Below are 55609 nucleotides of genomic sequence, written 5' to 3' on the forward strand. Positions count from 1 at the left end.
CCCTGCGGCCAGGACGGTGGTCGGCAGCACCCAGGCCGCCGACGCCGGTGTGGGCGGTGCGCTCTTGGCCGCCATCGGTGCGTCTCCTTCGTTGGTGTGCGGTCGTTCAGTCCATGGACCAGGTGTCGTCGGGCCCCTCGCCGTCCTGTGGGTCGACGGCCCGCGACGAAACCGGGTCTCGGCGGGCGGGGGTGTTCACCAGCCGGACGAGTGCCTGCACCACGTGAGGGTCGGCGGCGTCGAGGCGGCGCAACCGACCGGCGAGTCGTTCCCCTCGCAGCGCGCGGACACCGCCGACGGCGCGGACGAGCGAGCACCGCACCACGCCGTCGGCTCGGGACGGCCACACGACCAGGCGCATGGGTCGCACGTCCACGTTGATGCCGGTGCGGCCGAGCAGGGCACGCAGCGCGTCGACGGCCATCCGACCGGTCGACTTGTCGACGTGCGGAACTCGCTCGGCGCCGCGGCGGGTGCGCCCGGCGAGGGTCCAGTACCGGCCGGGACGCCACACCTTGGAGTCGTAGATGTGCACGGTCCGCCCGGACACGACGACGTGGTCGATGTTGGCGCGGACCCCAGCGAGCGGGATCCGCAGGTCGTGCAGGACGCTCGGCCCGCCCGGGCGGGCAGCGGCGGCGTCCAGGACCGCAGCAGTCCGAGACTCCCCGGCGCGCCCAGCAGCTGCGGCGCCCGCGTTGCGCACCCAGGCGGCGTCGTCGCGGATCGTCCCGCCCGGGGTGCCGACGACCAGGCCGGGGACCTTGACCGTGCTCACTGGAACAGTGCCACGACGAGGGAGACGCCGACCGCGGCGAAGAACGCGATGACGGCCAGCCCAGCGAGGTTGCGACCGGCGGTGGAGTGCATGAAGTCGCGCACCTCCTGGTCCGCCTTCTCGCGCTTCTCGTTGTTTCCTGCCTTCGCCACGGTTCGCTCCTGTCGTCCGGTGCGCGGGCCTCGGACGGCCCTGCGCGCTCGCCATGGATCAGGCACACGACGGAGTGGCGAAGGCGCGCCCGAAACGAGCGCGCGGGACCGTCCGGTCTCGATGGGCCACCTCACACCAGTAGCGACGGCACGCCCGCGCGACCGGCCGCCCCGCGCGCGGCACCAGTCGGACGTGACGCCGTGGTGCCTGCCGGCACCGGCACGTCGAGAGACCCCGACGCCTGCAGCGAGAGCGGCCACAGGTGCACCCTGGGCTCGGGCGAGCGCAGCCAGTACGGCGTCGACCAGAGCAGGTCCGCGTTCTCGAGGATCGCCGCCGGGTCGTGGTGCGCGGCGGGGCGGAACGGGACGTCGACGACGTCGAGCAGACCGACCCGTTCCCACGACGTGCCCCACGCCCCGGTCGGCCGGTAGGCGTCCAGCGAGAGCCAGGACGAGTCGACCAGACCCGGGCTGGGAAACCAGTCGCTCCAGTCCATCACGGCGATCCGCTCCGACACCGGGTCCGACACCGGCCCGGGGTGCCTTTTGACGGCCTCGGCCACCGCCTGGCGGATCTCGGTGACCAGGTTCAGCCCGGGGGTGTGACGGCCCGGCCGGGGTGCGGCGACGAACATGACGACCAGCCCGCTGTCGGACAGGGGGGTGGAGGACAGGACGCGCGCCCACGCGTCGACCTTGCGAGCGAACGACGCCGAGGTGTGCGACGTCATCTCGACCGCGATCCGCATCCCGTCCGAACGCACGAGCACCGCGTCCGCGACCTTGCCCGGACTGCCGTGTTCCTCAGAGCCCGGGGTCGCCCCGTGAGAGGTCAGGTCGACGACCTGGGCGTGCTTCTCACCAAGGACCGTCCCGACCTCGCACCACTCCGCAGCACGCAGCGCGAGCTCGCTCGTGAGCAGGTTGTGCCGGTCGAACTGCGACCCTGCGCGCCACGGACGGCCACCGCTCGTACGCACCCACTGCGAGTACGTCACCCGTGGAGCGACGTCCCGGTCGAACACCTTCGTCGCGGACGGGCGCAGCACGCGGGCTCGTGCCGAGCCGTGAGCCGTCGCGCGCAGCATCGTGGTGTACCTGCCGACGTCGAGCAGGCCCGCGCAGAACGCGCGCGCGAGCGTGACGGAACGGCCCGAGAGCAGGGTGGGGTCGCCGGTGAGGGCGGCGAGCTGCTCGACGGACACCGTGCGCCAGGCGTCGACGACCGCCAGCGCGCGCAACGACCGCTCGACGTTCGCCGGGGCGAGCATCGCGTCCAGCGACTCCTGCTGGTCCGCACCCCACAGGCCTCCGCCATGAGCCAGCCCGGCGTCGACCATCTGGCGTGCGGAGGTTCGCGTGGTCCACGACGCCCCGGATCCCGACGCCCACATCCCGCCCCAGTACGGGTCGACGCGGTCCGCCGCACCGAGGCCGGTGCCGCCCAGCGCGGACGGAACCTCAGCGAACGACGCGTGCTCAGCGCTCACGACGGACCTCGGCGGTCAGGCCCTGCCGGGCTGCGAAGCCCTCCCGGTCGACAGCGAAGTAGTCGACGGAGAACGTGAACGCCTGCTGTCGCGCGCCGCGCACCGACGAGCGCGCGGCGGCGTTGAACGCGGGCAGGTTCACCAGGTCGTGCGGTGCCCACGTCGATCCGTCGGCCCCGAGGTCGGCGACGATCGGTGCCGCGGCCTCGGTGTTGGCCTGCGAGAACGCGATGACGGTCGAGGAGTCCATCGCGGACTCCCGCACCTGAGGGTGCAGCTGCGTGGGTCGCTGCGTCGCCCACAGGGTCCGCACCCCGAACGCGCGGCCCTGGTCGTGCAGCCACGTGATGACCTCCGGCGAGGTCCCGGCCAGCAGCGCGAGCTCGTCGCCGTACAGGTGCACCGCCCGGCCCGCGGCCTGCCATCCGGAACAGTGCCGCATGATGGCGTCGCGCAGCGAGTACATCAGCATCCCCGACAGCTGCGTGGTGATCTCCTCGGCCAGCATCTGGGCGTCCGTCCCGCCGCCGACGGGCGGGCCGGTGTTCACCACGACCGAACGGTTCATGGTCAGCACCTGCGTCCACGTGATCTTGGGTCGGCGCGGAGACCAGAAGTGGTCGACGGCGAGCAGGGCGTAGATCTTGTTGCGCGGCGGCGTGATGGCCTCCCGGCGTGCCGAGACCGGGTTGCCCCCGTAGTACGGGCGCAGCTGCGCGGACGCGACGTCCAGCCCAGCGTCGGGTGTGCCGGCTCGACGGAGCCGATTGGCCTCGGCGGTGATCTCCGCGTCCAGCGAGACCGCGACGTCGTCCCCGCGACCCCCGACGAAGATGTAGGCCAGCTCCATCACCGACGTCTCGGGGGTGGTGTGCTCGAACCGGTCGAGGAGCTCGCGGCCGCGCTCGGACTCCAGCAGCGCCAGGGCCGCGGCACCGAACGACCCGAGCGCCATGAACGAGCTCGGGCCGATCGCGCCGTCGGCCAGGACGTACTTGAGGGCGTTGGCGAAGAACTCCCCGCGCTGTGTCCAGGTGCCCCCGGTGGCGAAGATGTCGACGGCGTAGGACCCCGGGTCGGCGGCGTCGACCAGGACGGACCGATCACCGAGGGCGTGCGCCCACTCGAGGTACTTGCGCGCGCCCTCGCCCTTGTTCTCGAACGCGATCTGTGAGGCGTTCGGGCCGACCGACCCCGCTGCGAGAGGACCGTGCAGCCGGTCGATCGCGTCGTAGGCGAAGACCGCGTTGACGAGCTCTGTCTTGCCCGACCCCTTGCGCCCGACGAGCATCACGCCGCCGGGTCGGTCGGTCGTCGCGATGTGCACCGGGGCGTCGCCCTGGCCGTGGCCGATCAGGACCCCGACCGGCTCCCGCATCGGCCCGGGCACGGGGCGGGCGTTGGTCTCGGCCTGCCCGGACAGCGCACCGATGGCCGGGGCCACGAGCTGCACGGGCAGGTGCGGTCCGACCCGGAAGGTGTCGCGCGGCATCGGGTAGTCCGCGACGCGTTCCGGTCGCGGCTGTCCGTCGGGCCCGGTGCCCGCTGGGCGGGGTCCACGCCACGGTGCCAGCATCGACAGGGCGGGTGGGGTGGGGAAGCGGCCGCTCGTCAGGGACCGGCGCACCGCGCCGCCGCCGGCGAGGTACATGAGGGTCGCGAGGGTGCACCCGGTCAGCGCCGCGAGGACACCCAGACCGGGCATCTGGGCACCGAACACCAGGCCCGCCCACGCGGCGAGGCCCGCGCCGAGGACGGCGAACCGTGACAGCCGGGGGTGCGCGACCCGCACGTGCGTGTCGAGGTCGAACCCAGGCAGCGCGGCCGTGACCTGCGACCCGAGGGTGCGTGCCTCGGTTCCCGTCGCGGCGCCGACGTGCATGCTCATGACCACCGCGGACGCGAGCGTCGAGTGGTGCGTCCCGGTCGGCACCCGTGGGTCCAGCCAGCGCGCGTACCGGCGGGACTCCACCTGGCGGGCGGCCCGCACGGTGACGGCGACCCACTGGCCCGGGCGCATCGACTGGGCCAGCAGCCGGGACGCCTCGTTGGGGTCCAGCCCGGCCTGGGTCTCGCGCCCTGACCCGCCGTCCCCGCGCAGCGACACGGTCGCCGTGACGACGCCGTCACCGACGAGGTCGGGCAGCTCGGACGGCACCGCGCGGGCGCCGGTCGCGTTCGCGAGATGGTCGGCGACAGACCGCGACGCGGTGCGCGAGTCCATGACCAGGAACGATGCCTGCTCCGTCTCGGTGCGCGCCACGATCAGCGTCATCGAACGGGCCGCTGACAGTGCGGTCGACATGAACGTCGCGGCCCTTGCCTGTACCGACTGAGGGTCCATCCCCGACCCGCCGGCCGGGAGGAGACGCCACACGGAGGTGCTGCTCGAGTTTCCCATGCCCTACATCAGGCACACGAGACGCGACGCCGCTCCGGCAGCGGGAAATGCGGGCCGCGACGCTGCACGGGACGACACCGACACGACCCGCATTCCCCGCAGAACGGACATCGCCGCCCGCCCCTCGCCACCCCCAGTTGGTCTTCGCGTGGCTCGCGTCGTGGTGGGGGTGCGCCTGCGGCGGGCTGCTCCGGCCCTGGGGGCCGTCGCGGTGCCGCGCTTCGCGCGTCATGACGCTGCTCGCAGAGCTCGCCTCGTCGCCCCGTTGCCGCACCGCGAACCCCGCCCTTGGCTGCCGGGTCGGTCGCTGCGCGACCTTCCCGGGTTGTGGCTGGGTGGTGGCGCCCTGCGGGCGCTCACCCATGGTGGCTGCGGTCGACCTGTGCTGCAGTCCGGGGCCCAGTCCGAGCCACGGAGTGCGACGTGTCGTTCGTCGTGGCGTGATGCGTGACGAGATCCGCGTGCCGTCGCCCGAACCGGACCCTTGCCGTGCTGCCTTCAACCGGAGTGTTGACGGCCCCGACCCGGAACGAACACCCCACCCGCCACGCGGCCGAAACAGCCCCACCCATGCGGCCCCGCCCCGGAACACCCACCCGGAGGAACGCGAGCCCACCGAGACCCGCGAAGCGACACGCGAAGCGTGACCGCCTGCGCAGCAGGAGAGCAGAACACACCGCCGCGACGCGACGAACAACGACCCGCCCCGCGCAGCGGCCCAGCACCACGAACCGTCACCCGCCCCGACACACGACCCGAACCCCGAGACGACCAACGACCCGACCCCCGCAACGACCACGCGAACCCCGCCAGGGGTTCCCAGCACCACGCCCCGAACAACGCAACGCCACCAACCCGAACGAGGGCAAGGGCCGCCAGGCCCGAAGCCCGAGCTCTCCTTTCGGCCTGGCTGGTCGGCCGTCGTCGGCTCGGGCTTCGGCTACCGCCGGACCGTCTCGCGCTGCCGCGCTCGGTCAGTCGTCGCCGATGGGTGCGAGGACTTCGAGGCGTGCATGGCCGAACTGGTGCAGGACGCCTTGGGCGAGGTCGACGGCGGCGTGGTGCTGGGCTTTCGGGTCGACGCTGGGTTGGTCGACGAGCACGGGGGTGACGGCGCGGACGGGGTGGGTCCAGGACGGCACGCCCGGGATGTAGAAGCTGTCGTCGCTGGCGTTCCCGTACAGGTAGAACGCGGTGGCGTCGCCGTATGCCTTGATGACGGAGGCGCGCAGGACGGCTCCGGTCGTGACCGCGAGAGCGGAGTGCCAGGTGCGCGTGACTGCCACGGCTGCTGCTGCGACGCGTTCTACCTTCAGCGCCTGGACGGCCGGTCGCGGGTCGGTGTCGTTCTCGGGCCGGCGGGCGGTGACCGGGAAGGCCAGCACGACGCCGCCGTCGTGGTGCAGCTCGGCGTAGGGGTTCGTCACGGTCACGGCGTCCTGATCGGCGTGGGCGCGCACCGTCCAGCGACGCAGCCCGCGGCGGGGGTTGAGGGTCTCGAGCAGGTCGAGGGCGGGGCCGCGGTCACCTGGCCGGTGGAAGCGCATCGACGCGGCGCGCGACTGGAGCAGGACGTCACGACTCGTCTCGACGCCGGGGGTGGGACTGCCGAGCGGGACCGAGCCCGTCGGCCGCGCTGCGACGACGAGCCAGTGCGTGCTGAGCGGCTGGTCGAAGTCGAGGGTCGCCGTCACGTCGTCGGTGAGCGAGGCGAGCGCAGTCGCAGCGTCCTGCTGGCGGACGAACCGGTCGCGGTACGCGCGCTCGATGTCGCGCTCACGCATCATGAGCGTGCCCGACCCGTACCGGATCGGTGCGCCGGGCGGGTTCTTCGGGTCCGGGTGGTGCTCGTAGAAGTGCGGCGCGTCGGTGGAGTCCGGCACCTGGACAAGCAGGTAGCCGCCCGAACCGTCGGCGGTACGGATGGGTTCGACGACCGGCCGGATCAGGGGGCGCACGCGCGCGGCGAGCAGCTGATGGATCGGCTGCTCGGGCTCGGCCGCGAGGGGGATGGGCGCGTCGACGAGGTGCTTGTCGGCGGGGTCCTCGCCGATGCCGTAGACGATGAGGCCTCCGCCGCTGTTCGCCATCGCGGCGACGTCCTTGGCGAGCTCGGCCTTCGCGTGCTCGTCGGTGCGCAGCTGTGCCTTGAAGTCGAGCGCCTCGTCCTCGTCGAGGTCGAGGGTGATCGCGCGGGCAATGTCGTCGACGGTGAGCGGGCGCGGACCGGTGAGGGCCAGCAGCTCGTGGAGCCTGCTCCAGGTGATCGGCATGGCCAGAGCGTACGGCGGTGTCCTCAGTCGCAGCCGCACGCGCCGGACAGGGACCGGACCTGGTGGCAGACGGGGCACTTCGCGGTGGCCTCATGGACCGGCTCGTCGCGGCTGCGTCTGCTGCCCGTGCTGGCCTCGGCGCAGGTCGCGCAGTGGGGGAGCGTGCGCATCTGCTCCTCGCTCGCCCGGTACGGCGGTTCACCGATGAATCGCCCACGATCGTCGCGGTACCAGTGCGAGCAGTCGTCGTGATGACGTGCGGGTGGTGGTGCTCCCGTGAGCTCGCCGGTCGTCGGGTTGACGGGGTCCTTCACCCACACGAGACCGGGATAGCTGATCGGGTTGCTCATGGTCACAGGGTAGGTCTGGGCCGCGGCTCAGCGGACGGGCCGGCGGGCGAGACGGGGTTCGTTGGTGACGGTGACGGTCCCGTCATCCTCGAACCGCAGCCGGGACCGGTCACCGCCGGCGAGGCGCATGGCGTGGGCGAGCGCGACGGGGTGCACGCTCTTCACGGTGACGTCGCGCTTGTCGGTGGGCTTGGGCTCGGTGGGCGTCATGGGTTCATGGTGCCGCGTCCGCGGCGGCAGGTGCGGCAGCGACGCCGCCCGTCGGAGAAGATCACGGTGTTCTCCTCGTCGTACGGATGCCCGGCGGGGCAGCGGGTCTTGGCTGCCTGGTGCGCGCCACGTGGCGACGGTTTGAACCGCCCCGGGTTCAGTGCAGGCTCGGTTGTGGTGCGCTGAGGGTCTCAGCGCCCGGGTTGTGACGGTAGAAGGCGGCCTCGTGCTCGGCGGGTGGGATGTCGCCGAGCTCGGTGTGCAGACGGGTGTTGTTGAACCAGTCGACCCATTCCAGGGTCGCGATCTCGACGTCCTCGAGGGTGCGCCAGGGCCCACGGCGGCCGATGAGCTCGGTCTTGAACAGCCCGATGGTGGACTCGGCGAGGGCGTTGTCGTAGGCGTCGCCGACGGTGCCGATCGAGGCGCGGATCCCCAGGACGGCGAGGCGTTCGGTGAACGCGATCGAGGTGTACTGCGACCCGGCGTCGGTGTGGTGGATCAGCCCTTCCAGACTCGTGACGCCGGCGCGGCCGCGGGCCCAGGCGGCCATGTTCAACGTGTCGGTCACCAGGTCCGCGCGCATCGTGGTGTCGGCCTTCCAGCCCACGATCCGGCGCGAGTAGACGTCGACGACGAACGCGACGTAGCTGAAACCAGCCCACGTGCGGACGTAGGTGAAGTCCGCGACCCACAGCTGGTTCGGGGCGGTCGCGGTGAACTCCCGGTTGACCAGGTCCCCGGCGCGGACCCCGTCCTTGCCCGGGATCGTCGTGCGCTTGGTCCGACCGCGGACCGCGCCGTGCAGGCCGGCGCCGCGCATCAGCCGCTCGACGGTGCAGCGGGCGACCGGGTGCCCGAGGCGGTTCAGGTGCTTCCACATCTTCCGCGCCCCGTAGACGGAGTAGTTCGCCTGGTGCTCAACGGCGATCACCTCGCTCAGCTCCGCGTCACGGACCGCCCGCGCCGAGGGCGGGCGCGTCTTCGCGGCGTAGTAGGTGCGCGGGGCGACCTGCAAGACCCTGCAGATCGGCTCGACCCCGAACTCCTCACGGCGGGCGTCGATGAACGCCACTACCTGCCTCGTGGGCGGTCGAGCTCCGCCGCGAAGAAAGCCGACGCGCTCTTGAGGATCGCGTTCGCGCGCCGCAGCTCGAACACCTCGCGCTCCAGCTCAGCGATCCGCGCGCCGTCGGTGCTCGTGGTTCCCCCGCGCGTTCCGGCGTCCACCTCCGCCGCGCGCACCCAGTTCCGCAGCGTCTCAGCCGGGATGCCCAGCTGGGCACCGATCCGACCGCACGCGCCCTTGACCGACCCGCTCTCCTTGGCCTCCAAGACCAAACGGATCGCACGCTCCCGAAGCTCGTCCGGGTACTTCCTCGGAGCAGCCATGACTCTCATCCTCCATCGTTTGAGAGCCTGCACTGAACCCGGGGCGGTTCAGTTCCGTGCGACCCGTGCGGTACCAGCGGTCGTAGTGCATCGCGCACCAGCCGCGCGCCACGGCGACACGGTCGCATTCGTCGATCCGGCATGAACGGGTGACAGGGATGCGCGCTGCGGCGGATGTGGTGAGGCAGGCACGCACGCGGCGTGCAGTCTCGTCGTCGATGAGCCATCGTCCGCCGCGCCGTTCAGCGTTCGCGCGCAACCACCTCCGCACCGTTGACGCGGAGGTGCCGACCTCGCGGCCGATGTCGGCGGGAGTCACCATGCCGTCCGCCATGGCGGGGAGCGTACCCACCCGCCGTGTTGCACCGGCGCGCTTGAATGAGACCTGTGGACAACATGACGATCGTGCCGGACCCGGTCCCGCTCGACGGGTCGGAGCGGTTCGCAGGGCTGGACGCGAGCGTGCTCGACTTCTGGCGGTTCGCGATGAGCGACCTGCGGATGAACAACGTGCGCGGCTACCTGGCGGAGTTCCTGGTGGCACGCGCCGTCGGCGCGACGGGCAACCGGGTCGAGTGGGACGCGTACGACGTCCTGACACCGGACGGTGTGCGCGTCGAGGTGAAGGTCCGCGGCTACCTGCAGTCGTGGGCCCAGAAGCAGGTGCGGCTCGGCTCGTTCCAGGTCAAGGCTGCGGACTCGTGGGATCACGGCACGGGTGCGTTCCGGGGCGAGAAGGGCTGGAACGCGGACGTGTACGTGCTGTGCGTGCACACGGCACGCGAGCACGATGCGTACGACGTGCTCGACGTCGCCCAGTGGGAGTTCTACGTGCTGCCGCGACAGACCGTGGTTGACCGTGCCGGCGCCGCGATGTCGCTGGCGTGGGTGCAGGAGCAGACCGGCGGGCCGACCCCGTACGCCGACCTCGCGGACGCGATCAGGCTCGCCGCGAGCAAGGCCTGAGGCCACCGCCGCGCGTGGGTGATCGCGGGCAGCGCGGGTCGGCGTCTCCCGGGTCTGGGGCTCGGCCGGCTCACCGGTCACGTGCAGCGTTCGATGCTGCTCGACGAATCACGACGGCGTGATTCGACTCAGTCAGCGAGGATGACCTGGCACCGGTTGTCGATGGCGCCGACCTTCTCCCACATGTCGTCCGCGAGGTCTTCCACGGAACCGCCATCCACCTCGCCGCTCTCAAGGTGGTCCTTGAGCTGTGAGGTCAGGCGGTTGAGGTCGCCTGCCGAGTTGAGCAGATCCGTGTACTCGTCGTTCCTCTTCGCGGCAGATGCGAACGGGGGGATCACCTCGTTGTCGAGGGCGTCCTGCATCGCTTGGAAGCTGGCGATGGGGTCGTCGCTGCTGGGTTCGACGGCCCAGTCGAACGCTTCGCATCCTTCGCGCGCTTCGTCCGTGCCGTTGCTGGCGCAGGCGGATGCGGTGGCGAGGACGATCGTGGCGGCGATGAGCACCGCGGTTGGCTTCACGACGTCAGTCTTCCTTGCGGCGAGTGTGCTCCACGACCCGCATACCGGGTGAAGTCGCGCGACGACCCGGACAGCGACGACTGCTCCCGGGGCTGCTGGTGTCAGCGTCCGCGGCTACGGTGCGCCCATGACGCTGTCTGTGCCTGCCGACTGGCCCACCCTCCCCGACGACATCCTGGGCGCAGCGCGCGCCACGACGCTCGCCGCTTTGGCGGCGGTCCCGTTCGAGGCGTACTACGACGTGGCGGGCGGGTACGCGGGTGCGACCTTCGCGTCCGCGTCTGGCAACGTCCCCGGGGACATCACGGCGGGCGACCTGTTCGCGGTCACCCTGCTCAGCGTGGACGTGCCTCCGCCGGCGGCTCGGCGGCTGCTCGACGACGGCGTACACCGCGACCGCGTGCTGGCGGCCCTGCACGCGGTGCCGACCGATGTGCCACTCGGCACCGCGGGGCCGCAAGACCTCGAGGTGGCGTGGGGGTTCTACGTCGCGGTGAAGGCGGCGTTGGCGAACCCGAGGGCGAAGAGGTCGGACCCGTGGGTGACGGCGGCGAAGGTCGCGGCGCGCAAGCGGCCCCGTCTGCTCCCGGTTCGGGACAACGAGGTACGACGACTGCTCGGGCTCGAACGGCACAAGGATGGACGCCTGGAGATCCAGGCGACTCGCGCACTGGTCGCGGACCCAGCAGTGATCGAGGCTACGCGCGCGGCGCTGGATCGCGCCCGGTCGGCGGCCGCGTCGAAGGGCATGGTGTGCGTGTTCGACGACGAGCCGCTGCGCCTGCTCGACGTCGCGCTGTGGTGGCACGCCGTGCGCGGTCAGCGACCGGTCGCCGACGGTGAGTGACCTTGACGTCGCGGGGCTCGTGCGGGCGGCCTCGTCGCGCGAGCTGCTCGGCCTGTACGGGTCGCTGCTGAGCGAGCTCGTCGAGCGCGGCGTGCTGCGGTCACGCAACGCCCCGGCCGGCGACCTCGCGGAGCACCTCGCCGCGGTGGTGTACGGCGGAATGCTCGCGCCGCCGTCGGAGAGGTCGTGGGACGTCCGCGACGCCGCCGGCCGGACCGTGCAGGTGAAGTGCCGGGTGCAGGGCGAAGGCAGGGCGGGCAACTTCTCGTTCCTGCGGTCGTTCGACTTCGACGTGTGCGTGTTCGTGCGGCTCGACGGCGCGACGTACGACGTCGTGTCCGCTGTAGAGGTGCCCGCCGGTGAGCTGGAGGCGATCGCGTCCTACAGCTCGCACGTGAACGGGTGGCGCATCAGCGCACGCCGACCGCTGACCGACCTGCCGGGCGCCGTCGACCTGACAGACCGGTTCCGGGACGCGTTGGAGCGACTGCCGTGACCGACGAGGCGATGCGCGCAGCTGTGGCAGACGCGCCGGCACGCTACGCCGAGGACCCAGGCCGGTTCGACGACCACCTCAAGGTGTTCGGGATCCACGATGCCGGGTTGCGGTCCTGGATCGTTGATCGAATCGCAAACCACCTCCACGATGTCGGCTATGAGAGCAGGGACGGATACTTGCGGCACTGGAGGCCGCCTTCCGGGTCCTACGTCGCGATCGGCAAGTATCAGGACCCGGTGGAGACGGACACCCCAATTGCAGTGGGGTTCGTCCGTTTCGCCATCGTGAACAAGGCGTCACTCGGCTTGGTCATCCGCGTCGCGTACTGGACGCACAGCGGCTCGCCGGTCGAAACCGTCCCATTTCCCGACGGGTATGGGGGCCGGTCGACGTCCCGGCGTGCACGCACTCCAATGGCGTCGGTGACGTGTCCGAGGTGCTACACGCAGCTGCCAGCGACGGGAGTGTGCGATGACTGTGGATAGGTACGCCCGAGTCCGGCGAGTCCAGTGGATGGTGGACTCCCGAGCTCCAGAGATCGACGACAGTACCGATCTGCGACTTCCGCCGCTGACCCGCGGGATCCAAGTGCGCCAGTTCCCTAGCATGTGTCCCGAGCGGTATCGCCACCGTGAAACTGCTCGCAGGGGCCAGCGGGTGAAGGGGCGAGAGACGCGGCCAGTCAGTTGGTGTTCCACCCCAAGGCGAAGACCCTCGAGTGACGCCGTCGACTCCGAGTCAGGCATCGCGTACCGCGTGACGGCGACGCCGTTGGGCGGAAGGGAGGTCACGAACCGGGATGGACCGTTGTGCACCAGCGAGGGTTAGCGGTCTCGCACTCGGGTGCGACGAGTTGTCCCCGAAGGCGCTCGGCCTCTGCGTTTGCCGTATTGAGATCTGCCTTGGCGCTGACGAGTTCGCTTGACGTGGTTCCGAGCTCCGTCCGTAACTGGCCGTTCTCCTGTTCGAGTTGCGCGATGTAGTCCCGTGTCGACTCGGTGTGTCTGATGGCGACTGTTGTCGTCCAGAGCGCGCCAAGGATCGCGAGCTCGCTGCATAGGCCGAGGAAGACTTTGAGATTGCTCAGCCTGCGAGTCTCAGACATGCGATACCTCCGCGGCAGGCTTCTGTGGGCTGCGTGGTCGTACCGCCCGGACTCGGCACGCCGTTCCACGTCGAGAGGGTCGCCATTGCCTCTTCGCACGAACGAGAGCCCGGGCTGACCGCCTGAACGGTCATGCGTGCTGGATCGGAAGCCACTCCCAAGCACGTCGACGTCGACGTGCTGGCAGATCGAGCGTTGCCGCGTCGAGCAGCGTTTGGCTGACGACCCGTCCCACAGAACGGGGTATGGACGGAAACAAGCGCGTCGCGGTCATCTGCCTGCCGCACCTGGCGCGAACCCTGCAGAGCAACGGCTTCACGGTCGTCGGGGGCAGCGACGACTTCATCGAGGACGCGAACGTCGCCAGGCAGGACGTCGCGGTCAACGGTCCCGTGCCACTCCTCGTATCCGCCCGCCCGGTCCCCGGGATGCGCCCCTTCCTCTCTCGGCAGGTCACCGGCGGCACGGAGGTCACGCTCGTCGCGGTCTCCGGTGACGAGCGGATCGACGTGCCCGGCACCACGCTCGTGGAGCTGCCGACCGAGCTCGACGAGCTCCTCGCCGAGGCGAACCTGCCCCTGATCGGCGGGGGACCGGGCGCGACGAAGATCATGGCCGACGGCACGCTCGAGCACGGCGCCGCTCCCGCCGGACCGGATCCGGTGCGCAGCGACGACCCGTGGGAGAACCCCGCGCCAGGCGCCGCGCCCCAGGCCGACATCCGTCCGGTCGAGACCACGCCACCGGCGCCGCCGGAGGCGTGGGAGTCGACGGCTCCCGTGCCGTCCCCGACGAGCGCGACGCGCGCCACGTGGGGGCAGGCACCCGGGGCGGCTACGCCACTGCCGGTGCAGCCCTCTGCACCGGCGTCCGGCCGCGACCCGTGGGAGACCGCGCCCGTCCCCCCTGCACCCCACCGGCCCGTTCCCGCGGCGGACCCGTGGGCGAACGCCGAGCCCGTGGTGCCCGCCGACGGCTACGTCCCGTCCCCGCCGCCGGGCTCTGCTCGTTACGCCGACCTGGTGGCACCGGTGCGCGAGGAGGAGGTCGAGGACGTGTTCACGCCCCGCAGGGCAGCGACCACCGCGGTCTTGGACCGACGTCGCACCAACGGCGCCGTCGTGTGCTGCGTCGCGGGCAAGGGCGGGGTCGGGAAGTCCTCGACGGTGATCGAGCTTGCGTGGCTCGCAGCGGAGAAGGGCATCAAGGCGTGCGTCGTCGACGCGAACCGCGGTCAGGGGGACCAGCGCAAGTTCCTGCGCGTCCCGACGGCCGCCGGACTGCCGTCGGTGTACGACGCGGCGGTCGGCACGCTCGCCTACGAGGACGTGATCCTCACGCCGGAGCGGCTCAACCAGTCCCGGCCGTCCATGGCCGACCCGCTGCCGTTCTCCCTCATCATGGCTCCGCCCAAGGAGCTGGCTGACCCTGACGTCGTCACGAGCGACGTCTACGCGCGCGCCATCCAGGCGGCCGCGGCCACCCACGACCTCGTCCTGGTCGACACCCAGATCATCGAGGCGACCGACACCTCGGGCCTCATCGACGGCATGGTGATCCCGCTGCTGCGTTCGGGGGCGTGGGCCGTCGGGCTCGCGGACGACTCCAGCCCGGGCATCGACAACCTGCGCGAGCGACTGCTCGCGTTCCGCGCGGCTGGCGTCCCGCGCGACCGGATCATGGTGGTCTTCGACAAGATCAACCCCGACATGGACGTGCGCGACGAGACGGCGCAGCGCGTCTTCGCGCAGTCCGGGGAGTACGCCGGCACGGTGTTCCTGGACCCGCGCATCGACGCAGCCTTGAAGGCCGGTCAGTCCACGTCCTCCGTCCCGGAGCTGGCGAAGGTCCTCACCGGGATCCTGTTCCGCGTCACTGGCCGCCCCGACCTCGACCCTGCCCACCTCGTGGAACCACCCCCGTCGAGGAACCGGTTCTCGTTCCGCCGCCACCGCTGAGGTGGTGGGCCATGAGCGAGTTCGACACGGCCGACCTGTTCGCGCTCAACCGCGACAAGGCACGGCGCAACGCCCGCAGGCACCGGACACGAACGCGGCTGCAGTTCCCGACCGACGGTGAGGCGGCGGTGACCGCTCCGCCAGCACCGACGCCCACCAGCACAGCGGGGGTCGCATCGGTCACCGTGCCGCCGGCCTTCGTCGTCGCCATCCTGCTCGCACTCGCGACCGGGTGGGCGGTGGTGATCGTCGCCGGATGGCTGCCCGCCGCCGGAGCGGCGCTCGTGACCGGGCTCGCGGCATGGGCCGTGTACGGGCGCACCCGCAGCACGACGGCACCGTCGTTGACGGCCGCCGTCACCGGAGGCTCGGCGGTCGCGGTCGCGCTGTGGTGGCCGGTCGTCGGTGCCCTGGCATGCGTCGCGACGTGGCTCGCGATCAGCAGGAAGAGGTGACCGTGCCCCGGGGTGGTGTTGCAGATCCGACGGACGTGCGTCTTGAAGGTGGACCCGATCAGCAAGGAAGCGAGGGCGAGACGGTGAGGAACGACTGGCTGGACATCACGTGCGGTCTGCTCGAGGGTGCGCAGGCGGGCCGCGACGCCGCTGCACTGCTGGCCGGACGGCTCCCGGCCAGCGCCGCTGTCGTGCAGCTGCCCATGTGGCTGTGGCGGGTCGCGCGCATCGACGTCGGCCGCAAGGACCGTGGTCCGGGCGGGTCACGGCTGCTGCTGCCGGTGCGCACCGTGTGGGACGGACCGCACGTCCTGTCCGTAGTCGAGTCGGACCAGAGCATCGAGGGCACTTTCAGTGGGCTCGGGCACTCCGGGACGCTCGAGGTTCAGGTCTCCCGCGACCCCATGCTGCTGCACGCGGTGTGGGACGAGGAGACCACGCTCCGCGTCCCGTTCATGTCGCGATCGCGCATGCGCGAGGAGCTGGGCCGGATCAAGTGCGACGGGGAGTTGGCGCACTGGCAGCTGCGCGAGCGGCTGGAGCCGATGGCAGCCGACGCATTGCTTCGCGCGGACCGCGTCCTGGCCGCCGAGGTGTCCAGCGGGACCCGCGCCCGCATGGTCGACGACCTGACGATCGAGTCCCTCACGGACCGCATGGTCCTGGGTGCCGACCCCGAGTTCGACACCCAGACCCCGACCGGGCGCAAGGCTCCCACGAAGGTGGACCGCTCCTGCGTGGTGGAGCGGCTCATCGAGCGGTGCCTGGAGCCGACGCGCGTGTGGGGCGTGGACCCGCTGCGGTACATCTCGCGCGACCTTCATCGCAGCGCCCTGCAGACGCTTCAGGACCACGTCGGCGACCCGCGCACCGGCCGCAGCCTGCGCGACATGGTGCGCGACCTCGGGCTGAGCGACGTCGGCGAGATCGTCACCCAGTACAACCAGCGGCACCCGGAGCGGCGTGTCTCGCGCGCCACCGTGATCGCTGCGCTGCACTCGCGCACCATCCCGGACCTGACCGCCATGCGGCCGGTCTCCGAGCATGCGCTGGGGGACGGGGCGTTCTCGGTGCTCGGGGACGAGGTGTCGGCATGACGGTGATCAACGGGCCCCGGGTCGAGGTGGCACAAGCGGCGGCCGCTGCGGCTCGACGCGTGCGGGCCGAGTGGCTGCTCGCCGTCGCTGGTGGCCTCGTCACACCGACCGACGTGCTGCGGGCGGCGACCGGGCAGGACGGTGGCCCGCTCCTGCGGCTGCGCCTGTCCCAGCTGTTGAGGGCGCAGGACGGGTGGGGGACCGCGCGGGTGCTGCGCGTCGTGGACCGTATCGCCGAGCTCGCCGCGGCCGCGGTTCCGCCGGCCCGGATGACGGTGGGGTGGCTGCTGGACCCGCGGGCAGGCGGGCGGCGCTGGCTCGTGTGGTGCGAGGTCATGCACACCACCCGGACCGTCGAACCGTGGCCCGGGTTCCCGTTCACCACCGCGCCGCCGGTGTGCAGGCTGCGGGATCTGAGCGACGTCATCGAGGCGGGGGGATCGTGATGAGTGAGCAGACCAGCGGCACGATGGACCAGCTCGCGCGCATCGTCGAGGCGAAGCCGCAGGACCGCGCGATCCTGGTCGAGGACTTCTTCCGAGCGCACGCGCGGCTGTTCCGCCGCATCGGCTGGACGATGCGGCGCCGGTACGCCCTGGGTGACAAGCATCGCGAGGACGTCGAGGCGATCGTCATGGAGGTGGCGGTGCGCCTCGTCGACGACATCGCGACCGGGCGGCGCGCGCTTGACTCCGTGGGCACGTTCGCGGGGCTGCTGCAGACCATGTGCCCGGACAAGGTCCGCGCGTACGCGCACTCCGAGCTCGGGCACGCGCCGGCGGCCGGGATGCAGGGCACGTTGCGGCGGCGGGCTGTCGTCGAGGCCCAGCGAGACGAGCTGCATGCGCGCCTTCGTCGTGAGCCGAGCGACGCCGAGCTGCTGACCGCGCTCGAGGATTCCGGTCCGGCGGCGTCCGGCGGCGGGTCAAGGTCTCACGCGGGGAAGTTCACCCAGGAGGACCTGGCGACGCGGTACACGGTCGAGGTCGTCGAGTCGGACGTCGTGCTGGACACGTCAGACTTCCTACTGCACCCGGCCGAGGGGCGGGCGTTCATCGCCACGTTCATCGACCACGTGCGCCAGACCCAGACTCCCGAGCTGGGGGACATCGCGACGGCCTGGCTCGGCGGCGTGTACTCCCTCGGTGAGGGTGCGCCTGTCGACACGGCGCAGATCTCGGCGCGGCTCGGGGTGCCGGTATGGGCGGTGCGGCGCCGGCTGGTGTACCTGCGAGGTCTGGCAGCACAGATGCTGCACGAGCGTCTGGGGATCACGGTGGAGGACGTCGATGTGCGATGACGGGGATCGTCTGACGTCGGCGCAGATGGTGCTGGTGGGTCTGACGTACGTACGTGCTCGGGAGGAGGGCCGCCCGGACGTGACCGCGAGCCTGGTCTCCTCGTTCGGTGCGCTGCAGCTGCTGGAGGCTGTCGCCGAGACGGCGTCCACGATCGCCGAGGCCACCGTCGGTGCAGCGGCGGTGGCGCACCTGGAGTCGACCTTCGCCGGGGTCGTGCGGGCCGAGCGGGCGACCTGAGGTGACCGTGCTGTGGTTCCCCACGCCTCCCGAATGGGAAGAACGCATGGGTGAGGACTCGCCCGGGTCCAGGGATCAGCACGTCATGCACGCGGTGGCGGACCTGCTGCTGCGCACGAACTCGATGTGGCTGGCCAGCGACGCGACGGCCGAGGCGTTGCGAGGTGCACGCGACGCGTTCGCGGTCGCCCTAGTGCTGCTCGTCGACCCCGATGCCGAGGACGGGCTGTCGCGGTGCGCGCGGATGCTGGAGGAGCTCTCGCGCGGACTGAGCGATGTCGACCGGCTCGTCGAGGTGGCTCGCGGGCGAGCATGACGCGCGGCACGGCGGCCAGGATTGCGCATCATGGCCGCGGAAGCGGCAGACTGGTCCGTTGAGCGCCAGGGGGCAGCACGATGGGGCGCCAGCCCCGATGAAGGGACGGACTCAATGCCGCATGGCACTCCGCACCCCGGGCCCCTTCCCGCCCGCTGGTGGGTGTCGCTGCACGAGCCGCTGGTCGGTTCGTCGGCGCGCGCGCGCCTAGAGGCCGGCGTCGTGGAGCTGAGCGGGCAGCGGCCAGGCTGGGCGGTCGCGTTCTTCGGCTGCCTGATCGCCGAGGTGGTCGCGACCCTGCCGCCCACCGACCCGTGGCGGAACCTGTCCGGGCGCCTGTCCCGCCCCGGAGGTGACGACCTCGTGTGTGGCGGGCTGCCGCGCCCTCCGTCGACGACCGGGGCCGTCTCACCTCGCGGCGGGCACCGGTTCGGGACATGGCGCGACGCCACCGACGTCCTCGGCCCACCCGGTACGGCGGACGTCACGACCGATGTCGCGTTCGCCGCCCTGGTCGAGGATCTAGACGATGAGGCGGCCGCCGTGCTCGCCCTCGCTGGTTCCGGGCGCCAGGAGGCGATGGGCGCTCTTCGCGCGGTCTACGACGCCGTCCTTGCCGGCTCGTCGACGATCGGCCTCCTTGACGAGCTCGTGCCGAGCGGGAAGAGCCACCGCGCGGGCGCGCGCCTGTTCGACGTCGGGTCGAGCGCTCTGCGCTGGGCGATGCACCGCCGGTGGGCGTACGAGGGGCGCGACGACGCGTTCACGATGGTCCGCGGCCTGCAGATGGTGTCGTCCGCGGCGCTACTGGACATCGGGGAGCAGGTGGACTGGGCGTCGCCGGACGAGCTCGTCCTGACGTCATTGGTCGATCCGAGGGCGTACGAGGACCTGGACGAGGGCGGCGAGGACTTCTAAGTGCAGACGAGTCACGACCGGGTGCTCGCGCCGGCGTCGCCGGCTCCACCAGCGCAGGTGACATCCGCACAGTTGACGCTGGCGGACCGGTCCGGTGGGACCCTTGACCATGCGTAGAGCCGTCGCGGCACTTGGACTGGCGGTATTTGCCTCGGGCATTCTCGGGGCGTGTGCGGGTGCAACGTCAAACGAAACGGTCCATCCCGACAGCGCAGCGAGGACCTCGCCAAGCAACCCGCCACAGGAACCGACGCCGACTCCCGCTCCCTCTCGGGCGGCGGACCCCTCGACTTTGCCTTCAACCGACGAGAACGTCTCCAGCTCTGACGTTGTGAGCGGGTCGCTCGGACGCCTCGTCCGGGAGGCGCCAGTGATATCGGACATGCCGCTGCCGCTCCCCCTGCGAGACGCTCCAGGCCCTGGAACGGGGCGAGTCGTGGTTGCTGGGAGTTGGAGCGGTGAGCTCGTCGCCGGCGACCCGACGTTCGACTCCGTCTGGTGCACATCGGACACCACGAGTGACGGGCTCGGTCGGAACATCGTCAAGGTCACGGTTTCCAACGTCCCCGGGGCATTGGACCCGCTCAACTTGCAACGGGCAGGAGACGCGTTCTTCAACGTTGAGTTCATCCCGGAGACCTTGTCCGAAGCACGGCCGACTGTGGAAGTCCGGGTGGCGTTCGTTTCGGGAGACGAAGAGACGTGGGAGGGTTACACATCGACCGTCACTGACTCCTACCCGGATCTGAGGTCAGCAGTGGAGTTCGACGGACAGCGCGTCACGTTCGTCGCGGGACTACCGCTCGGCCATTCGGTCGGATACGACCCGACCACGGTTGGCGCGATCACTGTGTCCGGCGCTGCCACCTGCCCCTGAGCGAACCGCCGAACACAGCCTCATTCGCTGTCTCGGTGGGGCGATCCAGTACGACGGCTCACTGATCCGTGAGTCATCTTGATGGGACCGTCTCCGTTCACTCGCTCGGAGGGCGCCGTCTTGGTGCTCCTCGACTTGTCAGGTAGCCGGCAAGGACAGATCGTGCGGACTGCTCAGGTAGCTGTTGCAAGTAGGGGATCGCCGCCCTCTTCCGATCGTCGTTGGTCCCATACCCGGTCCTCGTTCCTCTCCAGCAGCTATCCAGTCCGAGCCCCCTGCGACTGCCCGAGCAGCGTGAGGAGCAGGTTCGTCGACCCGGCGACGACGCTCGCCGCAACGAGCGTGAGCCGGCCGCCGTCGAGGATCGCGCCAAGCGGCCGCAGGGCCTCGTCGACGTCGAGGAGGTCGGGTGTCGACGACCGCACGACCGCACGACCGCACGACCGCACGGCCGTGCGCGGCTCGGCGCGACGCAGGGTCGCGCGAGCCACTTCCATGGCATCGAGAGCCGTCGTCGTCACCAACCCAGGCTACGGGATTGTTCGAACTGGTGTTCGACTACGCTGAGTTCCGTGGGTACTCGTCGACGTCCGCCCCCAGGCGGCTGGCCGTCCGGCATCGAGACCGTCCCGATGCGCGACTGCGCCGAGGAAGCACCGGAGCTCGCTCGCCGCGGGCTGGACATCGTGCGCCCCGATGAGGGCATCCCGGTGCGCGCATGGGTCACGCAGCGACAGACGGGCGAGGCGTGTGTCGACGGCGAGGCGATCGCGTGGGCCGGACGACAGGTGCACGTGCGCTACATCGACCCCCACGGACGCGAGGGCTGGGCATGGCTCTGGGCAGACGCCGTCGAGCGTCGCTGACCGGGTCAACGGCGGGCTGACAAGCTCGACGGCGCGGGCACGATGGCGCCCTGTCCGGGGGTTGAACGGGATGGGGCGCGCCGCCGCCGTCGTGGCGGTCCTCATCCTCTTCGTCCTCGCCTCGGCCGTCGCGTTCGGGTGGGCGCTGATGATGTCGTTCAGCCGCGGAATGGCAGACGACTCGGGCGAGGACCAGCCGGGACCAGCCTTGGACCATCCCCCGGCTGGTCCGCTTCACGGCGGTGAAACACCAGGTCAGAACCACTATCTCTCTATCTATTTTGATGAGACGAGTCAGACCAGCCCATACCCCCATACGCTATGCGCGCTAGGCATATAGATTCTCGGGGATCTTCCAGGGGCATATACATATGCCCTTTCCCCCTATAGGTCCTACCCCCGGGCCGGTCCGGCTGGTCCACCCCGAAATGACCCCCATTTTCGGCGTCTGACCTGCGCGAACACCCGACCAGCCCCGGGCTGGCCCTGCGCTGGTCCCGCTGGTCTCTTCGACTCCCGGTCTCGACCCATAGAAGAGCCATGGCCGAGACCACGCTGCGAACCCCGTGGGCCGCCGAGGACTACTCCGTCCCGCTGCCCACGCCCGACGACACCGAGCCCGCCCGCGCCGGCATCACCGGGTCAGGGGCGCACAAGCTCGCGACCTCGGGCATCGCCCCGCTCGTGGCCGCGGCACGCGGGTACCGCACCTACACCGACGCCGACCTGCGTTCCGTCGCCGACTCGATGGGCGTCGACGGACGCAGCCGGGAGTCCAAGAAGCTCAAGGAGCTCGTGCCCCCGGGCAGCGACTGCCTGATCATGCCCTGGCACCGGGTTGACCTGCGCGAGGTCGACGACCGCGTGGGCCGGTACGTGCCGAGCACCTACCAGTTCAAGCCGCACACCCCGCGCATCGCCCCCGACGGGCGCCCGATCAAGTACGACACGTTCGCCGGGATCCCGCTCCCGATGGACCTGCACCCGGCCGTACCCGCCGAGCGCGTCAACGACTCGCGGCGCGTGGCGATCGTGGAGGGCCTGCTCAAGGCGGACTCCGTGTTGTCGGCCTACCTGCTCGCACACGTCGCCGACCCGACCGAGCTCGCCTGGCCTGAACCCGGCCAGGCCGCCGACTTCACCAGCGCCGCGCGTGACCACCTGCGCACCGTCGTCGAGTCCACCGACCCCGACGACGTGCCGCTCGTCGTGGCGATCGCCGGGTCGGGCAACTGGCACAACCACTCCGAATGGGACACCCTCAACCTTCGCGACCGCGAAGCCTGGACGTTCTTCGACGCGGACGTCGCGTCCAACACCGCCGTCTGGCGCCAGGCCGACCGCATGTTCGACCTGCTCGAGCACAAGCGCGCCACCCCCTTCCTCGTCGACCTCTCGCGCGCCGACACCGGTGATGAGACGAAGGCGGGCATCGACGACTACCTGAGCATGTACGGCAGCATCGACGACCTGCACACCGGCGAGGGCGGACTGGTCACCGACCACCTGCCCTCGCGACCCGAGAACGGTGAGGACGACCAGACGCTCGGCGCCTGGCGCATCAACCCCCGCACCTGGTGCGCCGAGGAGTACGCCGAGGTCAAGACCCGGTTCGGGGAGTCGACGGGGGAGACCCGATGGGAGCAGCGCTCGACGTTCGGCGGCCGCCTCAAGGCCGTCGCGCTCATGCGCGAACCCACGCCAGAGGAGGACGCGACCGGCATCCTCGACGCGTTCGCCTCGAACGACGCGGAGATCACCGCCGAGATCGAGGTCCTGTGGAAGGACCCGACCTCCGGCGCCGAGCACCGTCACACCGTCCCCGGCCCCGCAGGCACCCTGCTCTCGGAGTCCCCCGCCGAATGGCACCGCCGCGGCGGCAAGATCCCCGCACAGGTCCTGATGCACCCCGAGTGGCCGCCGCGCAAGGGACTGGACTGGCTGGGTGCCGTGAAGTCGTTCGAACCGGGCGACGTCGTGCCGACCACGGCGTGGACGTCCATGGGGTGGGTCCCGACCCAGTCTGGCCTGCCGGCGTTCGTCGTCGGCGAGCAGGCGATCGACGCCGGCGGATACACCGACCGGGCACGGTCCGCCGTGACCGAGGACCTCCTGTCCGGCGCGTCCCGGTTCGGTGTCTGGATCGACCCGCAGAGCGCCCCCGGCACCCCTGAGCGCGACGCGCTCATGCGCGCCGACCTGACCAAGGTCTTGGACACGTACGTCCGCTCCGGTGCGTGGACCCGCGACTACAAGGCAGCGGGCGTGCTGGCCGCTGCCCTGCGACCCATCGTGCCCGTGCGCTCACGAGTCACGATGCTCCTCGTCGGGCCCAAGCGCGGGGGCAAGTCGTGGACGGCCGCGGCCATCATGGCGGCCTGGCAGGCCCGTCCCGGAGCGTTCCACGAGGACTCCCTCACCGGAAGCGCGGAGGACACGCCCGCAGCCATCGAGCACGCGCTGAGCATCGCCCCGATCTGGGTCGCCGACGACTTCGCCCCGGTGGCGGACCCGAAGAAGGCCGCAGCGAACCTCGACCTGCTCGGGCGGATGGTCCGCTCGGTGCACAACATGGCGGCGCGGCGACGCATGAACGCCGACATGACCAGCAGGCGCACGAAGGCGCCGCGCGCGCTGTTCATCGCCTCGGCCGAGAACGAGCACAACATCGCCTCGGTGCGCGACCGCATGGTCACGCTGCGCGTCGAGCGCGGCGACCTGGGCAGCGACGACGCCGTCAACGGGGTGGTCGCGATGCGCGCGCAGTCCGGCGAGATGTCCCGCGTGTCCGGGTACCTCGTCCAGTGGGTCGCCCGGTGGGCGCAGCGTGACGGGTGGGCGACCGTCATGGACTGGCTGCGCACCGCGCACGAAGGTCTCGTCGACTCCTACACGCAGTCGATGTCCACACAGGTCGGGTTCAACGTGACGCGCTACGCCCGCCTGGCCGCCGACCTCGCGCTCGGCCTGTGGCTGCTGTACCGGGTCGCGGAGTCCGAGGAGGTGGCCTCCCCGGACGAGGACGCCGAGCTCATCCGGCACCTGCGCACCCTCGTCGGTGAGCTCGTGCTCGAGCAGCACTCCGACCGTGTCGAGGCGAGCCCGGGACAGTCGCTCATCGACGCCCTCGGCAAGGCGCTGTCCGCGGGGCACGCTCATGTCGTCTCGGCTGCGGACCCGGCCGCGGAGCCGCTGGACTCCAAGGCGGCGTCCTCGGCGCTCGGCTGGGTCTCGGCCGGCAGCGACGGCGCGCTGCGCCCGAGCGGCCCGCGCGTGGGCTACCTCGTCGCGGCTCGTGACGGACGTACGGTGGTCCTGCTCGACGAGGCGGAGGCGCTCCGGATCGCGCAGCGCGCCTACCCTGAGCTCGTGCCCCCGGGCACGAGCACCGACACGATCTGGCGCTCGGTCCACGGTGACGGCCTGCTTGTCCCGGACGCGGTGGGTAACCGGAACCGGTCCTCCGGTGGGCGCCCGCTGCGCTCGGTCCGGGTCAAGCTGGGCAAGCACCGCTTCGGCGGAACCCCCGTCCTGATGTCGGTCCTGACGGCCCAGCCCGAGCAGGAGTCCGACGAGCCCGAGACGCCGTGAGTGCGGGCGGGCGCGGCGCCGTCAACATCCCGGGCATGACCACGCACACGTTCGAGCAGCTGCACCCGCGCGGGGCTGGTGGCCGGTTCGCGCCCGCGACCGCCGCGGAGGCGGACGGCGGGATGTTCGCCCTCGACTCGAACGTCAACGTGGTCGAGCGGGTCGACGTCGGCCCCACGCTCGTCCCGACGGTCGTCCGGGCCCGGCCCGCTCAGCGCGAGCTGGACGAGGCGTACGCAGCGTTCGACGGGACGCCTCTCGTCGACGACCGGTTCGACCCGGACGCCGAGACAGGGCTGGAGTGCATGGCGTGCGGGACCCTCGCCGTCGACGGGCTGTGCGCACGGCACGCCGCGACCGAGTGGTCCGCGGCATGAGCACACCGACGGCCTTCGAGGCGGTGCCGTCGCGGCGCGTGCAGGGCGGTGGGGCGGGCAGGACACGGACGTCGTTCGAGCAGCTGCACCCGCGCGAGACCACCGGCCGCTTCACGACCAAGACCACGCTCGAGGCCGACGGCGGGCTGCACGCCCTGTCCACGCAGGCGCCCGCATCGGTGCTCGACGACACGGCTGGTGCCCTCGCCCGAGTCCACATCGAGTCCATCACGGACGCGATCGCGGGGCTGAAGACCGCCAGGGAGCCGGAGGTCGTGTACACCTACCCCGACCGGCACGGCGGGGACGCCGCCATGCAGGTCGACCTGGGCGCAGGAGCGCGCCTGATGGTCACTTGCGCGGGCAGCACCGCACAGGTGAGCGTCGACCACGAGGACGGGCCCAGTGCCGAGGTCACGACGACGTCCGACGCAGCGGCGATCACGGCGGCTGCCCAGCAGGCGCAGTCACGACACGCGCACGAGCGCGCGCTGGCGCGGCAGGTGTCGCGACTCGGCCTGCTGGACGACGGGGTGCAGTTCCGTGTCGCAGAGCCCGACGAGCGGGTGCGGGCGGACCTCCCGACCGCCGTCGTCGCGGTCGACTACGTGGACCACATCGTGACCGTGCACGACGACGGGCAGGTCGGGGTGCACCGCGACGGGCAGCTGCTCGCCCCGCACGACCAGACGGCGTTCATCAGCGAGCTCGCCACCCGCGTCCCGACGGACGACTATCAGCAGCCCCTCGACCTCTCGGCACTGCGCGGCCTCGTCGTCGCGGCGCACACGGGGTGAGCGCGAGCGGTTCGACGCCCGCCCGCGCCGCCGTCAACAACCTGGACATGAGCACGCAGAAGTTCGACGAGGGCGGCCCGCTCGCGTGCCCAGAGGCCGGGTGTGTGAAAAACGCCCGCCGCGAGGTCGAACCACCCATCGTGCCCGAAGCTGATACGCCCGCGCCTCATGCCACACCGACAAACCCGCAGATCACAGCCCTGCCGACGACTTGCCGAGGCCCTAAGCAGGTACCAGCCGTCGCACGTTGGGCTCAGAATGTACTTGCGGGCGCGTCAGGTACTCCCTCATTGCGAGAGCACGCGTCTCCTCGAGGAGTGCAGGTGAACGACGACTTCGACCAGGACCTACGCCCGTGCCGCCTTTGGCTGCGGAGCCGACAGCGCGCCCGGGCGCTGATCGACCGGCCGAGAGACTCGCTTCGTGACGGACTCGACGCGGTAGTTAGCAGGGAGGCGACAGCCACGCCGGACGGCAAGACCGTGATCGTCGGCGGCTTGCGCTTCGATGCGGCTCGAGAGGCGATGCGGCTCGACCGTACACGCGAGATCTTGCGTCGAGTCGACCCGGGGCCGTATGAGGACGGCATAAAGCTGGAAATGCTTGCTAGACAGGCGGCGACGCTGGAGCTGACGCTTATCGAGGAGGCGCAGCGCGTCGACCTCGACGGTTCCGTCGCGCAAGCGTTGGGACACGTGATTCTCGGTACGACAGCCCAGCAGCGCCATGACGCCGTGACCAGCCGTATCGGTCGGGGCTGCGTCATTCTGGTCTCCGACGGCATGATGACCGCGTACTACCAGGCCGCGAAGGCCGTCGTCCTCGCATGGCCCGAAACCAAACGCGACTACTTGTCGTCCGACTGGAGCGACGTCGAAGCCGGGCTACTCGCCGATCCCCGACCGGTGCGCCAGTTGGAACTGACACTCGGAAACTGGTTCTACAAGGGCAGGCCGTTACCGCAGCATTCGTCCGCACCGCAGAACCGTCAGCGTCTGATGGCGCTGACGCGGATGATCAACTACATGGAGCGCTTCGTGCTCGCTCACGAGTACGCACACGCGCTCTTCGACCAGCTTGACGTTCAGACCGCTCTGTCGGGCTGGTTCCCACCAGCGACGTCCGACGTCGAGCGGGAGCTGCGGGCGGACCTCGTCGCTGCCCAACTTGTGATTCTCAGTGCAATGCCGTGGGACGGGTTCCCACCCAACTTGGCCCTCGAGCCGGCAGCGTTGGCGATTCGTATCCACGAGATCGTGCAGGAGGCCCTCGCGATCGCAGGCCGGCCCGAGACGCATCCGGCCGCGTCACATCCCCCGCTGGAGGATCGACGACGAATGATCGTCGACTACTACGTCGACCACTTTCACCAGGAAGGCCCTCTGGACGTAGCGGGCCTTCTCGCTGCGTCCGAGACGGTTGATCTCCTGTGGACGCTCGCCAAGGTACCCCTGACAACCTGGCTGACGTCCGACCGGCCCTTCCACCCGAGGTGGGACTACCGCCCCCTCGAAGCGGCAAAATGAGAGGAGCGCGCAATGGCAGAGCCAGAATCGACCGGCGAGGAGATCGTCCTCGATCCCGCTGAGGTCGCCGACGTGCAGAGGTGGGCAGCAGAGGAAGGGCTCGAGGTCATCCCAGTCGAGCAACACGGGTTCGAGCCCATCACAACGGTCACGCTGCTTGTCTTCGGGGCGGTGACCACCGTGGGGTTGGTCCTCCACAAGTTGGAACAACGACGTGGTGGCCAAGTCATCGACCTCACCGGACCTAAGCCGGTCTTTCGACGAGACCCGGAGCTGATCTACGGGTACGTGACGATCCTCGCGAAGGACGGCACCGTCTCCGTCGAGCTGATGGAAGCCAAGGGGATGCTTGGGCCGGTGCTGGAGGCGCTCAGAGGCACGATGACGGACCTCGGGAAGGCAGGCATCGAGCTGATCTCGTCGAGTCTCAAGCAGACCGCTCCAGACGCGCACATCACGGCCATACCTGCCTGACAGCAATCCCCCGGCCCGCTTGCGCGGGGACATTCGGAACGAGCATGGACGAAGGGGTGCACCCAGCCTCTCGTTCCAAGCCGCGGCTGGCGTGGCGGGTCCGGGACGCGTCACGGGCGGGTGCCAGCCGTAGTTCTCGTGCGCGCCGTCCGGGCGGCGCGTAGACGAGCGCGACCATGACGTGCCCGTAAACCCCGTCAGCGCCCGTGGCGCTCTTCGTTGCCGAGGGCGTCTTCGATGTCCAGCGCCCCCCTTCGACGCAGCCTCGGAAGTGTGGGGTCTCACCCTCCCCATTGGGAGCCGCACTGCTGATCGCGTTGACATCATTCGGTGTCTTCGCGGGCCGGACTCCCAGGACAGGCCACGCAGTCCGTGCGCTTACTAACATCGCGCATCCTGGCCGCCCAGCGTTCGTCGGCGCTGCACGCCGTCAACACACGTGCCATGAGCACGCAGACGTTCGACGAGACCCTGCACCCGCGCAAGACCACCGGCCGGTTCGCCACCAAGGCCACGATCGAGGCAGACGGCGGCCTCGGTGCGCTCCAGGGCGAGGACGCGCCCGCGCCCGACCCGTGGGCCGCGCTGGGTCCACGCCCCGCGCCGCAACGGCGAGGACGTCCCCGCTGCGGGCATTGCGGCCACTCCCGCAGCGCCCACGAGGACGGACAGTGCCAGATCGTGCACGGCGACATGGAATGCTCGTGCCCCGACGCCTCCGGAGGCGGGTACTGATGACCACCGCGTTCGACATCCAGCACCCGCGCGAGACCACCGGACGATTCGCCACGAAGTGAGCGGAAGGCGACGATGAGCCGGACGTTCGCCCCACCGTCGCGGAACGCCGAACCAGCGGGCCTCGACCAACCGAGGGCGTGTTCCACGGTAAGTCAGGGCATGGCGACGAGGCGTCACACTCCGCGATGCTCGGTGTGTCGATCGATCCACCCGGACGAGAGGCCGCCGGTCGCGGACTGCTCGAGAGCAGGGCGGATCACGCCCGCGACGTCGTCGCGATCGGTCTCGCCGTTCGCCGCGAGGACTGGAGTCCCAGTGGCGAACATGCGTGAGAACACCGACAGGCGGAAGCCGGCCTGGCAGGCTCCGATGATCACGAACGCGGGGTGGGTCTGGTCGCCGTCATAGTCGCGCGGTCGGAGGGGAGCGCCGGTGCTGTTCGGGTATACCGCGAAGCCCGGTCCCTGCCGCAGGCCGTGCCCCTCCAAGTAGACGGCCGTGCCACCGTCGACCCGTGAACGCTCGAGATGGGAACGCACGGCGTTCACGTCGAGCTCGACGTTGCGGTCTGGACCCGCGAGTTCGAGCCCAGCGACCGCACCGGCAGCGAGCTCAGCACGCAGGCGGGCCGTCGCCGAGAACGGTTCGTACTCGCCCGGGTTCCGCTTTGGGTTGAGCACGCTGACGCGAGTCACCCGCTGGACACGGCAATCACGTGCCGTCGACACGGCGCCCGCGGTGCTCGTCGTGCTTCCCATGACGGGCATCCTGCCACGCGCCACCACCTGGTGCGGATGAGCGCGGACTTCTGACCCCACGGCGCGTTCGGCTCTGTGCTCGACCCACAGGAAGGGCATGGGGAGGACCGAGAACGCCGAGCCGACACTGCTCGGTGACCAAGTCGCATGGGACGGTGACCACCTCGCCCTGACCTCCGAGAAGTCGCTGCACGTGGTGCGCCGCACGAGCCTGTCGGTGTCGACCTCGCAGGCCGTCGCATCGTGTCCGGCACGCATGGTGGGGGAGAAGCTGCTGCCTCAGCGTGTGGACCCGTTCGGTCCGAACACCCTGGGCACCGGCGCCCATTCGGTCCTGGAGATCCTGTACGGGCTCGAGCCGGCCGAGCGTACGAAGCTCGCCCTGGCTCGCGTCGTGCGCGAGGTCACCGCGACGTTCGCGACCGACAACCGTGGCCTGCTCACCACGACGGACGAGAAGTCCCTGTGGGCGCAGGAGGTCGCGCACCGCGCCATGGGGATCTTCGAGCTCGAGGACCCGACCGACATCGTCGTCGGTGCGAACGAGCGCAAGATCGACGGCGTCGACGTCGGCGGGGTCCCGTTCATCGGGTACATCGACCGCACCGACGACATCGTGTTCCGCGGCAAGCCTGGGGCACGAGTCACCGACTACAAGGGCGGCAACGCCAAGGAGGCGGGCCCCGACCGGTTCGGGAACGACCCGCACGGCGACCAGCTGCGCATCTACGCCGAGGCCGTGCGCGTGGTCGACGGGACCAAGCCCGTCGCCGCTCAGGTGCTCTACATCGCCCACCGCAAGCGGGTGCGGGTGCCCCTGGGTCCGAAGGCGATGAAGCCGACCCTGGCGCGCTTCGCCGACGCATGGAGCGACCTGCAGCGGTTCGACCGTGAGGAGGTCGTCCCGACGGCGACCTCCGGTCTGTGCGGGTGGTGCCCCCTGGTCAACTCCTGCCCGGCCGCCAACGCCGCCGACCGCGGGCCGTCTGACCGTGCCCCGGCCGCGCCGAGCGCGGTCCTGCTCGGCATCCCGGTGCTGCGACCCGCAGTGACGGGACCGGCCCACGAGCTGGTCCCTGCACTCGCACCGGCCCTGCACGCCGACGACTGGGACGAGCCGAGCGGGGCCGAGGGCACGGACGTGTCCCACCAGAGGGGTAACGGCAGCGACACCGAGACCGAGGAGCAGGCGATGAGCACCAACCAGAGCCCGTGGCGAGAGACGAAGCCGTGGGAGGGCGTGACCGTCGACGGCCACCTGTCGATGGCGTCGTTCGCCGCGACCGCCGTGTTCGGCGTGACCGAGCTCGCCGTCGAGTCGTTGCACGGCGCCGGGCAGCAGATCTCCCCGAAGGCCGTCAAGGCGCTCACGCACGTACTCGCGTCCGTCGTCCTGGACGCGCAGGAGGCCATCACGCACTCCCGCGACTGGCAGGACGGCGCGAACACGCGCATGCGCGGCGCGCTGCGCACCGTGCTCGAGACGGTGCCGCTGCCGTTCGGTGGCGACGAGGACGCGTGGAGCGACTGGCAGACCCGGGCGACGCGCCGCTGCGTGTCGATCGCGCAGGTCGCGCTCGACCTTTTCGACACCGGGCCGCGCGACGGCGCGATCCGCGTGATCGCCACCACGACCACCGACGGTGCGCTGCGCAACGCCGGGTGACTGACCGGCGGGACCGGGGCGGCCGGCAGAACCGAAAGCCCCGCCCCGGCCCCGTTCCAAACCACTGCGTCGACCACAGGAGAACGACATGACCACCATCGAGCCCGCCGTCCGCCAGCAGATCGTGCTCGCTTCCGAGGCCGCTGCGTCCGCGGACCCCGCGCCGGTGCCCCGCGAGGCGAAGGTCGCCCGTGAGGCTGCGCGGCTGACCGCCGCCGTGCTCAACGACCGCCACCCCGCCGCGCGCGCGGTCGAGCAGATCCTCGCCTCGAAGGTCTTCACCGGGACCGTCGTGCACATCACCAAGGAGAAGTCGTCCACGCGCGGCCTGGTGACGCTGCACACCGGCACCGAGCGCTCCGACGACGGCACCGAGCAGATCCGTACCGAGCGCACCGACAACCCCGTCGGTCTCGCCATGGCCAAGCAGGTCAAGGACCTCGTCGGTCACAAGGTCGTCGTGTGGGTCGAGGTCGAGCAGACGAAGAACGGCCAGTCCAAGGTGCGGGTGCTGCGCCACATCGAGGACCGCGGGGTCGACGACGCCGCGGCCGTGGCCTGACCTTCACCACCGATCCACCATGAGCCCGTGCCGGGTGCTGGCGCCCTCCCCAGCGCGGGCACCCGGCACGGGCTCATGGTCGCCGCGGACGCGCTCGGCCACGGCCGGGTCGTTCGTGTGCCTGATCCCTAGCGTCCGCTACCGACGAGCCCTGGAGACGAACTCGTGAACTCAGCAACCACCGACCTTCGTGACGAGACCGCCCCGATCGACCTGGACGAGATCGACGGCGTGGACTCTGAGCAGCTCGTCGACGGCGACTACGACGAGGACGCCCTCACGCATGACGACGGCACGCCCGACGTCGAGGACGTCGTCGACGAGGCGGGGGCACCGGCCCAGCGCAAGGCACGCCGCGGCCTGGACCGCGCCACCGTGCGCCGGGTCGCGACGAAGATGCACGACCTGTCCCAGGCCAGCGCGGAGCGGCGGGAGATCCTCACCGCGCTGCTCAGCGCACCGAGCACCGAGCCCATCGACCTGACGGTCGCCGTCATGACGGGCGCGCGCTCGGCGATGACCCCCGTCACCGACCTGCTCTCGGTCGCCGACTCCGACCCGCTCGCCGCCGGGATCACCGCGATGTCGCTCGAACGGTCCCGCATGCGGGCTGTGTGGCAGCTCGCCGCCCAGCTGCAGCTCGTCGAGGGCGCGATCCCGTCCGCCGACACCAAGGCCGCCCTCGCACTCGCCGGCGCCCTGCAGAACGTCGACGACGAGCACCGCGCAGAGCTCGACGCCGTCCAGGCGCTCGCCCGCAAGGGGGCATGAGGCGATGGCCCGCTGCATCTCCTGGCGTCCCGTGCCGTTGGACGGGACGCACCCGGCAGAGCACGCACCCGGCGACTGCCGGAAGTGCTGGACCGTGTGCACCAACCGTGTACCCCGCGGTCGCGCACGCTGCGGGGAGTGCGAGCGGGCCATCGCCACCCACCCACGCGACACGGTGCGCGCGGCACTGCTCCGGGAACGCGGCACGTGCTCTGCCGACGTCCTCGAGCTGCTCACCGGCGACATGGTCGGGGTCATCGCGATCGCCGCGCAGGCGCGTCTGGCGATGGAGTACCCCGAGCGTGTCGCACCCCTACTCGACGGTTTGGAGCGGTGATGTTCCGCACGAAGAAGGTCCCTCCCACGGTGTGGGACGACGCGCAGGAGGTTCCCCGCGCCGGGGTCCCGGATGCCGTGAAGCTGGAACGACGGTTCAAGTTCGCCCGCCGGTGGTGGATGGTCATGCCTGTCGCGGTGTCGTTCGCCGTGTCCGTCATCGTGTCGAGCCAGCAAGCGAGCGACGCCGTCGTGAGCCAGCGGGAGGTCTCCACCCCGGGCCGCGCCGTCGCCGAGCAGACGGTGCGCGACTGGCTCAGCACCGACCCGTCACCGCTGCCGGGCGCGACGCTACTCGCGTGGGAGGGTGCGCAGACGCAGACCGTCGACCTGGAGGACCAGGCGTCCTCGGCAGGGCAGACCACGTCGTACACCCTGGAGCGTCACACCATCACGGTCGCGGACGACAGCGGCCGGACCTACTCGGTCGGCGTCCAGGTCGCCGTCGACGACGAGCTCGGTGCGAAGGTGACCGCCGACCCGGCGCTGATCCCCATCGCCCCTGTCGCCCAGGACTCCGACTGGCCCGACCTGAACGGGTGGCCGGGCCTTGAGATGACGGGCGCGAACGAGTCCGTGGTGAACGCCGTCAACGCGTGGGCCAAGGCCTTCACGTCCGGCGACCCGATCGCGCTGCAGCAGCAGGTGAGCGACCCGACGGCCGGCCGGTCCTACGTCCCGCTGTCCGGGGTCGAGTCAGTCACCGCGGCGGTCCGGTTCGTCGCGACCACCGACGGCGGCGACCCAGCACTCGCGAAGGAGGTCGTCGCGAGGGTGGACCTGTCCGTCGTCTGGCCCGCGCCGCCCAGCGCACCGGACGAGTCGGGCGAGGAGGAGGGTGGAGCCGAAGCGGCAGCCCCCCAGACTCCGGATCCCGTCGTCATGTCCTACGACATCTTGCTGACGGCGGCCAACACCGCCACCCCGAAGGTCGTGGCCTGGGGTACGCCCGGGTCGGGCCCGGGACTGAGCGCCTACGAGAACGCGGTGCCCCGACTCGTCTCCGTGGACGACACACCGTTGAGCGTGCCGACCCCGCAGCCGGCGCCCGACGATGAAGGTTCCGCCGCCGACGCGAGCAAAGGGGACGAGTGATGGCCCGCAACAACGCATCAGCACCGGTGTTCGAAGAGGTCCCGACCGCGACGCTGTGGCCCACCATGGTGCGCACCCGGCGTGATGACGGACGTCTGGTCGGCACCGACAACTCCGTCTGGCTGTACCGCACGGTCCCCACCGCGGCCGTCACCGACGCCCGCACCCCGGCGGAGCAGATCCGGGCGAGCGTCCCGCTGGCAGGGTTCTTGGAGGAGATCTCCGCCGACACGCGGATCAACCTCGGTGGGCGCCGCACGTCCAAGTCGGGCTACCGGAACGTCCACATCCTGGGGGTCGACATCCCGCGGCTGTGGCTGCCGAAGGTCGACGACCCGAACCGGGTGTACCTCGAGCAGTCGTTCCCCGACGAGATCAGCCCGTTCCGCTGTGTCCTCGTCGGGGTCGAGCTGCAGCCTGCTCTGCTGTCCGGTCAGGGGACCTGGCGCGAGCAGATGAGCGGCGCGTTCTCCTCGATCGTCGAGACGTTCACCTCTGGCGCGGGCACGCCCTTGAGCGACTTCGACGCGGACCTCAAGCGTGTGGCCGACATGGCAGCACGCTCAGGCCTGCGCACGCCGTCGTCGATGGAGCTGCGCATGGCCGACGCGTGGTTCACCCTCGGCGGCCCCCCGGACACCCCGATGGTCCACCACCCCGACCACTCGCACGTGTTTGCCAGCGCAGCCGGCCTGCAGGCGGTCTCGCGCGCCGACGTCAGCGACTGCGCGTCGTGGCCGCACGTCGACCAGGACGTCGTGACGATCGCCTCCGTCGCCGGGTTCGAGTTCGGCGGCGCGACCCCCGCGGACCCGGACTCCCTGTGGGGCGCCGCGCTGTGGCAGTGCGGGGCCCTGGCGGTGTCCGTGCGCGGCTCGGTCGAGCCGGCGAAGGTGACCGCCGACGAGCTGGCGCGCCGGCGCAAGAAGAACATGTCCGACCTGCACGACCGTCAGGAGTCCGGGAAGCTCTCCCGGGCCGACTACGAGGCGAAGGTCGACGCCCTCGAGCAGGTCGAGGCCCGATACCGCACCGGCGGCGGGAGCCCCACCCTGCACGAGGCCTCCGTACTGGTTGCGTTCGACGGCCACGTGGACGACCTGGACTCCCTGTCCCGGCGCCTGGTGACGAAGCTGCGCCCGATGGAGTTCCGCGGCAAGGCGGCGCTGTACGAGATGATGCTCGCGTCCCGGGTGCGGGCCAACCCGCTGCTGCACGACCTGCCCGTCGAGGACGTCGCGTGCGCAGGGCTGCACTCCCTGGCCATGGTCGGAGACCGAGAGGGCGCCCTGCTCGGCTTCACCGAGCTCGACCGCCAGTCGGCCTTGATCTCGCACAAGGCCGCGTCGTACGGCGACACCCTGCCGATCATGACGTGCTACGGCGCGACCGGGTCGGGCAAGTCGTTGCTGATGCTGTGGCTGGCGAACCAGTGGGCGCGCCCGAAGGGCGTCGGCGCGTTCGGTCAGCCGGTCGAGACCGCCGGCGTCCCGGTCGTCATCATCGACCCCAAGCCGGACTCCGACCACACGGCGGCGGTGCTCCAGTCCGGCGGCGTGGTCCACTCGCTCGACGACCTCACCGCCGCTGACGGGGTGTTCGACCCGTTGCGGATCTCCGCGACCGCGTCGGAGGGCAAGGACATCGCGGCGTCCATGCTGATGTCGATCAACCCGTGGGGTACGCGCGCCGCGGACTTCGAGACGCCGCTGACGGTGGCGCTCGACTTCGGCATCTCTCAGGGCGCCCAGACGGTCGGGCAGGCACTGACCATCGCCCGCGACGAGGGCCGCGCTCCGCGCGACATGGTCGACACCGTCCTGGCGCTGCGTCAGGCGAACCCGATGCTCGCCGCGTGCGTCGGGATGAGCCCCGACACCCCAGGCATGCGGGTGTCGGACAAGATCACGTACATCAAGGTGGGCACGGCGCACCTGGACCTGCCCGAGCCCGGCGCGACGTCGATGACGCTCACCCAGCGCATCAGCCTCGCGATGGTCCGCATGATGGTCTACGGGTCGGCGGCCGCGGTGCGCGGGCGCGACGGCGTCGTCATGCTCGACGAGGCGTGGGTGTTCCTGGGCGCTGGCCGCGCGGAGATCGAGCGCGTGGGTCGCCTGGCCCGATCCCAGCGCTTCCTGCCGATCTTCTTCACCCAGAAGCCGTCCGACGTGCTGCTTGCGGGCCTCGCCGGCTACATCTCGCGGACCCTCATCCTTCCCATCAAGGACGAGGACGAGGCACGGGCGGCGCTGCAGGCGTGCAAGCTCGAGGTCACGGAGCAGCGGATGAAGCGCATCACCGCGATGGCTGAGACTGGAGCGGACGACGGGCACGCTGGTGCCCCGAACTGGAACTCGATGCGCGCACTGCGAGACCCGGCGACCCGCAAGGTGTTGCGCGGCACCATCGCGTACTACCTGGACCTGTCCGAGCGCGTCGTCCCGGTCGAGATCAGCCTGCCGACGTCGTTCCTCATCGACGCGTCCACGAGCCCCGAGGACGTGGACCGGCGCCAGCGGGAGAAGGTCTCCGCCGCCGCATAGACCACCCGGCCCTGCCGACCTCCGTCCCCCTCGGTTCCGGCAGGGCCGGGTGCACCTCTTCGTCCAACCAGCAGGGCATGAGGGGAACAACACGCGACCACATGCCCGCACTCGCAACGTCGGTGCGGCTGCACCCGGACGAGTACGACGCGCTGGCCCTGCAGGTCGCGGCCGGTGTCCGCGAAGGGCTGACCGGGGAGCCGGAGGCGCGTCAGTCGATCGCCGCACTGGTCTTCCGCTCCGGCGTCGTCCACGACGTCGTGAAGGGGGTCGTGCACGGGCGCGACACCGCGCTGATCGTCCAGGAGGTCGAGTCGTGGGTCAGCGACCGCCTGTACGACCACCTGATCGACGGCGGCCCGGAGGTGTTCGACCTCGATCGTCTGGTCGACGACCAGGTCTCGGTGATCGGGTGGGCGAGGATCCGGGCACGCTTCATCGCGGTGTCCCGGGTGCGGGACCTGCGGGACCGCGCCGCGAGGAACACCTCGTTGTCGACGCCCGTCGGCAACCGCGGGTCGTGGGCCCCTTTCACCCTCGGCGAGGTTCTCGTCGACGACAGCGATCACGCGGGCAGCCCTCACCACGCGCTCCTCGCCCCGGCGCACGAGTGCGAGGCTTCCCGCCTCGCCGAGGCAGTGGAAGACGCGCGATACCCGTCGCGCGACCCCGAGCTGCGACGGGCCCAGTCCCAGACCCTGCGCGCGCTGATCGGGGCGCCCGCGCCGCTGGCACCCCGCTCTCGGCTCGAGAAGTACGAGCTGCGCCAGATCCTCGCCCGCGACCCCGGCGCCGCGATGCGCGCCCTGACCGGTCGGCACGACCCTGCCACCGCAGGCGTGGACCCCCGCGTGGCGGCGATGTGGGACGACTACGGTCCCGAGGAGGTCGCGCTGGTCATGGAGGCCGTCGCGGCAACGACCGATCCCGAAGCGACGGTCGCCCTGCTCGCCTACGAGGTCCTGCACACGCCGAACCGGCCCATCGCCAAGACCGTGGCCGCACTCGCGCGCACCGTCGCCGCCATGTCGCGCATGACCGGCTGGAAGGCCTCCGCCACGAGGCTCGTGGGCGGCTACCTGGCAGTGACGCGCACCGCGGTCTCGTGCGGGGACAACCGGACCAGCGAGGAACGGCGGGCCGCACTGACGATCGAGCGCGACGAGCTCGCCCGGCAGTGGCCCACGGTCCTCGCCGAGCACCTCGCCGCCTTCCCTGCCTCGCCGCTCGGCGCCGACGAGGACCAGGTCGCCGCGACACTCGATCTGCTGCTGAACGACCTGGACGGGGTGGCGTGATGGCCTGGATCGCACGAGCCCTCGTCCTCGTCGCAGGGATCGGGCACGCCCTCGCGCTGCCCGCCGTCGCGGCGCTCGGCGTGGACGTCCTGTGGCTGTGGTTGTGGCTCCCGGCCCTGGCCACGGTCGCGCTCGTGCGCGGGGCGTGGCGCCGCTCGTGGCGGTGGGTGGTGCTGTGGGCGCTCGTCGTCTACGCCGTATACCCCGACTCGATGGTCGTCGTGCTCGGGGCCGGGCAGACGTGGCTGCTGTGGCGGTCGTGGATCACCGAGGCCGACGAGCGGCCCGGTCTGTGGTGGCTGCGACGTGGGGCCACGGCATGACGCCGGTGCCCTGGGGGCACGGGGACTCCGGCCTCGGCGCTGACGTCGTGCTTCAGGTGCTGACCGCGTCAGTACGCGAGGTCACCGGCGACCCGGACGCGACCGGGCGCCCGAGCCAGATCGACCTGACGTTGGACGTCACCGCGGCCATCTCGACCTCTGGCGGCCAGAGCACCGGTCGCGCCCCGGTGGGCAGCGGCAAGAGCTTCGCCCTGCTGGCGCCGGCGATGGTCTGCGCCGCGCTCGACGGACGACGGACCGTCATCTCCACGGAGTCCCTCAGCCTGCAGAACCAGATCCTGGTCAAGGACGCGCCCGTCGTCGAGCGTGCGACGAAGCAGGTCACCGGCGAGGGCGTGACCACCGCGGTGCTCAAGGGGTGGGGCAACTACCCATGTTCACAGTCTTGCCTGGACGCCGCACGAGCGTTGGTCGCCTCCACTGGGGCGGCGCCACCAGCGAGTGACGAGCCCGCCGCGTGGGCGGACGTGCTTGAGCGCGTCCCGGCACGCGGGCGCGGCAAGGGCGCCACGACGGTGGTGCTCGACGAGCAGACGCTGCCGCGCCGCGAGCTGCGCGACCTGCTCGTCTGGGCGCTGCGCGCGGTCGCCGCCGAACAGATCGTCGACCGAGCGGCCTACACCGGCCCGGTCACCGACCAGATGTGGCAGGCCATCTCGGTGTCGCGCAACGAGTGCGTCGGTGACTCCTGCCCGCTGTACGAGGCGTGCGTCGCGGTCCGGGCTCGACAGCTCGTCTCCGAGGCGGACGTCATCGTCACCAACCACTCCCTGCTCGCGATCCAGGCAGCGAACAGCGCACCGGTCGTCGTGGGCAACCGGAGCATCGGGCCTGTGCACCACCTCATGGTCGACGAGGCGCACGCCCTGGCCGCGACCGTGCGCTCTCAGGGCGCCGGGGAGGTGTCGGGGCGCCGGGTGCGCAGCGCTGCTGGCGCCGTCGGTGCGCTCCTGGACACCAGCGACCGCAGCGTGCAGACGCTGACTGACGACGGCCGACACGTCGCCGACCTCGTCGAGTCGCACCTGAACCGCGGCTGCGAGGCCGGGCAGACGGTGGACGCGAACGGTGACGTCGACCCGCTCGGCGGGATCGGTGAGTCGATCAGCGCGTGGGTCGGCGCGGCGACGCGCATGATCGGGTCCGCGACGCAGGCCGCAGGTCCGGGGGCGCAGGTCAAGGCGAAGCGGGTGCTGTCACGGCTGGGGTCGCTGCGCGACGCCGTCGACGCGGTGACCGGCGACGACGAGGGTGTGGCCCGGTGGGTCCAGCGGGACAGCGACCCGATGTCTGCGGCCGTCGCGAAGTCCAGCCCGGTGGACGTGGCCGCGCTCGTCGCCGGGAACCTGTGGACCGCGCAGGTGCCGGTCGGGGACGACGGGGAGCCGCTGATCGGGGAGCTCGACATCGTTCCCGACCCGGAAGGGGACTCGCCCGGGACGTACGCGCTGTCCATCGTCGCGGTGTCCGGCACGCTGCACCCCGGGGCGCCGCGCGAGCTCGGGATGCGAGGCCAGACCCGTCACCACTCCAGCCCGCTCGTCGACGCGTACCAGCGCTCCATGCTGCTCGTGCCCAAGCCGACTCCTGCAGAGATCGACGTGATCTCGACGTCGACGGGTCGGGCGGGAAAGCGGCGGCTGTCGATGCGCGAGCACGCGGCGTGGGCGACGCGTCACGCCGTCGACCTGGTCGAGGCCGCCGGCGGGCGCGCCCTGGTGCTGTCGGCAACGAGCGCGGGAGGTCAGGCGATGGCGGCCGCGCTGCGTGCGTCCGCTGGACGGCGATGGAGGGTGCTGTCGCAGTGGGACGGGGAGAACGTCGCGCAGGTCGTCCAGTCGTGGCGCGGCGACGAGAGCGCGGTCTTGGTCGGCACGCGCTCGCTCATGACGGGGACGGACGCCCCGGGGATGACGAACGTTCTCACGATCCTCGACCGGGTGCCCCGCGCGCCGCAGAACCCGGTCGACGAGGCGCGCGCGGACCTGGTGGCGACGCGCCTGGCGTGCTCGGTGTGGCAGGCGCGAGACGAGGTGTATGCGCGGGACGCGGCGCTGCGTCTCGAGCAGGCCGCGGGGCGGCTCATCCGGTCGGCGTCCGACGTCGGGGTGGTGGCTGTTCTGGACCCGCGCCTGCTCAAGTCGACGCCGCTGGCGTACGCCGAGTCCACGCGTCGCATCTACATGGGAGCGCTGGCCGAGTTCACGACCAAGTCGTCATCGCCGGGGGAGGCGGTGCGGTTCCTCACGGGCTTGGTCGACGCCCGTGCTGCGGCCTAGTTCATAGGGGGAGGAAGCGAACGCGTCCCCTGGGCGCCTCTTGGGCGTCAGCCGAGGGATGCCGCGCCGTGGATCGCGCTGAGCACACAGCTCACCGTGAGGGCTGCCCACCCGACGGCGGTACTCGCGACGAGGACGAGCGTCGTGGCGTTGATCGCCCCGGCCCGGGCGTCGGTGAACGCGCTGCGCCACATCGGCGCGAGCAAGCTCGAACCGATGTGGATGACCACGACGAGCGCGACGAGGCTGCCGAACAGGGTGGCGATCGGGGTGACAGGCATCACACGGTCAAGCCTGCCACGCTCCTGCGTGAATCGGGGGTCAATCGCGGGCGTGTGTCGTCGAGGTCGTGAGCGCTGCTCTCCGCCACACCAACCTCGTCGACATCGCCCCTGCCCACGAGGGCTCTCGCTCCGTCGCGGGCGAATCTCGCGCCAGGTGTCGTGATTGTCGCACCCTGCCGTGATAATGGGCGGGTGAAGCCTCACGACCGGATCACGCTCAGTGTCGCGGAGCGTGCGACGTTCGACCACGTGGTCGACGGCGAACGCGCGGACGAGCGCGCGAACCGTGCCGAGATCGTCGATGTGCGCCACCTCGCCCACGCCGTCGGATTCCATCCGAGCGTCGGCGTCTACGTGTCCGCGGCCGTGATGCGCGGCATGCGCTCCGACGAGCCGGGCCGTCCCGACGTCGTCGGTGGCGAACGACGTCTCGCCTCGCTGCTGCACCGAGCCCACCAGGCCATCACCGACGAGGCGAACAGCGGCTGGACCGCAACGTTCCCGTGGCTGTCCACGCGGTACGTCGTGCACACGTGCTGCGTCAGCTCACCGTCCTCGATCGTCGTGGTGGAGCGGGCAGACGAAGACCCGGACGCCGCCCCCCAGCTCCTCTGACCGTTCGACTGCGCCACCCGGTGCACAGGAGCGTGCATGGCGCACGACTCCTGGGACATGGGCGAGGCAACGCCGCCGCCGTCGCCTCGCCCGACCGCGTCGGCGACGCTGGGCCGGACCTACCTGGCCCCAGCCCTCGCGCTGCGGTTCGACGCGAGGGCACGACACCGCACCAGCGGCAGACCGCTCGTCGACGAGGTCCGTGCCCTGCCTGGGCGACGCTGGGACCCGGCACGGTCCCGGTGGGTCGTCACCGCCTTCGGCCCCGACCCCGACCAGTGGCTCGCCGACGCCGGCTTCGACATCGACCTCACGAGCAAGGTCACCGACGCGCGACTGTCAGCGATCACGGGCCTGCGGGCGCTCGTGCAGCCCTACGCCGAGCTCACCGGCGCCGGTGCCGAGGTGCTGGTGCACCCTCGTCTCGGCGGGTTCGAGCTAGGCAAGGCCGCGGTCCCGGCCGGCGCGCGCTGGAACCGCGACCGCGGCGGCTGGCTCACCACGGCCGTCGACGTCGCGTCGTGCCGGGGCGTCGAGCTCGAAGCCGGCATCAACGAGGCCGCGCGCACGGCCCGCGCCAGGACCACGACACCCGAGCACCTGCGCCACCAGGCCGCGAACGTCGCCATGTCGCTCGGCACGAACGCCGACCCGCAGGCGTTGGCCGACCTCGTGCGGGACGTCGGCGACGTCCCAGGCTGGTTCGGCCTCGACCTGTTCCCCTACCAGCGGGCGGGGGCGATCGCGCTCGCATCCGGGCACAGCCTCGACGCCGACGCGCCCGGCGCCGGCAAGACCCGCACGACCCTCGCGGCGGCCGCGATCGTCGGTGCCGGCAGGGTGCTTGTGCTGTGCCCGTCGAAGGTCATCACGGCCTGGTGCCGGGAGGCCACGGCGTCACGGGTGCACACGGCAGGTGGTCGACGTTCGGGCGAGGTGGTGCCCATCTTGTCCGGGCGCAAGGAGCCGCCGCTGCCCGACGCCGGGGTCGTGGTGTGCACCGACGCGCTCGTCACCTCGCGCGCCGAGCTGCGCGCGAGGATCTTGGCGTGGGCGCCCGACGTCCTGATCTATGACGAAGCGCACCGCGCCCGCACCTGGGAGAGCGCGCGCGCCATCGCGATCCGGGAGATCGCCGCCGGGTGCACTCTGCCGATCGCCGCCACCGGCACCCCGATGCGATCGACCCCCGCCGAGATGGTGTCCCTGCTCGCGATCACCGGCCACCTCGACCCCGTGTTCGGCGGCCAGACCCAGTTCCTGGACACCTACTGCCGCAAAGACCACTTCGGGGCGTGGGTCGCGCGCAAGGGCATGGGCGCCGCGCTCAACGTAGAGCTGAACGCGCACGTCTGGGTGCGCCGTCTCAAGGACGAGATCCTGCCCGACCTGCCGGCGAAGTCGCGCCGCGCCCAGATCATCGACGTCGACCTCGCCGCGTTCCGCGCCGCGCACGCCGAGGTCCTGGCGACGATCGACGAGTGGCTCGACACGCTCGACCACGACCTCGACGGCTCCGACGACACCGACCTCGACCTCATCGAGTCCTGGGCGCGCGGACAGATCGGACTGATGAGCCCGCTTCGGGTCGCTGCCGGCCTCGCGAAGGTGCCCGTGGCAGCGGAGTACGTCGCCGACTGGGTGAACGCCTACACCGAACCGGGCGGGACGTGCGAGCGTCCCCTGATCGTGTGGGTCCACCACCGCGAGGTCGGCAACGCGATGGTGCATGCCGCCAAGGAGGCAGCCGGGGGCAGTGCCGTCGGCGCGATCGGCGGATCGACGTCCGACAAGAAGGTGCGCGAGACGGTCGACGCGTTCCAGGCCGGGCGCCTGCCGGTGCTCGTGTGCTCCCTCACAGCAGCCGGCGTCGGCCTCACCCTGACCCGCGGCAGCGACGCGCTGTTCGTCGAGACGAGCTACGTCGTCGACGAGGTCGTCCAGGCCGAGGACCGCGAACATCGCGTGGGCCAAGATCGGCCCGTCGTCGCGACCACGCTCGTCGCGCCCGGCACCCTTGACGAGCGGATCCAAGCCGTGCTCGCCGCCAAGGCGCGCACGCTGGACGAGGTGCTCGTCGGCGGCGACAACCACGCCGCGGTGATCTCGAACGTCAACGGGGCCGAGCTGGCGTCACCGTCGCAGATCGTGACCACGCTCGTGCTCGAGGCCGTGGACGCGCGGCGGCGGCGTCGCCGGGCCAGGTCGCGAGCGGTGTGACGAGGATCGACTCCGGCGGTGCACGCACAGGACGGGCATGGCGACCCTCAAGCCCGTGAGGTTCCACGACGCCGACCCGTCGTGGCCGCCGCTGGCGCGCGCCGCCAGCCTGGCGGTGGCGATCATGTCGGCGACGAAGGCCAGCACGTGGGGCGAGGTCGCCGAGCGGGCCGAGGCCGAGGACCCTGCGGTGATGAAGGTCGAGCTCACACCAGAGCAGGCCGACCTTCTCGGTCAGTGGAGTGCCCACCTCGGCCTGTTGCAGATGGGCGAGGTGAAGGTCTTGCTGCACGTGTGCCCCGTGTGCGGTGTGTGGGGGTTGCAGCAGAACGGGGCGGCGCCCTCGCGGTGCACCCTGACCCGTCGCTGCACCGGAACGCCGGTGCGGGCCAAGGCCGTCACCCGCGTCAAGACCGCAGTCGCGCGCACGGGCGCGCCGTCAACAGGACCGACATGAGCACGTACGACGAGGATCTGCACCCGCGCGAGACCACTGGGCGGTTCGCGACGAAGCCGACGACGGAGGCCGACGGCGGGCTCAGCGCGCTCGTCGCGGACCAGGCGAACACGGGTCTCGAGCTCGAGCCGCACCCATGGCCCGTTCCCGAGGGGGAGCACGATGCGGTCAGCGACGACCAGGCCCTGCACGACGCGGGCGTCGCCGCGGGCCTGCAGCACCTGATCGACGCACGCTCCCGGCGTCGTATCGCCGAGCGCGTGCGTGCCGCCACCCCGGCCGAGCGCGAGGACACCGCCTTCCGGCTCGTCGCCGAGTACCACCGGTTCCGGGAGGCGTACCACCAGGCGCCCCTGCGGCCCGACACCGCAGACCTGCTCGCACGCGAGGCCGGGCGGGAGTACGCGGCTGCGCGTGCTCAGTTTCGCGCGAACAGCGCCGGACAGGACCCGCACGCGGCTGCGATCGCGGCCCGGGACCTCGAGACCTGCTACAGCCGCAAGATCCGGGCCGACGCCGACCTGGCGGCGATCCGCGGCCATGACCCTGACCCGCAGCAGCCCGACTGGTGGCTTGGGGCGGTCGACCAGGCGCGGGAACGTGTCGTCGACCGCTCGTACCGGGGTGCGCTGCACGAGAGCGTGGAGGTGCGCCGATGGCCAATCCGATGAAGAACAAGGGCGACCGGGCCGAGCGCGAGGCCGTCGCCCACCTCGTCGCGGCCTACCCGCACCTGATGCGGGGCAACCCGATGCGCCAGCTCGGCGCCGGGCGCGCCGACGACGTCGGGGATCTCGCTGTGATCGACGACGTCGTCATCCAGGTCAAGGCATGCAGCCTGTCGACCGTCGTCACACAGCTGAGGCTGGCAGCTCACGATGCCGTTCGGCAGCAGTCCAACGCCGCGGCCACGTACGCGTTCGGGCTCGTGAAGTACCCGAACGCCCGCCCGCCGTCGGTCCGGTGGATCGTCGCGGCTCTCGCTTGGCCTGGCGGCCCATCCGACGTGGTCATGGAGGTCGGAGCGGCCACGGCGAAGGCGTTGGCCTACGCGCGGGACGAGGCGGCGGGGGATCGGCTCACGCGGATCGCGGTCGCGCGTGGTCGTGGGCTGCCCGACATGTGGGTCGCGCCGCTCGAGGCATGGATAGGCGCGTACGAGGTGGTCGGAAGCGAGCTCGCCCCGGCATGAGGGTCGCTACGCTCTCGCCATGGTGCTGCCAAGCGAAGTCGAAAGCCTGATCCAGCCCGAGCACGACCTCGTCTACCACTACACAGACGCGAACGGTCTTCTCAACATCGTCCAGTCGAACGAGCTCTGGGCGACCGAATCGCACGGGATGAACGACGTCGCGGAGATCAAGCAGGGACGGGACTTCATCCGAGGGTGGTTGCAGGGCCAGGACAAGACCGACCCCGCTGTCGCTGACCTGATTTCGGCTGCGGGGTCGGGGACGGACAACTACGGCTACACGTACTTCTGTTGTGCTTCGACGGTTCCGGACGACGCCAACCAGTGGCGCAACTACGCCGCAGGCGGGCGAGGATTCTCGATCGCGCTCGAGGCAGCGCCGGCGTACGGCGTTGTCACGGAGAAGGGCCCTCTCAAGCCACCAGAGAACCCGAGGTCGTTCGGAAGGACCGTCCCAGGTTGGACCGTGTACCTCGACTCGTGCGAGGTGACGCCGTGGCTGAAGGTGCTCTACGAGCAGGAGGACAAGGAACGCGTCCTCGACGCATACCTTGCATCAGCACGCGCGGGTCGAGAGGAGGCGCTTGACCCCTCTGGGTTGGATGAGTACGAGTGGACCGCAGCCCGAGCTGAGCTGCTCGACGAATACCGGACGGATCTCGAAGCGCTTGCCCGCCTGATGAAGGCGCCGGGATTTGCGGGCGAACGTGAGGTACGCCTGGTGGTCTCGACCGTCGGTTCACGCTACGCAGGACTCCGCGCAGGCCAATACGGCATCACGATGTACCAGCGGCTCGCGCGGCCGAATCGCGACACGACGACGTCGGGTGCGCCGTCGTACGACGTGGGCGTCGGCAAGAGCGGAGAACGATTGCCGATCACAACAGTCTGGTGCGGGCCCCTTGTGAGCAAAGAGACGAACGACCACGCGATCCGGGCTCTGCTGAGCCGCGGCAACCACGAAGACGTCGGGATCGAAGGTTCCACGGTCCCGCTCCGCTGACACCCGTTCAGATGTACGAGAGCTCGGGGGTGCACCCTCGGATGTCGAGTAGAGCACTTGTAGTCCAGCCTGCGGCGTCGTCCTTGGCGAACCGATCAGGTCCACAACGACGCTCGAAGACCGCCCTCTCGCATGCGGAGGGGAATCTCGGTGACGAGCGATCGCGTCTCAGAATGGCCGGGCCCTCGCAAGGACCGTCGGCTTGAGACCGAAAACTGCACCCCGCGCCGCTGAGTTCCAAGGGCGTGTCTCCTACTCGGATTCGACCTGTGAACAGAGAACTGGCAAGTCATGTCATCGGCCGGCCCCGCATTGAACTGACCCGCGATCCAACACGCGGTTGACGTGGCGCGGTACGCCGTGGGAGGAGGCGGCGGCTGGGTGCTCGTGGCACGATCACGCCACGTCTGGATCGGGAGGTAGGTCATGAGCGAGGCGCTCTGGGGTGTGGTGATCGGAGCGGTCGTCGGCATCACTTCGGCGGCCATCGGCCCGGTGCTCACCGGCCGACATCACCGGGCGATCGCTCGGGCAGAGCGGGTTCACAAGGCGATCGGCGAGGTGGAAGCAACTCACAATGCCTGGATGACAATCGCCGCCGATCCCGGTCACACTAGAGACGATGCATGGGAGGCCGAGCTGGCCGTCAGCGACGCGCTGCGGCGGCTAGGCAGCACGACCAGCAGCTACGTGCTGAGGCGTCAGGCCGAGCGAGCCACCGACGAGCTGGGCGAAGTGACCGACTTGCTGGTGCTGCCTGACGAGAACTTCGGGCAGGCGTTCACCCGGTCATCCTTCCAGTTCTCGAGCACCTACGACGAAGCGATGCAGATCGCCGTGGAGATCGTGGATCCCCGCTCCTGCCCGTCCGGGCGTATCGGTGGATGGTCCGAGTCGTCCGCCAACGGCGTATTGGCTCAGGCAGAGGCAGATCGCCCGTGCAGGAGGCGCGTGACGTCGCTTGCCCGAAGCCCGCGAAGTCGTGACTCACACGCGCCACGTCACGAACGCTTCCTTCGGGCCTCCCTTCACACGAAGATGACCCGAACTCGAATCGAGGCGATATGTCCGACTTCGTCCAACCGAACTTGACCGAGACCCGACGCCGACAGTTGGAGGTGCTCGAGTACCTCTACGACAACCCGGCAGCGTCTCCCTCGATCGAGATCCCCTTCGGCCCGCTTGCGGAGGTGATCGGTGATGACCTCGTTCGCACAGCTATCCCTCCCCTGATCGACCAGGGTTACGTCAACTCGTGGGCAAGCCTGGCCGGGTACAGCGGCGGATTCCTTCAGCCCGCTGGCGCGGAGGTCGTGGAGAATGTGCGCTCGCACCGCGAGAGCGTGACCGAGCGGAACATGGCAATCCGCGACCGCATTCTGTACTGGCTCCACGAACAGGGCCCTGGAGCTCAGCCGGTGCTCTCGCATTTCCTCGAGTCGAAGCACGCCCTCTTCTACGGCAAGCCCTTTGTTGAGAAGGAGGTGAGCCACGGCTCCCGCTGGCTCAAGGACGAGGACTACATTTCCGGTGGAGGCTCGCTGCAAGGCGGCATCGTTCGCCCAAAGATCACGACGAAGGGCACCCGGGTGGTAGAGGCAGGCCGCAGCGTCAACGACTCACAAGACCCGAACCCGTCACACACGTTCCAGACCACGTTCAACGGTCCGACCGGTAACGTCGCGATGGGCAGCCGCGACTTCACACAGACCTCCGCTACGGTGATCGGGGCCGCAGACGGGCTCGCGACCGTGGCCGCGGCAGTGCGGGAAGCGCTCGAACTGCTTGCTGCCGGTGGCGCCGATCGGAACGTGCTGACCGAAGCGATCGCCGAAGCGGAAGCCGCCGCCGAGTCCCCGAACGGGGCCGGCATGATTCGCAGCGCACTTACGAAGATGCAAACGGTCGTGGCGGCCGGTACTGGGAGCGCCGTCGGCGCGGTCATCGTCGACCGCATAACCGACCTGCTGGAGCTCCTGCCCAACTAATCGGGCTCATCCGATCTGAGGGTGTAGTCGTGGTCTGAAGCCGCCGGCTTCCAGGAGTGAGCGGGCGATGTAGTGGGAGAGGCTGCGGAAGCCGAGGGCGGAGCCGCGGAGGTGTTCGAGTCTGCGCAAGTCTCTTTCGTGATGTAACTCTGACACCTCCGCGCGGACCGTCCGGATCTACGCCGCAATCCGTGCGCATGTTCCGGAGGAGGATCCCCTTCGGGAGACCCAGCGTGCCCTCGATCTACGTCTCGAGTCTGGCCGGTCTCCCACCGGAAGCGCTTCGGCTTGCGGGGGGAGTCGCTGAATCGGTGCAGGGGCAACGTGTCCAGGAAGCGTCACCCCTGCACCGATCAGTCACAGCGCGATCGGCCCGGACTCGGTCGGGAGGCCCGCCTCGACCCAGTCCTGGATGCCTTCCTTGTACTTACGGACGTTCGTGTAGCCGGCCTTCGTGAGGAGGGTGGCCACGTTTCCGCTGTTCGGGCAGGCCTCGTTGGAGCAGTACGTGACGATGAGGGCCGCCTTGTCGGGGAGGAGCTCGGAGGCGTGGTCGGTGACATCGTCGGCCACCAGGGGGACAGCTCCGGGCAGGTGTTGCTTCTCGAAGTACATGCCACCCAAGGCGTCAACGACGTAGACGTCGCCGTCGTCGATGTGGGCCTTCAGGTCGGTGCGGGTGATCAGTTCGGTCATGGGCGGACTCCTTCAACCAGGTGAATGTGCGTGCGCACGTAACGATATGCGTGCGCGCGCACATATTCAAGTACGCTGGCCGCATGCCTCCACCACGACGCAAGCTCGCTGCAGACACCTGGGGTGCGCTGCTCCAGGTCCACGCAGCGCTGGTGCCCCTGATTGACCGGGAGGTCAGGGACAGGACCGGCCTTCCGCTCGCGTGGTACGACGTCCTCCTGGAGTTGTCCTCGGCTTCGGAGGGCCGGTTGAGGATGAGCGAGCTCGCAGAGCGAGTGGTGTTGAGTCGGACCCGGGTGAGTCGGCTGGTAGACGAGTTGGACCGGGCCGGCCTGGTTTGTCGAGTCGAGAACCCGGACGACCGACGGTCGGCGTACTGTCTGCTCACGGAGGCCGGTTTGGGACGGTTCAAGGCCGCGGCGCCGATCTACCTCGCCGCCATCGAGTCACGGTTCGCCGAAGGATTGACCGATCGGCAGCTCGAGGACTTGCAGCAGAACTTGCTCAGCGTCAAAGCAAGGCTGGATCGCCAACCGTAGGCGGATCCGCTTGCGGCGATGGACGGCGTGATTCCGGGCTCATCCGATCTGAGGGTGTAGCGCTGGCGGGCTGACCTGGTCGGGGTGTGGGTCGAGGTCCCCTGATGATGGGGGTTCTGACACCAACCCATCCAGAAGACCTCGACGTGAGCGACGCTACCTTCAACGACCCTGATCTGACCACGTTCACCCGCCTGGACGAGCTCGGCCTCGTCGCGGTCGGGCAACGCCTGGCGCCCGACCACGCGGTGCTCGAATGCCGCGTCGCGGGCCGTGTGGACGACGCGTTCTGCCGCAAGTGCGGTGCCGAGGGCGTCGTGCGTGACACCGTGACACGCCGTCTCGCGCACGAACCGTTCGGTTGGCGGCCCACGACGTTGCTGGTGCGGGTCCGCCGCTACCGGTGCTCGGCCTGCCGGCGCGTGTGGCGCCAGGACACCACGGGCGCGGCCGAACCCCGGGCGAAGCTGTCCCGCGCGGCGGTGCGCTGGGCGCTCGTCGGCCTCGTCACCCAGCACCTCACGGTCGCGAGGGTGGCCGAAGCGCTGGCGGTCGCGTGGGACACCGCGAACGACGCCGTCCTGGCCGAAGGCCGCCGAGTCCTGATCGTCGACCCGGCCCGGTTCGACGGCGTGGCCGTGCTCGGCGTGGACGAGCACGTGTGGCGCCACACCCGCAAGGGCGACAAGTACGTCACCGTCATCATCGACCTGACCCCGATCCGCGACCACGCCGGGCCGGCGAGGCTGCTCGACATGGTCGAAGGCCGCTCCAAGAGCGCGTTCAAGACCTGGCTCTCCGAACGTCCGAAGGACTGGCGCGACCGGGTGGAGGTCGTCGCGATGGACGGCTTCACCGGGTTCAAGACCGCCACCGCCGAAGAGCTGCCCGACGCCACGGCGGTGATGGACCCGTTCCACGTCGTGCGCCTCGCCGGCGACGCCCTCGACCGCTGCCGACGTCGGGTCCAGCAGGATCTGCACGGCCACCGCGGCCGCGCCAGCGACCCGCTCTACAAGGCTCGACGGACCCTGCACACCGGCGCCGACCTGCTCACCGACAAGCAGAAGAACAGGATCGAAGCACTCTTCGCCGCCGAGGAGCACGTCGAGGTCGAGGCGACCTGGGGCATCTACCAGCGCATGATCGCCGCCTACCGCCACCCAGACCGCGCCCAGGGCCGCGTCCTCATGACCGCGGTGATCGAGACCGTGTCCAGCGGCGTGCCGACCGTCCTGAGTGAACTCGTCACCCTCGGACGAACCCTGACCAAGCGCGCCGCCGACGTCCTCGCGTTCTTCGACCTGCCCGGAACGAGCAACGGCCCGACCGAAGCCATCAACGGACGACTCGAACACCTCCGCGGCTCCGCCCTCGGCTTCCGCAACCTCTCCCACTACATCGCCCGCTCACTCCTGGAAGCCGGCGGCTTCAGACCACGACTACACCCTCAGATCGGATGAGCCACTAATCGTCGACACGTGCGATGCCTCGCCAACTGAACCGACTGTTCACCGCGCCGACCGCCCGTCAACGCGCGTGGCATGACCGACTTCGACCCGGCCCCTCGTCCCACACGTAGAGGCATGGGGTACATCTCGCTGCACACGCACTCCGAGCACTCCGAGCTCGACGGGCTGGCCTCCGTCCGCGACTACGTCGCCGCCGCGGTCGCCGACGAGCAGGACGCGCTCGCCATCACCGATCACGGTGCACTGTCCGGGGCGTGGCAGCTCGCGACCGAGTGCGAGAAGGCCGGGATCAAGCCCATCGTCGGCGAGGAGTTCTACCTCGCGTTCGGGTCGCGGCGAGCCAAGATCGGTGAACCCGTCGACCCCGACGACGAGGACTCCGAGGACGTCGGCACGAAGACCGCAGGCCAGCGCACCACGAAGGCCGACAAGCGGTACATGCACATCACGGTGCTCGCGCGCACCGAGACCGGCTGGTCGAACCTCGTCCGCCTGCACAACGACGCTGCCGCGCACGTCTGGTACAAGCCGCGCACCGACCTCGAGACCCTCGCCAACCACGGTGACGGGCTCATCGTGCTGACCGGGTGCCTCGGTGGGCCGCTCGCGTTCTTCGTCAACAAGGCCGTCCTCGCCGAGAACCGCGGCGACCACGACGTTGCCGAACGACACCGCGCCACCGCACGAGCCAACCTGCAGGAACTCGTCGCCGCCGTCGGGCACGAGAACGTATACGTGGAGATCATGGACCACTCCATCCCCGCGCAGCAGCGCGTCACCCCCGAGCTGCGTGCCCTGGCCGAGGAGTTCGACCTGCCGCTGGTGGCGACCAACGACGCGCACTACTGCCGGGCGGACGAGGGTCAGGCGCACGAGGCGTGGCTCGCCGTCGGGTCCAAGAAGACCCTCGACGACCCCAAGCGGTTCCGCTTCCACGGCCATGGGCACCACTTCCGCACCGAGGACGAGATGCGCGCCCTGTTCGACGGCGCCGACTGGTGGCAGGAAGCCGTCGACAACACCGTGCGCATCGCGCAGCGGTGCGCACAGCGCACCCTCCCTTCCCCCCGCACCCGGCTGCCGCACTACCCGGTCCCCGACGGGTACACCGACACCACGTCCCTGCTCAAGGACCGCATCGCCGCCGGAGCGGTCGAGCGCTACGGGAGCGGGACGGAGGAGTCGGTGAAGGACCTGCCCGAGGACGTGCGCAACCGACTGAGCTGGGAGTTCAAGGTCATCAAGGCCTCCGGGTTCGGCGACTACTTCCTCATCGTGGCCGACGTCATCACCTGGGCACGCTCGCAAGGCATCCTCGTCGGACCCGGCCGAGGATCGGCCGCCGGGTCGATCGCCGCGTACTGCCTGGGCATCACCAACCTGTGCCCGCTGCGCCACTCACTGCTGTTCGAGCGCTTCCTCGACCCCGAGCGCGCCGGCCTGCCCGACATCGACGTCGACTTCCAGCAGTCTCGCCGGGCCGAGGTGCACGACTACTTCGCCCGCCGTTGGGGCCACGACCGTGTCGCCGCGCTCGGCACGTTCGGTGTCGCGCGCTCCAAGGACGCGATCAAGCGCGCGGCGCGCGCGCTGGGCTACCCGCCGGCCGAGACGAACAAGCTGACCAAGAAGTACCCCATGGACGGCGCCAAGCCCTACCCCATGGCACGCGCCCTCGACCCCGCCGACCCGGCCACCGAGTCGCTGCGGCACGCCCTCGAACGTGACGAGGCTGCGCGCGAGGTGTTCGACCTCGCGCGCGGCATGGAGGACACCATCTTCGGCAAGGGCAAGCACGCGTGCGGGGTCGTGCTGTCCGACGAGCCGCTCGACGACCTCGTGCCGATGCGCCACAACGGCTCCGACGCCACCGCGCTGCGCATCACCGAGTGGGAGGGCGCAGACATAGAGGCGTTCGGCCTCGTCAAGATGGACTTCCTCGTCCTGCGCAACCTCGACATCGCGCACACGTGCGTGCGGATGATCGCCGAGACCACCGGCGAGCTGGTCGACGTCGACGCCCTCGATCCCGACCAGCCACCCGACCCCGGCCGGGCGCAGGCGACGTGGGACATGCTCTCCGCGGGCCGTACCGCCGGCGTGTTCCAGCTCGAGTCCGGAGGCATGACGCGGCTGGCCGAGCAGGTCGGCCCTCAGTCGATCGACGACCTGTCCGCGCTCGTCGCGCTCTTTCGCCCCGGACCGCTCGGGGCCGGGATGCATACCCGGTACGCCGACCGGAAGAACGGTCGCGAGCAGGTGTCCTACGACTACCTCACGACCGACCCCGGCGAGCAGCAGGTGATCGCCCAGGTGCTCGACGAGACGTACGGGGTCATCTGCTACCAGGAGCAGCTGATGATCCTGGGGGAGAAGGTCGCCGGCTTCACCGCGGCGCAGAAGAACCGCCTGCGCAAGGCGGTGTCGAAGAAGAAGGCCGACGAGGTCGCGGCGGTCGGCAAGATGTGGTTCGCCGGCGGATCCGAGGCGCAGGTGGACGAGGAGGGCACCGTGGTGTCCCCGGCGTTCTCCCAGGGCACCCTCGAGCGACTGTGGACCACGTTCCAGGCGTCCGCGGCCTACCTGTTCAACAAGTCGCACTCCGCGGCCTACGGGCTGGTCTCGTACGTCACGGCCTACCTCAAGGCGAACTGGCCCCTGCAGTACGCCGCCGCGATCCTGGCGTGCACCGACGACGACGACAAGCGTCGCGGTGCTCTTGTCGAGTGCGCCGCCGAGAGCATCGAGGTCGCTGCACCGGACGTGAACCTGGCGCAGCGGCGCGCCTCGACCGACGGGCGCCAGGTCGTGTACGGGCTGGCGGAGGTGAAGGGCGTCGGCGACCCGGTGGCCGACGCGATCGTCGCCGAGCGGGAGGAGCGAGGTCCGTTCACGTCGCTGGCCGACTTCGTCACGCGCGTGCACACCGCGGACGGCAAGGCGCTGCAGTCCGGTGTGGTGGAGGCGCTGATCATGGCCGGTGCGCTGGACACGTTCGGACCCCGGCTGGGCATGGCGATGGTGGCGCGTGCGGCCGGGGCGGGGGTCGAGATCCCCGACGCCGAGTGGGGCGTGGTGGACCGCAGCGCCGCGCAGCGCACGACGCTCGGCGTCGCCCTCGGGACCCACCCGCTCGTCTCGCTTCGCGACCAGATCAAGGCGTGGCGACCCGAGGACTGCGTCGTCACGCCCGTCCCGTTGACGAAGGTGCCGACCGAGCACGGTGAGCTCACCACCACCATCGGGGTCCTTGCGGACTGGTCCGAGCGCACCTACTCGGGCGGACGCATGGCGTCGGGCCGTGTCGAGGGGTCGGCGCAGACGAAGGAGATCGTCGCGTTCGACCGTGCGCTCAAGGGTGTCGTCGCCGACCTGGGATCGAGCCCTGAGGTGGGAGACCTCGTCGCCGTGCGGGGTCGTGTGGAGGTGCGTGAGCGTGACGTGGTCGAGGTCGACGAGGAGGGGGCCGAGTCCGTTCGTACTGAGACGACGTCGAGCCTGGTCGTCCAGAGCATGTGGCGCGTGGCGGTCGACGACCCGACACATCCGGCTGAGCCGGCGCCCGGACCGAGCCCACGACTTCGCGTGGTTCGTGGGGATGCGCCGCCGGAGCCAGCTCCGCAGACGCTGGACTTCGACGCTGAGCCGATGCCGGCGCCCGAGCTCGAGCCGGTCTCCGCGCCGGTGGGCGTCGCCCGAGGACATGCGCGCCCTCCTGCAGCGTTCCGCGACCCCGCACCGCTGTCGGCTGCGGTGCGGCCCAGCGACGTCGTGTCGATCGCGGTGCGGTGGTCTGGCGACGAGCGCGACTTCTCGTGGTCGGACGCCGTCCCAGCGGGGACCACGCCCGCTGGCGACGCTCGCTCCGCCTGCGCGGACCTCAAGCGGGCGAGGGTCCCCGCCCCGCCGAGCGCGGGGACGTGGGTCACCCGTGTCGAGGGACGGGCGGTCGCGGTGAACGCGTGGGCGCGACGGGAGCGCCGGCTCGACCTCGCCACCCCGCCCGACGTCGACGCTCGTGACTTGCTGCCCGGCCGGTGGGCGTCGCTCGAGGACATGCGCGCGCTCACGCACGCGTCGTGACTTTGACTCCTGCGCCAACCCACAGAAGCAGGTGAGGGGGCACAGAGCCCCTTTCCCGGGCAGTCCGTCCGGGGCGGACCGCCCCCCCGACGGGGGATTACACGGAACTAGAGGAAGGCAGTCAACATGGCTGGCGAGACGATGACCACCGTCGTGGGGAACCTCACGGAGGACCCGGACCTGCGCTACACCCCCAGCGGCGCCGCGGTGGCGAACGTGTCCATCGCGTCGACCCCCCGGGTGTTCGACCGCGAGACGCAGGAGTGGAAGGACGGCGACACGCTCTTCCTGCGCGGTGCGGTGTGGAAGGACTACGCCGAGAACGTCGCCGAGTCCCTGAGCAAGGGTGACCGCGTGATGGCGCTGGGCGCGATCCAGCAGCGCACCTACGAGACCAGCGAGGGTGAGAAGCGCACCGTCACCGAGCTCGCCATCGAGGAGATCAGCGCGGTGCTGCGGTTCGCGACCGCCGAGATCACGCGCACGAAGTCCGGCAACGGCGCGAAGTCGGCCCCCGCGAAGTCGCGGCGCACCGACGACGAGCCGGCGCCCAAGGCGACCCGGGCTCGCAGCAAGGCGAAGCCCGCCCCGGCCGAGGACGACGACGACTTCTGACAGAGCCGAAGCGGCGGTACCGGTCCAACCGACCTGGTGCCGCCGCTTCGCCGTAGGCAACGAGGAGTCCTCAGGTGCGTCGTCCTGACGAAACCACCCCAGAGCAGCGCGTGTTCGTCTCACGCCCCACCCGGCGCCATGCCGCGCCCGCGCCGACACGGCGCTCGGAGTCCATGCTGCTGCGTACGCGCCGCCAGACGCTGGCGTACCGGTTCACGTCACGGCCCATGAAGGTGCTGATCGTGATGACGGTGGTCGCGCTCCTGGGCTCAATC

General features: G+C 70.6%; 57 protein-coding genes and 1 other annotated feature (2 of these 58 only partly in view). Of the genes, 42 read left to right on the top strand and 15 right to left on the bottom strand.

Features of this window, described 5'->3' with window-relative positions; genetic code table 11:
• The 9 genes from AC4H2G_RS11760 to AC4H2G_RS11800 all read right to left on the bottom strand — a co-directional run.
• Window positions 1–75 carry the beginning of an FtsK/SpoIIIE domain-containing protein gene (locus AC4H2G_RS11760; RefSeq protein ID WP_494365920.1) on the bottom strand. It extends 3981 nt beyond the left edge of the window, so 75 of the gene's 4056 nt are visible here — the first part of the coding sequence; the start codon lies at window positions 73–75; the stop codon falls past the left edge of the window.
• A 31-nt stretch (window positions 76–106) separates the two neighbouring features.
• The gene (locus AC4H2G_RS11765; protein WP_494365921.1) at window positions 107–778 is read right to left on the bottom strand and encodes a nuclease-related domain-containing protein; all 672 of its coding nucleotides are present in this window, start codon (window positions 776–778) and stop codon (window positions 107–109) included.
• Window positions 775–930 carry a hypothetical protein gene (locus tag AC4H2G_RS11770; protein WP_494365922.1) on the bottom strand — a complete coding sequence of 52 codons (156 nt, stop codon included), beginning with the start codon at window positions 928–930 and terminating at the stop codon, window positions 775–777. Before AC4H2G_RS11770 ends, AC4H2G_RS11765 begins: the two co-directional genes overlap by 4 nt.
• Window positions 931–1061: 131 nt before the next feature.
• The gene (locus tag AC4H2G_RS11775; RefSeq protein ID WP_494365923.1) at window positions 1062–2423 is read right to left on the bottom strand and encodes a hypothetical protein; all 1362 of its coding nucleotides are present in this window, start codon (window positions 2421–2423) and stop codon (window positions 1062–1064) included.
• Window positions 2413–4698, bottom strand: a complete 2286-nt coding sequence (locus AC4H2G_RS11780; RefSeq protein WP_494365924.1) for a hypothetical protein — start codon at window positions 4696–4698, stop codon at window positions 2413–2415. The genes AC4H2G_RS11775 and AC4H2G_RS11780 overlap by 11 nt, the downstream gene beginning before the upstream one ends.
• Before the next feature lie 1100 nt (window positions 4699–5798).
• Complete coding sequence (locus AC4H2G_RS11785; protein ID WP_494365925.1) at window positions 5799–7097, bottom strand: AlbA family DNA-binding domain-containing protein; 1299 nt, start codon at window positions 7095–7097, stop codon at window positions 5799–5801.
• A 23-nt stretch (window positions 7098–7120) separates the two neighbouring features.
• Complete coding sequence (locus tag AC4H2G_RS11790) at window positions 7121–7447, bottom strand: hypothetical protein (protein WP_494365926.1); 327 nt, start codon at window positions 7445–7447, stop codon at window positions 7121–7123.
• 27 nt (window positions 7448–7474) lie between these two features.
• Complete coding sequence (locus AC4H2G_RS11795) at window positions 7475–7657, bottom strand: hypothetical protein (RefSeq protein ID WP_494365927.1); 183 nt, start codon at window positions 7655–7657, stop codon at window positions 7475–7477.
• Window positions 7658–7814: 157 nt separating this feature from the next.
• Window positions 7815–9049, bottom strand: a protein-coding gene (locus tag AC4H2G_RS11800) for an IS3 family transposase (RefSeq protein ID WP_494365928.1) whose coding sequence is annotated in 2 segments (ribosomal slippage) — window positions 7815–8773 and window positions 8773–9049 — 1236 coding nt in all. Because the reading frame shifts where the segments join, the coding sequence is not laid out codon by codon here.
• Window positions 8661–8774, bottom strand: a sequence feature (AL1L pseudoknot). Its footprint overlaps the gene before it by 114 nt.
• Before the next feature lie 396 nt (window positions 9050–9445).
• Here AC4H2G_RS11800 and AC4H2G_RS11805 point away from each other — a divergent pair.
• Window positions 9446–10015, top strand: a complete 570-nt coding sequence (locus AC4H2G_RS11805) for a hypothetical protein (protein ID WP_494365929.1) — start codon at window positions 9446–9448, stop codon at window positions 10013–10015.
• Between the two features lie 128 nt (window positions 10016–10143).
• On the opposite strand, the gene AC4H2G_RS11810 is transcribed toward AC4H2G_RS11805, so the two are convergent.
• Complete coding sequence (locus AC4H2G_RS11810) at window positions 10144–10536, bottom strand: hypothetical protein (protein WP_494365930.1); 393 nt, start codon at window positions 10534–10536, stop codon at window positions 10144–10146.
• A 127-nt stretch (window positions 10537–10663) separates the two neighbouring features.
• Here AC4H2G_RS11810 and AC4H2G_RS11815 point away from each other — a divergent pair, with 127 nt between their 5' ends.
• From AC4H2G_RS11815 to AC4H2G_RS11825, 3 genes are read left to right on the top strand one after another with little or no spacing between them, the layout of a single operon-like run.
• Window positions 10664–11383: a DUF6308 family protein gene (locus tag AC4H2G_RS11815; protein ID WP_494365931.1), complete on the top strand. Its 720-nt coding sequence runs from the start codon at window positions 10664–10666 to the stop codon at window positions 11381–11383.
• Window positions 11376–11879: a hypothetical protein gene (locus tag AC4H2G_RS11820; protein ID WP_494365932.1), complete on the top strand. Its 504-nt coding sequence runs from the start codon at window positions 11376–11378 to the stop codon at window positions 11877–11879. Before AC4H2G_RS11815 ends, AC4H2G_RS11820 begins: the two co-directional genes overlap by 8 nt.
• Window positions 11876–12367 (top strand): hypothetical protein, encoded by a 492-nt coding sequence (locus AC4H2G_RS11825; protein WP_494365933.1) that lies wholly within the window; start codon window positions 11876–11878, stop codon window positions 12365–12367. Before AC4H2G_RS11820 ends, AC4H2G_RS11825 begins: the two co-directional genes overlap by 4 nt.
• Before the next feature lie 302 nt (window positions 12368–12669).
• Here AC4H2G_RS11825 and AC4H2G_RS11830 read toward each other — a convergent pair whose 3' ends face one another.
• On the bottom strand, window positions 12670–12987 hold the full coding sequence (locus tag AC4H2G_RS11830; RefSeq protein ID WP_494365934.1) for a hypothetical protein: 318 nt from the start codon (window positions 12985–12987) through the stop codon (window positions 12670–12672).
• A gap of 245 nt (window positions 12988–13232) precedes the next feature.
• Between AC4H2G_RS11830 and AC4H2G_RS11835 the strand changes: the two genes are divergently transcribed.
• From AC4H2G_RS11835 to AC4H2G_RS11875, 9 genes are all read left to right on the top strand, one after another.
• Window positions 13233–14945 (top strand): CpaE/TadZ family protein, encoded by a 1713-nt coding sequence (locus AC4H2G_RS11835; RefSeq protein ID WP_494365935.1) that lies wholly within the window; start codon window positions 13233–13235, stop codon window positions 14943–14945.
• An 11-nt stretch (window positions 14946–14956) separates the two neighbouring features.
• The gene (locus AC4H2G_RS11840; protein WP_494365936.1) at window positions 14957–15400 is read left to right on the top strand and encodes a hypothetical protein; all 444 of its coding nucleotides are present in this window, start codon (window positions 14957–14959) and stop codon (window positions 15398–15400) included.
• An 83-nt stretch (window positions 15401–15483) separates the two neighbouring features.
• A complete protein-coding gene (locus AC4H2G_RS11845) occupies window positions 15484–16497 on the top strand; it encodes a hypothetical protein (RefSeq protein WP_494365937.1) in 1014 nt (337 codons plus the stop codon).
• Complete coding sequence (locus tag AC4H2G_RS11850; RefSeq protein ID WP_494365938.1) at window positions 16494–16943, top strand: hypothetical protein; 450 nt, start codon at window positions 16494–16496, stop codon at window positions 16941–16943. The genes AC4H2G_RS11845 and AC4H2G_RS11850 overlap by 4 nt, the downstream gene beginning before the upstream one ends.
• The gene (locus AC4H2G_RS11855; RefSeq protein ID WP_494365939.1) at window positions 16943–17797 is read left to right on the top strand and encodes a hypothetical protein; all 855 of its coding nucleotides are present in this window, start codon (window positions 16943–16945) and stop codon (window positions 17795–17797) included. Before AC4H2G_RS11850 ends, AC4H2G_RS11855 begins: the two co-directional genes overlap by 1 nt.
• 79 nt (window positions 17798–17876) lie before the next feature.
• On the top strand, window positions 17877–18035 hold the full coding sequence (locus AC4H2G_RS11860; protein ID WP_494365940.1) for a hypothetical protein: 159 nt from the start codon (window positions 17877–17879) through the stop codon (window positions 18033–18035).
• A gap of 1 nt (window position 18036) precedes the next feature.
• Window positions 18037–18351, top strand: coding sequence for a hypothetical protein (locus AC4H2G_RS11865; protein WP_494365941.1), 315 nt, complete (start codon window positions 18037–18039; stop codon window positions 18349–18351).
• A gap of 114 nt (window positions 18352–18465) precedes the next feature.
• Entirely contained in the window at window positions 18466–19269 is an 804-nt protein-coding gene (locus AC4H2G_RS11870) for a hypothetical protein (protein WP_494365942.1), read from the top strand.
• Between the two features lie 292 nt (window positions 19270–19561).
• A complete protein-coding gene (locus AC4H2G_RS11875) occupies window positions 19562–20146 on the top strand; it encodes a hypothetical protein (RefSeq protein WP_494365943.1) in 585 nt (194 codons plus the stop codon).
• A 257-nt stretch (window positions 20147–20403) separates the two neighbouring features.
• On the opposite strand, the gene AC4H2G_RS11880 is transcribed toward AC4H2G_RS11875, so the two are convergent.
• Entirely contained in the window at window positions 20404–20667 is a 264-nt protein-coding gene (locus tag AC4H2G_RS11880) for a hypothetical protein (protein WP_494365944.1), read from the bottom strand.
• A 51-nt stretch (window positions 20668–20718) separates the two neighbouring features.
• Here AC4H2G_RS11880 and AC4H2G_RS11885 point away from each other — a divergent pair, with 51 nt between their 5' ends.
• From AC4H2G_RS11885 to AC4H2G_RS11915, 7 genes are all read left to right on the top strand, one after another.
• Window positions 20719–21012 (top strand): hypothetical protein, encoded by a 294-nt coding sequence (locus tag AC4H2G_RS11885; protein ID WP_494365945.1) that lies wholly within the window; start codon window positions 20719–20721, stop codon window positions 21010–21012.
• Window positions 21013–21552: 540 nt separating this feature from the next.
• Window positions 21553–24603, top strand: coding sequence for a hypothetical protein (locus AC4H2G_RS11890; RefSeq protein WP_494365946.1), 3051 nt, complete (start codon window positions 21553–21555; stop codon window positions 24601–24603).
• Window positions 24604–24638: 35 nt separating this feature from the next.
• Window positions 24639–24980, top strand: coding sequence for a hypothetical protein (locus AC4H2G_RS11895; RefSeq protein ID WP_494365947.1), 342 nt, complete (start codon window positions 24639–24641; stop codon window positions 24978–24980).
• A complete protein-coding gene (locus AC4H2G_RS11900; RefSeq protein ID WP_494365948.1) occupies window positions 24977–25777 on the top strand; it encodes a hypothetical protein in 801 nt (266 codons plus the stop codon). Before AC4H2G_RS11895 ends, AC4H2G_RS11900 begins: the two co-directional genes overlap by 4 nt.
• A 323-nt stretch (window positions 25778–26100) precedes the next feature.
• Window positions 26101–27303 (top strand): hypothetical protein, encoded by a 1203-nt coding sequence (locus AC4H2G_RS11905; protein ID WP_494365949.1) that lies wholly within the window; start codon window positions 26101–26103, stop codon window positions 27301–27303.
• A gap of 12 nt (window positions 27304–27315) precedes the next feature.
• A complete protein-coding gene (locus tag AC4H2G_RS11910; RefSeq protein WP_494365950.1) occupies window positions 27316–27777 on the top strand; it encodes a hypothetical protein in 462 nt (153 codons plus the stop codon).
• Window positions 27778–28221: 444 nt separating this feature from the next.
• Window positions 28222–28512, top strand: a complete 291-nt coding sequence (locus tag AC4H2G_RS11915) for a hypothetical protein (protein WP_494365951.1) — start codon at window positions 28222–28224, stop codon at window positions 28510–28512.
• Window positions 28513–28688: 176 nt separating this feature from the next.
• On the opposite strand, the gene AC4H2G_RS11920 is transcribed toward AC4H2G_RS11915, so the two are convergent.
• Window positions 28689–29273, bottom strand: a complete 585-nt coding sequence (locus AC4H2G_RS11920; RefSeq protein WP_494365952.1) for a hypothetical protein — start codon at window positions 29271–29273, stop codon at window positions 28689–28691.
• A gap of 97 nt (window positions 29274–29370) precedes the next feature.
• Here AC4H2G_RS11920 and AC4H2G_RS11925 point away from each other — a divergent pair, with 97 nt between their 5' ends.
• The 9 genes from AC4H2G_RS11925 to AC4H2G_RS11965 all read left to right on the top strand — a co-directional run bounded on the left by AC4H2G_RS11925 (window position 29371) and on the right by AC4H2G_RS11965 (window position 40170).
• Window positions 29371–30939 (top strand): RecB family exonuclease, encoded by a 1569-nt coding sequence (locus tag AC4H2G_RS11925; RefSeq protein ID WP_494365953.1) that lies wholly within the window; start codon window positions 29371–29373, stop codon window positions 30937–30939.
• Window positions 30940–31027: 88 nt separating this feature from the next.
• Window positions 31028–31501 carry a hypothetical protein gene (locus AC4H2G_RS11930; RefSeq protein ID WP_494365954.1) on the top strand — a complete coding sequence of 158 codons (474 nt, stop codon included), beginning with the start codon at window positions 31028–31030 and terminating at the stop codon, window positions 31499–31501.
• A 165-nt stretch (window positions 31502–31666) separates the two neighbouring features.
• On the top strand, window positions 31667–32272 hold the full coding sequence (locus tag AC4H2G_RS11935) for a hypothetical protein (RefSeq protein ID WP_494365955.1): 606 nt from the start codon (window positions 31667–31669) through the stop codon (window positions 32270–32272).
• 94 nt (window positions 32273–32366) lie between these two features.
• Complete coding sequence (locus AC4H2G_RS11940) at window positions 32367–32609, top strand: hypothetical protein (RefSeq protein WP_494365956.1); 243 nt, start codon at window positions 32367–32369, stop codon at window positions 32607–32609.
• A complete protein-coding gene (locus tag AC4H2G_RS11945; RefSeq protein WP_494365957.1) occupies window positions 32609–33703 on the top strand; it encodes a hypothetical protein in 1095 nt (364 codons plus the stop codon). The genes AC4H2G_RS11940 and AC4H2G_RS11945 overlap by 1 nt, the downstream gene beginning before the upstream one ends.
• Entirely contained in the window at window positions 33703–36249 is a 2547-nt protein-coding gene (locus tag AC4H2G_RS11950; protein WP_494365958.1) for an ATP-binding protein, read from the top strand. The genes AC4H2G_RS11945 and AC4H2G_RS11950 overlap by 1 nt, the downstream gene beginning before the upstream one ends.
• Window positions 36250–36350: 101 nt before the next feature.
• Complete coding sequence (locus AC4H2G_RS11955; RefSeq protein ID WP_494365959.1) at window positions 36351–37547, top strand: hypothetical protein; 1197 nt, start codon at window positions 36351–36353, stop codon at window positions 37545–37547.
• Window positions 37547–37870 (top strand): hypothetical protein, encoded by a 324-nt coding sequence (locus tag AC4H2G_RS11960; RefSeq protein ID WP_494365960.1) that lies wholly within the window; start codon window positions 37547–37549, stop codon window positions 37868–37870. The genes AC4H2G_RS11955 and AC4H2G_RS11960 overlap by 1 nt, the downstream gene beginning before the upstream one ends.
• Window positions 37867–40170: an ATP-dependent DNA helicase gene (locus tag AC4H2G_RS11965; RefSeq protein ID WP_494365961.1), complete on the top strand. Its 2304-nt coding sequence runs from the start codon at window positions 37867–37869 to the stop codon at window positions 40168–40170. Before AC4H2G_RS11960 ends, AC4H2G_RS11965 begins: the two co-directional genes overlap by 4 nt.
• A 47-nt stretch (window positions 40171–40217) precedes the next feature.
• Here the strand turns inward: AC4H2G_RS11965 and AC4H2G_RS11970 are convergent, their stop codons facing one another.
• The gene (locus AC4H2G_RS11970) at window positions 40218–40451 is read right to left on the bottom strand and encodes a hypothetical protein (protein WP_494365962.1); all 234 of its coding nucleotides are present in this window, start codon (window positions 40449–40451) and stop codon (window positions 40218–40220) included.
• Window positions 40452–40646: 195 nt separating this feature from the next.
• Here AC4H2G_RS11970 and AC4H2G_RS11975 point away from each other — a divergent pair, with 195 nt between their 5' ends.
• The 8 genes from AC4H2G_RS11975 to AC4H2G_RS12010 all read left to right on the top strand — a co-directional run bounded on the left by AC4H2G_RS11975 (window position 40647) and on the right by AC4H2G_RS12010 (window position 47929).
• Complete coding sequence (locus tag AC4H2G_RS11975) at window positions 40647–41069, top strand: hypothetical protein (RefSeq protein ID WP_494365963.1); 423 nt, start codon at window positions 40647–40649, stop codon at window positions 41067–41069.
• Between the two features lie 36 nt (window positions 41070–41105).
• Window positions 41106–43289, top strand: coding sequence for a DEAD/DEAH box helicase (locus AC4H2G_RS11980; protein WP_494365964.1), 2184 nt, complete (start codon window positions 41106–41108; stop codon window positions 43287–43289).
• A 37-nt stretch (window positions 43290–43326) separates the two neighbouring features.
• Window positions 43327–43746, top strand: coding sequence for a hypothetical protein (locus tag AC4H2G_RS11985; RefSeq protein ID WP_494365965.1), 420 nt, complete (start codon window positions 43327–43329; stop codon window positions 43744–43746).
• A complete protein-coding gene (locus tag AC4H2G_RS11990; protein WP_494365966.1) occupies window positions 43743–44417 on the top strand; it encodes a hypothetical protein in 675 nt (224 codons plus the stop codon). Before AC4H2G_RS11985 ends, AC4H2G_RS11990 begins: the two co-directional genes overlap by 4 nt.
• Window positions 44402–44938 (top strand): hypothetical protein, encoded by a 537-nt coding sequence (locus tag AC4H2G_RS11995; protein WP_494365967.1) that lies wholly within the window; start codon window positions 44402–44404, stop codon window positions 44936–44938. The genes AC4H2G_RS11990 and AC4H2G_RS11995 overlap by 16 nt, the downstream gene beginning before the upstream one ends.
• Before the next feature lie 19 nt (window positions 44939–44957).
• Window positions 44958–45941 (top strand): DUF2971 domain-containing protein, encoded by a 984-nt coding sequence (locus tag AC4H2G_RS12000; protein WP_494365968.1) that lies wholly within the window; start codon window positions 44958–44960, stop codon window positions 45939–45941.
• 426 nt (window positions 45942–46367) lie between these two features.
• Window positions 46368–47033, top strand: coding sequence for a hypothetical protein (locus tag AC4H2G_RS12005; RefSeq protein WP_494365969.1), 666 nt, complete (start codon window positions 46368–46370; stop codon window positions 47031–47033).
• Window positions 47006–47929 carry a hypothetical protein gene (locus tag AC4H2G_RS12010; protein ID WP_494365970.1) on the top strand — a complete coding sequence of 308 codons (924 nt, stop codon included), beginning with the start codon at window positions 47006–47008 and terminating at the stop codon, window positions 47927–47929. Before AC4H2G_RS12005 ends, AC4H2G_RS12010 begins: the two co-directional genes overlap by 28 nt.
• A 357-nt stretch (window positions 47930–48286) precedes the next feature.
• Here AC4H2G_RS12010 and AC4H2G_RS12015 read toward each other — a convergent pair whose 3' ends face one another.
• Entirely contained in the window at window positions 48287–48625 is a 339-nt protein-coding gene (locus AC4H2G_RS12015) for a rhodanese-like domain-containing protein (RefSeq protein WP_494365971.1), read from the bottom strand.
• Window positions 48626–48708: 83 nt separating this feature from the next.
• Here AC4H2G_RS12015 and AC4H2G_RS12020 point away from each other — a divergent pair, with 83 nt between their 5' ends.
• The 5 genes from AC4H2G_RS12020 to AC4H2G_RS12040 all read left to right on the top strand — a co-directional run.
• Window positions 48709–49164: a MarR family winged helix-turn-helix transcriptional regulator gene (locus AC4H2G_RS12020; RefSeq protein ID WP_494365972.1), complete on the top strand. Its 456-nt coding sequence runs from the start codon at window positions 48709–48711 to the stop codon at window positions 49162–49164.
• A 146-nt stretch (window positions 49165–49310) separates the two neighbouring features.
• Window positions 49311–50627 (top strand): ISL3 family transposase, encoded by a 1317-nt coding sequence (locus tag AC4H2G_RS12025; RefSeq protein WP_494365973.1) that lies wholly within the window; start codon window positions 49311–49313, stop codon window positions 50625–50627.
• 123 nt (window positions 50628–50750) lie between these two features.
• Entirely contained in the window at window positions 50751–54719 is a 3969-nt protein-coding gene (locus AC4H2G_RS12030; protein WP_494365974.1) for a DNA polymerase III subunit alpha, read from the top strand.
• Window positions 54720–54845: 126 nt separating this feature from the next.
• Window positions 54846–55334, top strand: coding sequence for a single-stranded DNA-binding protein (ssb, locus tag AC4H2G_RS12035; RefSeq protein ID WP_494365975.1), 489 nt, complete (start codon window positions 54846–54848; stop codon window positions 55332–55334).
• A gap of 110 nt (window positions 55335–55444) precedes the next feature.
• Window positions 55445–55609, top strand: partial view of a hypothetical protein gene (locus tag AC4H2G_RS12040; RefSeq protein WP_494365976.1) — the 5' end (the start) only. It continues 183 nt past the right edge of the window; 165 of the gene's 348 nt are visible here — the first part of the coding sequence; its start codon is at window positions 55445–55447; the stop codon falls past the right edge of the window.

It is taken from the genome of Cellulosimicrobium sp. BMG9.23 (assembly GCF_059159985.1).

Bases quoted from the DNA above. Each gene is read 5' to 3' on its own strand.
- ssb (WP_494365975.1), top strand. From the start codon at position 54,846: ATGGCTGGCGAGACGATGACCACCGTCGTGGGGAACCTCACGGAGGAC.
- AC4H2G_RS11895 (WP_494365947.1), top strand. From the start codon at position 24,639: ATGACCACGCACACGTTCGAGCAGCTGCACCCGCGCGGGGCTGGTGGC.
- AC4H2G_RS11840 (WP_494365936.1), top strand. From the start codon at position 14,957: ATGAGCGAGTTCGACACGGCCGACCTGTTCGCGCTCAACCGCGACAAG.
- AC4H2G_RS11850 (WP_494365938.1), top strand. From the start codon at position 16,494: ATGACGGTGATCAACGGGCCCCGGGTCGAGGTGGCACAAGCGGCGGCC.
- AC4H2G_RS11970 (WP_494365962.1), bottom strand. From the start codon at position 40,451: ATGCCTGTCACCCCGATCGCCACCCTGTTCGGCAGCCTCGTCGCGCTC.
- AC4H2G_RS11985 (WP_494365965.1), top strand. From the start codon at position 43,327: ATGGCGACCCTCAAGCCCGTGAGGTTCCACGACGCCGACCCGTCGTGG.
- AC4H2G_RS11815 (WP_494365931.1), top strand. From the start codon at position 10,664: ATGACGCTGTCTGTGCCTGCCGACTGGCCCACCCTCCCCGACGACATC.
- AC4H2G_RS11915 (WP_494365951.1), top strand. From the start codon at position 28,222: ATGAGCACGCAGACGTTCGACGAGACCCTGCACCCGCGCAAGACCACC.
- AC4H2G_RS11855 (WP_494365939.1), top strand. From the start codon at position 16,943: ATGAGTGAGCAGACCAGCGGCACGATGGACCAGCTCGCGCGCATCGTC.
- AC4H2G_RS11835 (WP_494365935.1), top strand. From the start codon at position 13,233: ATGGACGGAAACAAGCGCGTCGCGGTCATCTGCCTGCCGCACCTGGCG.
- AC4H2G_RS11780 (WP_494365924.1), bottom strand. From the start codon at position 4,698: ATGACGCTGATCGTGGCGCGCACCGAGACGGAGCAGGCATCGTTCCTG.
- AC4H2G_RS11995 (WP_494365967.1), top strand. From the start codon at position 44,402: ATGGCCAATCCGATGAAGAACAAGGGCGACCGGGCCGAGCGCGAGGCC.
- AC4H2G_RS11980 (WP_494365964.1), top strand. From the start codon at position 41,106: ATGGCGCACGACTCCTGGGACATGGGCGAGGCAACGCCGCCGCCGTCG.
- AC4H2G_RS11830 (WP_494365934.1), bottom strand. From the start codon at position 12,987: ATGTCTGAGACTCGCAGGCTGAGCAATCTCAAAGTCTTCCTCGGCCTA.
- AC4H2G_RS11870 (WP_494365942.1), top strand. From the start codon at position 18,466: ATGCCGCATGGCACTCCGCACCCCGGGCCCCTTCCCGCCCGCTGGTGG.
- AC4H2G_RS11795 (WP_494365927.1), bottom strand. From the start codon at position 7,657: ATGACGCCCACCGAGCCCAAGCCCACCGACAAGCGCGACGTCACCGTG.
- AC4H2G_RS11960 (WP_494365960.1), top strand. From the start codon at position 37,547: ATGGCCTGGATCGCACGAGCCCTCGTCCTCGTCGCAGGGATCGGGCAC.
- AC4H2G_RS11945 (WP_494365957.1), top strand. From the start codon at position 32,609: ATGTTCCGCACGAAGAAGGTCCCTCCCACGGTGTGGGACGACGCGCAG.
- AC4H2G_RS11900 (WP_494365948.1), top strand. From the start codon at position 24,977: ATGAGCACACCGACGGCCTTCGAGGCGGTGCCGTCGCGGCGCGTGCAG.
- AC4H2G_RS11925 (WP_494365953.1), top strand. From the start codon at position 29,371: ATGGGGAGGACCGAGAACGCCGAGCCGACACTGCTCGGTGACCAAGTC.
- AC4H2G_RS12020 (WP_494365972.1), top strand. From the start codon at position 48,709: ATGCCTCCACCACGACGCAAGCTCGCTGCAGACACCTGGGGTGCGCTG.
- AC4H2G_RS11920 (WP_494365952.1), bottom strand. From the start codon at position 29,273: ATGGGAAGCACGACGAGCACCGCGGGCGCCGTGTCGACGGCACGTGAT.
- AC4H2G_RS11910 (WP_494365950.1), top strand. From the start codon at position 27,316: ATGGCAGAGCCAGAATCGACCGGCGAGGAGATCGTCCTCGATCCCGCT.
- AC4H2G_RS12000 (WP_494365968.1), top strand. From the start codon at position 44,958: ATGGTGCTGCCAAGCGAAGTCGAAAGCCTGATCCAGCCCGAGCACGAC.
- AC4H2G_RS11990 (WP_494365966.1), top strand. From the start codon at position 43,743: ATGAGCACGTACGACGAGGATCTGCACCCGCGCGAGACCACTGGGCGG.
- AC4H2G_RS11950 (WP_494365958.1), top strand. From the start codon at position 33,703: ATGGCCCGCAACAACGCATCAGCACCGGTGTTCGAAGAGGTCCCGACC.
- AC4H2G_RS11955 (WP_494365959.1), top strand. From the start codon at position 36,351: ATGCCCGCACTCGCAACGTCGGTGCGGCTGCACCCGGACGAGTACGAC.
- AC4H2G_RS11805 (WP_494365929.1), top strand. From the start codon at position 9,446: ATGACGATCGTGCCGGACCCGGTCCCGCTCGACGGGTCGGAGCGGTTC.
- AC4H2G_RS11965 (WP_494365961.1), top strand. From the start codon at position 37,867: ATGACGCCGGTGCCCTGGGGGCACGGGGACTCCGGCCTCGGCGCTGAC.
- AC4H2G_RS11930 (WP_494365954.1), top strand. From the start codon at position 31,028: ATGACCACCATCGAGCCCGCCGTCCGCCAGCAGATCGTGCTCGCTTCC.
- AC4H2G_RS12010 (WP_494365970.1), top strand. From the start codon at position 47,006: ATGTCCGACTTCGTCCAACCGAACTTGACCGAGACCCGACGCCGACAG.
- AC4H2G_RS12030 (WP_494365974.1), top strand. From the start codon at position 50,751: ATGGGGTACATCTCGCTGCACACGCACTCCGAGCACTCCGAGCTCGAC.
- AC4H2G_RS11790 (WP_494365926.1), bottom strand. From the start codon at position 7,447: ATGAGCAACCCGATCAGCTATCCCGGTCTCGTGTGGGTGAAGGACCCC.
- AC4H2G_RS11890 (WP_494365946.1), top strand. From the start codon at position 21,553: ATGGCCGAGACCACGCTGCGAACCCCGTGGGCCGCCGAGGACTACTCC.
- AC4H2G_RS12015 (WP_494365971.1), bottom strand. From the start codon at position 48,625: ATGACCGAACTGATCACCCGCACCGACCTGAAGGCCCACATCGACGAC.
- AC4H2G_RS11785 (WP_494365925.1), bottom strand. From the start codon at position 7,097: ATGCCGATCACCTGGAGCAGGCTCCACGAGCTGCTGGCCCTCACCGGT.
- AC4H2G_RS12005 (WP_494365969.1), top strand. From the start codon at position 46,368: ATGAGCGAGGCGCTCTGGGGTGTGGTGATCGGAGCGGTCGTCGGCATC.